Annotated in this window: 38 protein-coding genes; 36 read left to right on the forward strand and 2 right to left on the reverse strand. The window is 43.7% G+C overall.

Annotated features, from left to right (window positions below):
- The 31 genes from BA1DRAFT_RS12330 to BA1DRAFT_RS12480 form a co-directional block, all read left to right on the forward strand.
- On the forward strand, positions 1–789 hold a 789-nt coding region (locus BA1DRAFT_RS12330), incomplete at its 5' end, for a DUF2345 domain-containing protein (protein WP_152544323.1).
- Positions 790–799: 10 nt separating this feature from the next.
- Positions 800–1,648: a DUF4123 domain-containing protein gene (locus BA1DRAFT_RS12335; RefSeq protein WP_036779511.1), complete on the forward strand. Its 849-nt coding sequence runs from the start codon at positions 800–802 to the stop codon at positions 1,646–1,648.
- 129 nt (positions 1,649–1,777) lie between these two features.
- Positions 1,778–4,339, forward strand: coding sequence for a T6SS effector BTH_I2691 family protein (locus BA1DRAFT_RS12340; protein ID WP_036779514.1), 2,562 nt, complete (start codon positions 1,778–1,780; stop codon positions 4,337–4,339).
- A gap of 2 nt (positions 4,340–4,341) precedes the next feature.
- Complete coding sequence (locus BA1DRAFT_RS12345; protein ID WP_036779517.1) at positions 4,342–5,400, forward strand: DUF6708 domain-containing protein; 1,059 nt, start codon at positions 4,342–4,344, stop codon at positions 5,398–5,400.
- A gap of 75 nt (positions 5,401–5,475) precedes the next feature.
- On the forward strand, positions 5,476–7,113 hold the full coding sequence (locus tag BA1DRAFT_RS21310) for a DUF6708 domain-containing protein (RefSeq protein ID WP_051560773.1): 1,638 nt from the start codon (positions 5,476–5,478) through the stop codon (positions 7,111–7,113).
- A 298-nt stretch (positions 7,114–7,411) separates the two neighbouring features.
- Positions 7,412–8,176, forward strand: coding sequence for a hypothetical protein (locus BA1DRAFT_RS12355; RefSeq protein WP_036779519.1), 765 nt, complete (start codon positions 7,412–7,414; stop codon positions 8,174–8,176).
- The gene (locus BA1DRAFT_RS12360; RefSeq protein ID WP_036779522.1) at positions 8,173–8,430 is read left to right on the forward strand and encodes a PAAR domain-containing protein; all 258 of its coding nucleotides are present in this window, start codon (positions 8,173–8,175) and stop codon (positions 8,428–8,430) included. The genes BA1DRAFT_RS12355 and BA1DRAFT_RS12360 overlap by 4 nt, the downstream gene beginning before the upstream one ends.
- A 3-nt stretch (positions 8,431–8,433) precedes the next feature.
- Positions 8,434–9,687, forward strand: a complete 1,254-nt coding sequence (locus tag BA1DRAFT_RS12365; RefSeq protein ID WP_036779524.1) for a hypothetical protein — start codon at positions 8,434–8,436, stop codon at positions 9,685–9,687.
- Complete coding sequence (locus BA1DRAFT_RS12370; RefSeq protein WP_036779526.1) at positions 9,684–13,058, forward strand: ImcF-related family protein; 3,375 nt, start codon at positions 9,684–9,686, stop codon at positions 13,056–13,058. Before BA1DRAFT_RS12365 ends, BA1DRAFT_RS12370 begins: the two co-directional genes overlap by 4 nt.
- A gap of 816 nt (positions 13,059–13,874) precedes the next feature.
- The gene (locus BA1DRAFT_RS12375) at positions 13,875–14,366 is read left to right on the forward strand and encodes an Hcp family type VI secretion system effector (protein ID WP_036779528.1); all 492 of its coding nucleotides are present in this window, start codon (positions 13,875–13,877) and stop codon (positions 14,364–14,366) included.
- Positions 14,367–14,466: 100 nt separating this feature from the next.
- On the forward strand, positions 14,467–17,073 hold the full coding sequence (locus tag BA1DRAFT_RS12380) for a T6SS effector BTH_I2691 family protein (RefSeq protein ID WP_036779531.1): 2,607 nt from the start codon (positions 14,467–14,469) through the stop codon (positions 17,071–17,073).
- Positions 17,070–18,074: a putative type VI secretion system effector gene (locus BA1DRAFT_RS12385; RefSeq protein WP_036779534.1), complete on the forward strand. Its 1,005-nt coding sequence runs from the start codon at positions 17,070–17,072 to the stop codon at positions 18,072–18,074. The genes BA1DRAFT_RS12380 and BA1DRAFT_RS12385 overlap by 4 nt, the downstream gene beginning before the upstream one ends.
- A gap of 193 nt (positions 18,075–18,267) precedes the next feature.
- The gene (locus BA1DRAFT_RS12390) at positions 18,268–19,032 is read left to right on the forward strand and encodes a hypothetical protein (RefSeq protein ID WP_036779537.1); all 765 of its coding nucleotides are present in this window, start codon (positions 18,268–18,270) and stop codon (positions 19,030–19,032) included.
- 159 nt (positions 19,033–19,191) lie between these two features.
- Positions 19,192–20,790, forward strand: coding sequence for a type VI secretion system protein TssA (gene tssA / locus BA1DRAFT_RS12395; RefSeq protein WP_036779540.1), 1,599 nt, complete (start codon positions 19,192–19,194; stop codon positions 20,788–20,790).
- A 91-nt stretch (positions 20,791–20,881) separates the two neighbouring features.
- Complete coding sequence (gene tssF, locus BA1DRAFT_RS12400) at positions 20,882–22,648, forward strand: type VI secretion system baseplate subunit TssF (protein ID WP_036779542.1); 1,767 nt, start codon at positions 20,882–20,884, stop codon at positions 22,646–22,648.
- On the forward strand, positions 22,612–23,688 hold the full coding sequence (gene tssG, locus BA1DRAFT_RS12405; protein ID WP_036779545.1) for a type VI secretion system baseplate subunit TssG: 1,077 nt from the start codon (positions 22,612–22,614) through the stop codon (positions 23,686–23,688). Before tssF ends, tssG begins: the two co-directional genes overlap by 37 nt.
- Positions 23,669–24,205: a type VI secretion system lipoprotein TssJ gene (gene tssJ, locus BA1DRAFT_RS12410; protein ID WP_036779547.1), complete on the forward strand. Its 537-nt coding sequence runs from the start codon at positions 23,669–23,671 to the stop codon at positions 24,203–24,205. Before tssG ends, tssJ begins: the two co-directional genes overlap by 20 nt.
- A gap of 3 nt (positions 24,206–24,208) precedes the next feature.
- Positions 24,209–24,643, forward strand: coding sequence for a type VI secretion system baseplate subunit TssE (tssE, locus tag BA1DRAFT_RS12415; RefSeq protein ID WP_036779549.1), 435 nt, complete (start codon positions 24,209–24,211; stop codon positions 24,641–24,643).
- 53 nt (positions 24,644–24,696) lie between these two features.
- Positions 24,697–26,076 (forward strand): VasL domain-containing protein, encoded by a 1,380-nt coding sequence (locus tag BA1DRAFT_RS12420; protein WP_036779551.1) that lies wholly within the window; start codon positions 24,697–24,699, stop codon positions 26,074–26,076.
- 38 nt (positions 26,077–26,114) lie between these two features.
- The gene (locus tag BA1DRAFT_RS12425) at positions 26,115–26,339 is read left to right on the forward strand and encodes a BsuBI/PstI family type II restriction endonuclease (RefSeq protein WP_235201082.1); all 225 of its coding nucleotides are present in this window, start codon (positions 26,115–26,117) and stop codon (positions 26,337–26,339) included.
- A gap of 82 nt (positions 26,340–26,421) precedes the next feature.
- The gene (locus BA1DRAFT_RS12430) at positions 26,422–26,739 is read left to right on the forward strand and encodes a helix-turn-helix domain-containing protein (RefSeq protein ID WP_036779554.1); all 318 of its coding nucleotides are present in this window, start codon (positions 26,422–26,424) and stop codon (positions 26,737–26,739) included.
- Positions 26,740–27,553: 814 nt separating this feature from the next.
- Positions 27,554–28,330, forward strand: a complete 777-nt coding sequence (locus tag BA1DRAFT_RS12435; RefSeq protein WP_036779557.1) for an SDR family oxidoreductase — start codon at positions 27,554–27,556, stop codon at positions 28,328–28,330.
- Positions 28,331–28,332: 2 nt separating this feature from the next.
- On the forward strand, positions 28,333–29,046 hold the full coding sequence (locus BA1DRAFT_RS12440) for a 4'-phosphopantetheinyl transferase family protein (protein ID WP_036779559.1): 714 nt from the start codon (positions 28,333–28,335) through the stop codon (positions 29,044–29,046).
- Positions 29,039–29,854 carry a cyclase family protein gene (locus BA1DRAFT_RS12445; RefSeq protein ID WP_036779562.1) on the forward strand — a complete coding sequence of 272 codons (816 nt, stop codon included), beginning with the start codon at positions 29,039–29,041 and terminating at the stop codon, positions 29,852–29,854. The genes BA1DRAFT_RS12440 and BA1DRAFT_RS12445 overlap by 8 nt, the downstream gene beginning before the upstream one ends.
- 726 nt (positions 29,855–30,580) lie before the next feature.
- Positions 30,581–31,867: a beta-ketoacyl-[acyl-carrier-protein] synthase family protein gene (locus BA1DRAFT_RS12450; protein WP_052105790.1), complete on the forward strand. Its 1,287-nt coding sequence runs from the start codon at positions 30,581–30,583 to the stop codon at positions 31,865–31,867.
- Positions 31,860–32,975, forward strand: a complete 1,116-nt coding sequence (locus BA1DRAFT_RS12455; protein ID WP_036779564.1) for a beta-ketoacyl synthase N-terminal-like domain-containing protein — start codon at positions 31,860–31,862, stop codon at positions 32,973–32,975. The genes BA1DRAFT_RS12450 and BA1DRAFT_RS12455 overlap by 8 nt, the downstream gene beginning before the upstream one ends.
- A gap of 34 nt (positions 32,976–33,009) precedes the next feature.
- The gene (locus tag BA1DRAFT_RS12460) at positions 33,010–33,258 is read left to right on the forward strand and encodes an acyl carrier protein (protein WP_036779567.1); all 249 of its coding nucleotides are present in this window, start codon (positions 33,010–33,012) and stop codon (positions 33,256–33,258) included.
- Positions 33,259–33,281: 23 nt separating this feature from the next.
- Positions 33,282–34,829 carry a class I adenylate-forming enzyme family protein gene (locus BA1DRAFT_RS12465; RefSeq protein WP_036779569.1) on the forward strand — a complete coding sequence of 516 codons (1,548 nt, stop codon included), beginning with the start codon at positions 33,282–33,284 and terminating at the stop codon, positions 34,827–34,829.
- Positions 34,829–36,271 carry an SRPBCC family protein gene (locus BA1DRAFT_RS12470; protein ID WP_036779571.1) on the forward strand — a complete coding sequence of 481 codons (1,443 nt, stop codon included), beginning with the start codon at positions 34,829–34,831 and terminating at the stop codon, positions 36,269–36,271. The genes BA1DRAFT_RS12465 and BA1DRAFT_RS12470 overlap by 1 nt, the downstream gene beginning before the upstream one ends.
- A 19-nt stretch (positions 36,272–36,290) precedes the next feature.
- Positions 36,291–37,445 carry an alpha/beta hydrolase family protein gene (locus BA1DRAFT_RS12475; protein ID WP_036779573.1) on the forward strand — a complete coding sequence of 385 codons (1,155 nt, stop codon included), beginning with the start codon at positions 36,291–36,293 and terminating at the stop codon, positions 37,443–37,445.
- A gap of 1,142 nt (positions 37,446–38,587) precedes the next feature.
- Positions 38,588–39,289, forward strand: a complete 702-nt coding sequence (locus tag BA1DRAFT_RS12480) for a helix-turn-helix transcriptional regulator (RefSeq protein ID WP_036779575.1) — start codon at positions 38,588–38,590, stop codon at positions 39,287–39,289.
- A gap of 565 nt (positions 39,290–39,854) precedes the next feature.
- On the opposite strand, the gene BA1DRAFT_RS12485 is transcribed toward BA1DRAFT_RS12480, so the two are convergent.
- Together BA1DRAFT_RS12485 and BA1DRAFT_RS12490 are read right to left on the reverse strand one after the other, a co-directional pair.
- A complete protein-coding gene (locus tag BA1DRAFT_RS12485; protein WP_036779577.1) occupies positions 39,855–40,199 on the reverse strand; it encodes a hypothetical protein in 345 nt (114 codons plus the stop codon).
- 653 nt (positions 40,200–40,852) lie between these two features.
- Positions 40,853–43,729: an RHS repeat-associated core domain-containing protein gene (locus BA1DRAFT_RS12490; RefSeq protein ID WP_051560775.1), complete on the reverse strand. Its 2,877-nt coding sequence runs from the start codon at positions 43,727–43,729 to the stop codon at positions 40,853–40,855.
- A 2,134-nt stretch (positions 43,730–45,863) separates the two neighbouring features.
- On the opposite strand from BA1DRAFT_RS12490, the gene BA1DRAFT_RS12495 reads away from it, so the two are divergent.
- The 5 genes from BA1DRAFT_RS12495 to BA1DRAFT_RS12515 all read left to right on the forward strand — a co-directional run.
- Positions 45,864–46,994 (forward strand): LuxE/PaaK family acyltransferase, encoded by a 1,131-nt coding sequence (locus BA1DRAFT_RS12495; RefSeq protein WP_036779580.1) that lies wholly within the window; start codon positions 45,864–45,866, stop codon positions 46,992–46,994.
- Between the two features lies 1 nt (position 46,995).
- The gene (locus BA1DRAFT_RS12500; RefSeq protein WP_036779583.1) at positions 46,996–49,401 is read left to right on the forward strand and encodes an acyl-CoA reductase; all 2,406 of its coding nucleotides are present in this window, start codon (positions 46,996–46,998) and stop codon (positions 49,399–49,401) included.
- Between the two features lie 29 nt (positions 49,402–49,430).
- Positions 49,431–50,702, forward strand: coding sequence for a phenylacetate--CoA ligase family protein (locus BA1DRAFT_RS12505; RefSeq protein WP_036779585.1), 1,272 nt, complete (start codon positions 49,431–49,433; stop codon positions 50,700–50,702).
- Complete coding sequence (locus tag BA1DRAFT_RS12510; RefSeq protein ID WP_036779587.1) at positions 50,699–51,622, forward strand: GNAT family N-acetyltransferase; 924 nt, start codon at positions 50,699–50,701, stop codon at positions 51,620–51,622. The genes BA1DRAFT_RS12505 and BA1DRAFT_RS12510 overlap by 4 nt, the downstream gene beginning before the upstream one ends.
- A 410-nt stretch (positions 51,623–52,032) precedes the next feature.
- A partial coding sequence (locus tag BA1DRAFT_RS12515; protein ID WP_036779590.1) for a PAAR domain-containing protein occupies positions 52,033–52,919 on the forward strand: 887 nt, incomplete at its 3' end.

Consider the following 52,919-nt stretch of genomic DNA (forward strand, 5'->3'; position numbering starts at 1 on the left):
CAGCGACCGCATCCCAACAAACGCGGCGAAGGCTTTGAGTTGCGCACCGACGACTGGGGAGCGATCCGGGCCGGGAAGGGGCTGTTGCTGAGTACGCATGCCCAGCCTAAAGCCTGTGGCAGACAACTGGACATGGATGAGATCAAACGCCAGCTTGCTGATGCTTTGTCATTGGCAGAATCGCTCTCTGATCTGTTGCAAACGGCACAGATTGATCCGCTGGATAGTAATACCCAACAGCATTTTCTACAACGGAATGTCGAGCAATTACGGGAACCGGTGATTGTCGCGGGGGCGTTAGGCGGCATCGCGCTGTCAACACCGCAGCATATTCAGCACAGCGCCAGTAAAAACCTGATGATGACTGCCGGTGGCAACACTGAAATCTCGTCGTTGAAACGTATGGTACTGGCGGCAAAAAAATCAATGGTGGTGTTTGTGCATGAGCTAGGAATGAAACTGGTTGCGGCGGCCGGGAAGATTCAGGTGCAAGCTCAAACTGATGGGATTGAAATCGTTGCCAAGAAAGGCGTAACGATCACTAGCAGTGATGACGAAATCCTGATCTCAGCTAAAAAGAAAATCACTTTGCAGTGCGGCGGCTCCTATCTGACGCTGGAACCCGGCAAGATTGAACACGGTTCCCCGGGAGATTTTAACGTCAAAAGCGCGAATTTCGATTATACCGAACCGGCAAAGCTGGACGTGCCTTATCCCCATTTTACTGCCTGTGACGTGATGGTTGCCGAAGCGACCGATCGGGGCGACGCGACGGTGCCATTAGGCTAAGGAATTGATGATGACTCATTATCTGACTGAACCGCTGGCATTTGCCGAGCATCAATATGCGCTGATTGATCGCGTGGTTGTACAACAGTTGCCGGAAGCATTGCCGGTGATTGAAGTTGTTTCACCGCTGCTTGCTCCTCAGGCGCATTTGTATCCCTGGCTGTTGCCGTTGCATGAGTTGCCGTCTGATGTTTGGTTCCGTCTTCTCAATGAAGCGCGTCTGAAAACAGATCCTGACTCGCCGCCGTTTCTCACCTTATTGCTTAAAAGTGATTTATCTCTGGCGGCAATAAAAAACGTGCTGGTTAATGCCTTGTATCTCAAGGAGAAACAGCAGGGGCATATCCTGCGTTATTACGATCCTCGTGTCCTGTTTCATTTGCACTGGATGATGGGGCCTTGGGCATTTTCACGCCGGATTGCCTCGGATGACATTACTCACTGGACATTCTGGCTGGAGGGTAACTGGCATACGCTGGCCTTCCCGGAGAAAGTCCGTTACCAGCAGGGGGAAACGTCGGCGTCATTTGCTCAAATTCAGCGTATTGGCCTGATTAATCAGGTATTGGCTCAGTTGCCGGTGACGTCTGATCTTGCGCAGCGGCAGACGCTTAGCCGTCGTATTGATGCGCTATTTGATATCGCCATGACGCAGTGGTCATTGACCGATAAACAGGATCTGACGGCTTTTGCGTTACATGGCGTCACCCTAAATGACGAGTTTCATCAAGCGCCGAGAATGAAAGAGCTGTTGGGCCGGTGCCAACATGTTACGGGGTATTACCAGCGTATCACCCGTAGCTGGACGGATGAACAGTGGCAAGAAATGACCAGTAAAGTCCGCTACCTGCAACTTTAGCCGATGGAATTATGAATGATGAACCTTAAAGAAACATCGATTATCGCTAGCGACGCGAACGGAGCGTTGCTGGGCCGTCTTAACCCGGAAAACCTGAAATAAATAGTGTGCAATACAGGAGATTTTATTGTGAATAACCCTGGCTGTAATTTTTGTACCCGCAAGGGACTGCCTGTTTTACTTGTTCGTCCTGCCATCAAGGCGCAGGGTGATGGTGTGCCGGATTTGCCTGCGAGCATATCGATGCCGGTAGAGAGAAAAGGCGAAACCGGCTATACCACCCGTGTGTTGCGTGCAGGCTTTTTGTATATCTGGGATGAGCTGGTCAATGGCTGGATTAATTATTACGTGACTGATGAGGGCTACTACTATCTTCTGCCCGCCGATGGCAAAGTTCCGCCGCGTCTAACCAATGGTGAAATGAAACCTTGCATTGATGAGCCAGATGAGTTGGCGCGTGCTTCGCTGGTGACATTACCGGTGTTGCCGAAGGGGTTGACAAACAAAGCCTTTTGGCTGGCATGGTCGGCGGTGCAGTGGACGGATGCGGTACGTAAAAAGCATGAAGATCCGGTATATCGTGCGCGATATATGCAGCGTTTTGATATGGAAAAATGGCTAAACAGTGGAGAGGGGGAGAATGCACTGCCGTTCTCGTCACTGACGGATACCGTAGCGGAATATCATACGCAGATAGATACCAACCGGCGTATTGCCGATTACACCAGCTCTCATTGGAATGGGAAATGGTTATTTGAGCCGGACAATCTATGGTGGGCTGTCAGAGAATTGCTGCCAGACAAAGGCGTCATACTGTTTCTGTCTGATCCGGTTGCTGTGGTGCAGGATATTACTGCGCTGGCGAATTATCGGTTAAAGACGCAGTTTCATGAAAATCCACACTACATCAGAGGAGTTGCGCTTTCGGCTTCTTTAAGCACGCTGAAAGAGGCGTTATGCCGACAGTTTGAGCGGGATCAGATAAATGAAGATGAAACTCTGCAAATGCAAGTGCAATACGGTTACTACATTTCTGGCGGAGCATATCTATCGGGTAATCCTGGGGTTGTGGATACCAGCAAGAGCGGGTTAGACAGCTCGACATTAAAACGGATGGTACGGGAATATTGGTCAGATTACGAAAAGTACATTGATCGTGATAAAGAAAAAGCGTTTATGGATCGGTTCACTACCGATCTGACGCGGTATGACAACACCATTATCTCGCCGATGACCGAAATGTATCTGGACTGGCTGAAAAGTCAGGCCCTGCTGGACTATTTTGACCATAACTTTGATAGCACAGACGATTATAGCGGTGCGCTGTTTGTGCAGTCAGTCCATGACTGTGTTGCAGGCATGCAGGATAAACTGGGGGCCTCCCGTTATTTTCAAGAGCAGATGATGAGCACCACCATCACGCCGGATAATCTGCTATTACGTGCGCTGGTGATGAACAGCGATAAAAAAATAGAGCAAATTCACGGAGTCTTAAAGACCGGTGGAAACTACGGCTCTCTCGCCTGGGATAAAATACCGGATGGGCTTAAAGACATCGCTGAGCACTTCGATGGACCGGTTTCGCTCACAATAGAAAAATACCTGAATGAACTGAGTAGCACTTTGTTTGCAGTGATGAATAAAGCAGTGGAAAAAGTGCCGCTTCCTGCACTGGTCGTATTAGCTAAGCTGCATGGCAAGGAATTAAAAGTCATTAAGTTCGTCGGAAAACGTAAACATTTTATCAGTGCGGTGGTCGCTGTGACCAGTGAGCTGGGGGATCTGAAACGGCGTCCTTCCTCAGATCAGCTTCGTCACTACGTTGACGCTGAAATGAGTCGTTTAAAGATTGATGGCTTGCCGATGGAGGGGGATCAGGAATTCAACTTTATTGTGCTGGCAGACGCAGGTGAAGCGGAAAAGACCTTGGCTTTACCGGAGGCGGAACGGGCTAAGTCTTTGGTGAAAACCTTGCATTCTGTCGATGAGATCCGTGCGGAGCTGTTTCCGGGGACGTTACGCACAAAACTAGCGCAGTTAGAGGCCAGTTCTGTCAAGAGTGCTGCCGAGCAGTTGGCAAAAGTCCCGCCCTTTATCGGCTGTACCTTCTCTCTGGTGTTGCAGATTTCCGCATTGCGTGCGGCTGGGTGGACCAAGGGTAAGACTGAGGCGTGCACCCGGTTTATGGCGGATCTGGTCTCCGCAATGGGGGCTATCGCTGAAACTTGTGAGCGGTTGTTGAATGATTTTCAGGTACTTAGATTACAGCCTATGCTGAGTTCTGTTTTTTGGGAAAAAAACCTACTTAAGTTACTGAAAGGTCTTGAGATAATGAAATCCGTTGGCTCTTGGGCCGGGATCGTTGGGGTATTATGGGATGGGTATCATGCAATAGATGACATTAGGAAAGGCAATGTAGGATCAGGAATCGCTTATCTGATTTCGGCGGTGAGTGGATTGGTGTTAATTGTCTGTTCATTGGGGCCGGTAAGTATTTTTATTACCTTGCTGTTTTACTTTGGTGCCAATATTTATTTGGCGATGAAGAAGAAAGATGAGATCCAAGAATGGTTGGCAGCCTGCTTGTGGCGCAAAATTCCGGCAGGTGAAGAGGATATTCCTGCTATCTGGCCAGATAGCAGAATGGAAATGGACGCTTTTAACAAATTAATGACTTCGGCGGAGGCGTAATTATGAAATGGAATATCTTGTATAATCCTTATAAATTGAACCGCCCTTTGACTTGGGTAGAAAAGCACGATCAACTTTGTCAGGGAAAACCGACTAAGATAACCGCTAAATATGGTATGTATATTGTTGATCACGATACGGTGATCCGTATGAATTCTACTTATATGGAAACGGTGGATAAGTATTATAGAGAGAAGGGATTTGTTAGTTCTCTTCATGCAACGGTATTTTTTGGCTACTTAGGATTATCGTTATATTTTACTGCTATTATGATTTTTCAGGGCTTCAACGGAAATTATGAGATCTTAACGGGTTTTTTTATTTTTCAATTGGTTGCCATGTTTTTTTTATATTTCAGTAGCAAATTTATCTTAAAAGAGTGGTTTGCTAAGACACACTATCCAATTCGATTTAACCGCAAAACCCAAATGATCCATGTTTACCGTTTTAATGGCACAGTATTATCGGTTCCTTGGAAAGAGGTATTTTTTACCCCAACAATAGGAGGTGGTAAGTGGCCGGAATGGAGTATCAGCGGCCATATTCTGGCAGACGATCAAGAAACGGTATTAGATACATTTAGTCTGGGACTTTCTGGTGATTTGAAATTGATGCCGGGTTATTGGGAGTTTATCCGTTGTTATATGGAGGAAGAGTGTTTACAGGAGCAGGCGGATATTATCGCTTTATGTCCTACCATTGAGAAACAGAAAGAAAGTTATATTTTTGGATTACAGTATCTGATGCGGATGGGTTCTCGTTTGGCCTGGCTTTTTGGATTGGTAATGATGCCAATTTTTCTAATTACCAGTGTTGCCCGTTATATTGCGATGCAGACCAGCAAAATGCCGCAATGGCCCCAAGAAGTGGAAGAGGCTTGTCAGGTTGATCCTGATGACCCAATTAATGTCAGTGCAGCGAATAATCCCGTGCATTTATGGCGTTATGTTTTGGCGAATCAGACGCGGGAAGAACGTCAGGCATTATATGATCGCCAGTTATCGGCATATACCCGTTTGCAAGAGAAAATTGCAATGGCTCATTCATCTACGGATAAATAAAGGCAAGCACATGAACGAAATTATTGCTTACAACGCGGCTATTTGTCCGAATAAAATCCCTGCGGAGGTGTAATTATGCAATTAAATGGCTTGCATACCCCTTATAAACTGAATCGTCCTTTGACTCGACAAGAGAAAAGTGATCGACTTTATCAGGGAAAACCGACTCAGATAGACGGTAAATATGGTCGGTATTTTTCTGATTACGATACGGTGATCCGTATGAATTCCACTTACATGGAAACTGTGGATAAGTATTATGAAGATAAGGGATTAGTTAATTCAGCTATTGCAACGTTATTCTTTTCCGTTATAGGCATCGGGGTTTACGGATATGGGAAGCTGATTTATCAATATATTGTTTATAATGTGCCAGCACCTTCTTTATTAGGATTATTTTTGGGAACAGGCGCTCTTGCATTTATGATCTATTTCAGTGGCAAGCTTACTCTAAAAGAGTGGTTTACTACAACGCATTATCCTATTCGTTTTAACCGCAAAACTCAGATGATTCATGTTTATCGTTTTAGTGGCACGGTATTATCGGTGCCCTGGAAGGAGGTGTTTTTCACTTTGACTGAAGGAAGAGGCAAGATGCGGGAATGGTGTATTGACGGTCATATTCTGGCAGACGATCAAGAAACGGTATTAGAGACATTTAGTCTTGGGCTTTCCGGCTGGCGGGATATTATGCCGGGTTATTGGGAGTTTATCCGTTGCTATATGGAGGAAGAGTGTTTACAGGAACAAAAGGATATTATCTTATTGTGTCCTCCCATTGAGAAACAAAAGGAAAGTTATGCTTTTGGATTACAGTATCTAATTAGGATGAGTTTTCGTTGGGAATGGATTTTTGGGATCATAAGGCTGCCATTTGCTCTAATTGCCAGTGTTGCCCGTTATATTGCGGGGCAGACCAGCAAAATGCCGCAATGGCCTCAAGAAGTGGAAGAGGATTGTCAGGTTGATCCTGATGACCCGATTAATGTCAGCGCTGCGAATAATCCTGTGCATTTATGGCGTTATGTGTTGGCGAGTCAGACGCGGGAAGAACGTCAGGCGTTGCATAATCGTAAGTCATCAGCACGTACATGTTTGCAAGAGAAAATTGTAAAAAAATATGGGATAACATCAGAAGGAGAAGGTAAGCAGAATGTCAGTAATTTATTGAAAATATTGCAGAAGCTTGTAAAGGCAACTTCCGCAAAAAAACAGGAGAGACTACTTTTTGATTTTAGATCAGAGTTAGAAAATTATTATATTTGGCTGGAGGAGGCTGTAAAGGAAGGTAAAATTGGCTATATGATGCTTAACCCAAAACAGCCTGACGATCTACCTTCTCTCTTTGTCTATTTGAGTCAGCGACAAAATGAGCGTCCGGATTTAATTTCCGGAGTTGATAAGCCGGGGAGTGTCTTCAAGGAATACGACAGTGATTATCTGTATACTCTTGCTTATACACAGGATTGTGATTTTAAATTTGTTCTCGTTGATGAGAATAATAATATTGAATTGCTTTCTAAAAATATATTGATATTGTTAGATTTATTCCGTAATTCAGATTCAGAAGGTATACAAGACCAGCCAACACGCATTCCAGAATCACGCATAGTGACCTCTGGGTCATTATCTGGATTTAAACGTGGATGTATTGTGTTTTTGGGTGCCTTATTGCTACTGGTTTTTATCTTTGTTATGTTGAAATTGAGGTAATATAATGGCGAATATGGTGTTGCCTCGGAGTATTCCTGTATTTTACTTGTGTCTGAATTTAAAAGCAGAACTCATTCATCAATCACTGAATAGAACTCAGGTAAAAGTAGTTCGATAGCGTGAGGTTAAAAGTTAAGAAAGCAAGACAGTAAAAAGCGAAAGGAATAATCATTAAGTTATCCCAAGAAAGGGAAAATTGAAATTAACAATGCGTTAATGGTTTCCGCTCGCCTGAAAGAAAGCTTGTGTAATACAAGAGAGACCGTAAGTTTAGTTAAAATGATTGATTGGAGTTCTTATGAAAAAGTTGAGTATAATCCTGTGGTTAGGTTTGATTATTGATTTGATAGCTATCGGAGGGTTTTTTTATTATTTGCAGTTACAACAGGCAACTCAAAATGGTTTAAATTATCAGGATCAAGAGACTCTTAAGGAGCTTTATCCTATTGCTCAACTGATAGCAATTGCTATCGCGATACAGATGGTCAGTGTATTATTCCTTTTTGTTCATAAAAAGCTGGCGCTCTTTTTGGCTATGTTGTCTGGATTAATAACGCTTCCCTTGGGATGTGTGTATATCATCGGTTTTCTTATGAGTTATAATAACTTACGATTCGCTGAGTTACCGTTATTTAATTCAGTCAATAAAAAGCAACTTTCCCCTTGCCTTCATTTTCGTCAGGAACGTTTTTATATCGTTGCGGTCATATTAGGTGTGGCGGCTGTTGTGCAATTCAGTATTACCGCTTCGATGGCGATATTATTAGTGGTTGCTGCAATCGTATCTGCCTTTAACGGTATTCGCCTGACTAATCGGCCTGTATTGGGTATTTATGGCGATCAACTGGTAATTACACCTTCCTTATTCAGTAAAACCTATCAGGTAGGTTGTGAACAGGTGGCGATGAAGAAAAAAGGTGAAAAGACAATTAGCTTTATTATCCAGACTGATTCATTGAAAGAAACGGTGAATATTAAGCGTGACCTGATTAGAACCACTGATGATCATGCCGATATTGAAGAAATTGAAAAAAAATTAACACAACAAGGGGCTATAGAATGAAAGGCATTATCCGTATTCATGATAAAACCACTCACGGTGGTCAGGTGCTGAGTGGTTCGCAGAAAATGAAATTCGGCGGTCTTGGTGTTGCACGTAAAACCGATCCGGTTTCCTGTCCGAAACACGGTAATACCACGATTATCGAAGGTCATCCCACGCTAAAAGATAACGGCCTGCCGGTGGCCTTTCATGGTCATCGCTGTGGTTGCGGTTGCACGCTGATTACCTCTTTAAACACTGCGACAGTGAGTTAATGTATGCCCGTAGATATGAGTGCTATTCCTATACCGGCAGAGCGTAAACCGGGGCCGATAATAAAACGCTGGCTGATTGCACTGATGATATTTATATCATTGGGTGGTTGCGCCACGGTTGTGTACTGGCCCGCCGGTATGCCAATTCATACCCCTTGGTTCTGGTGCTGTTTTCTGGTTTTCCCATTTCTCGCCTGGGCCGGTGCTTTTGGCATCAGGTGCTTGTGTTACCAAATCTGCCAGATATGGTCTGATAGTTGGGATTATGAGCGTGAGGTCTGTTTATATCAGGAGACACAGCGAGGTCAGCGGCATTTAAATGTGCTGGCTCATGTGGTGGAGCTTCCGCAAACAGTAATGACCGGCTCACTGGCGACACAGTTAATGACACAAAAGGCTGTATTACCTTCATGGGTGGATATGGCTCATGGTCAGGTTGTGCGTCAGATACGTTTCGATATGCCAGAACGCCCGAACCGTGAGCGGCTTTACGAAAAAATGGCGGCGCTGTTAGCTGATGAGACACTGACCACCGCATTGCGTCAGTTACCGGTTAATTATACGGTTTTCTCGTCGTTACAGATTGATGCGGGTTTAGATGCGGCGGATTATGAAGCGGTCTGGCAGTCAGCCTGGGAAGCTTCGGGCATCAGTACTCCGTTATCAATATTGCCGGGAGCGGGGCTGGATATTATTGATAGCTGGCTGGATACCTCCCGCCATAATGCCGTTTTGCTGATAGTCGCTATTCGGCTTGCGACAGAAGTGATGGACGGTCAAGGTGATGCTGACGTTGCGTTATTGCTGAATTCAACACCCGTTCGCCAATCTACTCTGTTCGTACCACAACTTGAACCGCTCTCTGCGGTACAAGCCATAATACATCGTCCTGAACTAACCCGGGATGATGACATGAAATATGCATTGTCGCAGGCGTTGCTATGGGCTGATATTCCGGCCGACTCAATTCATCAATTGTGGTTCTCGGGCATGGGCTGCGATAACCAATCTCAGGCGATATTTACTCCATTAATTGATCAACTGCCCAATGTGGGGAAACAGACGGAAAGGCAGTGTGATATTGACGTGCAAACCGGTTTTACCGGCATAGCTTCCCCTTGGTTAGCGGCGGCCGTTGCTGTTGATGCCGTAACCACCCAAAAGCAGGCGCAATTAGTCATGAGCACGCCTGCGCCCGATAGGCTTATTCCCTGGTTTATGGTGATTAAACCGGTAGAAACACTGGAGACAGTATGAAGAAATATATGACGTTATTCTGGGGTATTTTTGGATTACCGCTGGTGCTGATAACCGTCTGTAGTCTGATGATATGGTTTAAGCCGGCGTGGTTGAACATACAGGGGCAGCCGTTATTAGAAAAACAACTGGCATTTCAGTGCTATGTATTGATTGCCAGTGTGCTGTTTTTGCTGATTTCTGTTCTGATAACACGCTTGTTTGTCCATGATGCTCGTACCGCGTTTCGTTACTGGCGGCGACAAAGTGAGGTACCTGAAACGGTATCTGCATCGCCTGAACCTGACCCGGCATTCGGAGAACTGACCCGCCATTTGCGCCGTCGTTATGGTTCTTTCTGGCGGTTTAAGGTACGGATTTTAATGGTCACAGGTGAACCGGAACAAGTGGAAGCGATTGTCCCCGGGCTGACAGCTCAGCACTGGCAAGAGGGTGAGCACAATCTATTGCTGTGGGGCGGCAGTTTGCAGGTTCAACCGGATAAAGCGCAGTTACAGGCGTTGCGTAGGTTGCGTCGCCGTCTCCCGCTGGATGGGGTGGTGTGGGCGATAACCGAAGACCAGCTCGGCCAGCGGACGCAGATAGAGACCGCGCTGCGTATGCTGGAGAAACAGGGGCAACAGCTAGGCTGGCAGGCGCCGGTGTATGTGTGGAATGTGCGTCACAGCGACTGGGACCAGCGCGACCGGTCGACTCAGACGGTGGGCTGTTTTCTGTCGGAAGGGGGGACGCCCGAGATGCTGGCGCAGAGTCTGGATAGCCTGATACCCACGCTGGCGAACCGGGGCATGGAACAGGCGATAGCGGAGAACCGTCACGATTTTCTGTTGCGACTGGCGCAGTCTTTGCGGGATGACGGGGTGACACGTCTGGTCCGGCAGTTGACGCCATTGTTAGACCGGCCGCCGATAAGGCTGTCGGGCGTGACGTTCAGTTTACCGCTGCCGGTGCCGGCAGGGATGGTGGAACATGGCTGGCTGGGGGATGCCAGTTGGGGCGGGGTGCTGGAGCATGTGCGCGATAGCCGGGGGCAGGCGGTGGGTTTTCCGTGGGAGAAAAGCGCGCAGTGGAGTGTGATAGCGCTGGCGGCGTTGTGGGGCGTCGGCAGTGTGACCTCGTTTTGGGTTAACCGGCATCAGATAGCGGTGAGCCGTGAACGCATCAGCGCGGCCAGCGACCGTCAGGGAGATTTATCGGCCCGTTTGCTCAGTCAGCATGGGCTGCAACGGGAGATTGACCGGTTGCAGTCTCAGTCAGAGCGGGGGGCGCCCTGGTACAGCCGTTTCGGGTTCAATCAGAATGATGCCCTGCTGAAAGCGATGTGGCCGGTGTATCAGCGCAATAATGCCGAACTGATACGTGATGCCGCTGCCCGGTTGCTTCATCAGCGCCTGACGGAACTGGTGAATCTGCCGGCGGGTAGCGCACAGCGTCATCAGCGTATCAAATTGGCCTACGACCAGTTGAAAGTGTACCTGATGATGGCGCGGCCGGAGAAAGCGGAGGCGGCGGTGATGAGCCGGGTACTGATGGCGGACTGGCCGCACCGGGCCGGGGTGACGGATGGCTTATGGCAGAACAGCGGCGAGGCGTTACTGACGTTTTATGCCGAGAACTTACCGCGCCACCCGGAGTGGAAAATCAGCGTGGATAACGAACTGGTCAGTGAAGTGCGTCAGATACTGCTCAATCAGTTGGGGCAGCGTCATGCGGAAACGATGCTGTACCAGAAAATGCTGCGACAGGTGGCTCACAGCTACGGGGATTTAACTCTGGCGCAGATGACCGGCGCCACCGATGCCGGTCGCCTGTTTAGCAGCCGTCAGGTAGTACCGGGGATGTTTACCCGTCAGGCATGGGAAGGGCAGGTGCAAAAAGCGATAGCGCAGGTGGCAGCTTCCCGGCAGGAGGAGATTGACTGGGTGCTCAGTGACGGCCGTCAACCCGTATTGAAGGCGGTATCCCCGGCGGAGCTGAAAGCCCGATTGACAGCGCGTTATTTTACCGACTTCGCCGGGGCGTGGCTGAACTTCCTCAACAGCCTGCGCTGGCATAAAACCCATAACCTGTCCGACACCATCGACCAGTTAACCCTGATGGCGGATGTGCGCCAGTCCCCGTTGATTGCCCTGATGGATACGCTGGCTTATCAGGGGGAAGCTGGACAACCGGGTGCGGCATTGGCGGATTCGCTGGTGAAATCGGCGCAAAACCTGTTCCAGAAAAATAAGCAGCCGATGATTGACCAGACCCGGCTTCCAGCGGGGCCGCTGGATAACGCGTTTGGTCCGTTATTGGCGCTGATGGGTAAAAACACGGAGGAAACCGGGCTGACGGCGGACCCGTCACTGAGTCTGCAAACCTTCCTGACGCGGGTGACGCGGGTGCGTCTGGCGCTGCAACAACTGGCGAATACCGATGACCCCCCGGCGGTGATGGAAGCGCTGGCGCAGAGCGTGTTTCAGGGGAAAAGCGTGGCGCTGACGGACACCCGGACCTACGGCAGCCTGATAGCCGCCAGTCTGGGGGCGGAATGGAATGGGTTTGGTCAGGCGGTGTTCGTGCAACCGTTGACCGAAGCGTGGCAGACAGTGCTACAGCCGGCGGCGGCCAGTCTGAACGAACAATGGCAGTCGGCGGTGGCGGCGGACTGGCAGACCGATTTTGACGGCCGTTACCCGTTCGTGGCGGGGCAAAATGAGGCTTCGCTGCCGATGCTCGGGCAGTTTATCCGGGCCGACAGCGGGCGGATAGAGCAGTTCCTGCACAGTCAGTTAGGCGGCGTACTGCATAAAGAGGGGAAATATTGGGTGGTGGATAAGGTGAACAGTCAGGGACTGCATGTCAACCCGGCCTTTTTAACGGCGATAAATCAACTGAGTCAGGTCGCGGATGTGCTGTTTGCTAACGGCAGCGAGGGAATACGCTTTGAATTGCGGGCGAAACCGGTGGGTGATGTGGCGGAAACGGACCTGACGATAGATGGCCAGCGGCTGCGTTACTTTAATCAGATGGAGAGCTGGCAGCGTTTACGCTGGCCGGGGGACGAGGATAATCCCGGCGTGGCGCTGACCTGGACCGGAGTGAATACCGGGGCGCGGCTGTATGGCGACTATCCGGGGACGTGGGGATTAATTCGCTGGCTGGAGGCGGCACAAGTGCAGATGCTGGATGAAAGTCGTTACCGGCTGAGATTTACCACGCCGGAGGGGTTGCCGCTGACCTGGGTATTGCGGACCGAAGTCGGGAAAGGGCCGCTGGCATTATTGAAACTGCGGGGGTTTAGATTGCCGAAAACGATTTTTGTGGAGAAGACGGGAAATAGCCTTGCTGAATCGGGGATAAATAACGACGACTGGGGAACAGAATAATCGCTTATTTGACGGTATAAACCGGGGAGGGTAAATGGCGTGATATTGCCGGTTATCTCCAGAATATTTAACTGAGTTTGGTTATTCATCTGATGGTCAATATGTTATAAGCATATCATCATGATATTCCTATTTATGTTTAATGCTTTGTGATGAGGCAGGGTAATCGCTGTCCTGAATCAACGGGAGGCTATTTTCGATGAGATTATTTTAAATAATGAAATCTATTCTCATTCGCATAATATAACTGAGAATTATTCTTTTTTGCGTGTCGGTAACGTATTGATGATAATGAGTCTGAGTCATGGCAAGGATGGGATAATGCCGGTGTTGTATTTTTAGTGTTAATTAACGCATTGAAAATAAAGTAAAAATATATTCTATTGTTAGGGCTGTGAGAAATGTAAATATCTGTATGGTGAGTCGCTATCATATTGTTTTAATCAATGCGATCTTTTTATCTAAACAAATGACATTCTGTTTAATTTTGGTTTAGATATAATGAACTTTGCCGTTTTCATTAAACATTTTGTGCTGTTTGATAAAAAAATACTTGATTTTAATATGCACCCACAGGGAGGATATGAATTATTCAATAACTGTCTATGCAGTTAATGGATCTATTAATTTGAACGCATGTGTCAGGCTATATGATTATTCTTCTCCCGGTTAACTGCCGAGTCAGGAAATACCGGCATCTATTGACTGTTCCCCGAATTTACCGGGGATGAAAACCGAAAATGTATTCGGTTAGGGTTTTAATCACGTCACCGATATTGGTGGCATTACCCATTCAATAATAGAGGAGTCATGGGTATGGCAATCCCTGCGTATTTATGGTTGAAAGATGACGGCGGCGCCGACATTAAAGGCTCGGTGGATGTACACAACCGGGAGGGTAGTATCGAGGTGGTGGCGCTGGAACATGCGCTACATATCCCGACGGATAACAATACCGGCAAGCTGACCGGTACCCGTGTGCATGCGCCGCTGGTGTTTACTAAAGAGGTCGATGCGTCTAGTCCGTATCTGTATAAAGCGGTGACGTCTGGTCAGACCCTGAAATCGGCGGAATTCAAGTGGTACCAAATTGATGATGCCGGTCAGGAGAAGGTCTATTTCATCACTCATCTGAACAACGTGAAGGTGGTGAAAGTGGCGCCGTTGATGCATGACATCAAAGATCCGACCAAAGAGAAGCACAACCATCTGGAACGTGTCGAGCTTCGTTACGAAAAAATCACCTGGACGTACAAAGACGGCAACATCATTCACTCTGATTCGTGGAATGAGCGCAATCAGGCGTAATGGGTTGACGGGCTGGCGGTTGTGCCAGCCACTTTGAATCTAACAGGCGCCGGTATGATTGCGGTGCCTGTCTTCCCTCGGAAGAACAGGAGATTTTGTGATGAATCAATCATTATGTTGGATGTGTGAGTCCACCGGACCGGCGCTGCTGCCGGTGCGCTATACCGTGGTGCCTAATGATGTTTCGGAAACCTTGCCGGTGTGGGCGGAAACGCCAGAACCTTCTGCGCCGGGTTACCATTATGCGCTGCGTGCCTTACGGCAGGGTTTTTTGTATGTCTATTACGCTAATTCCGGGCTATTTGAACCGGAGAGTTGGGATGCCTGGAGCGTTAGCGAGGATGGTGCGTTATGGCAAAATCTGAGTGCGCCTTTTGGTGTCTTTCCCCAGAAAACCTCAGATTGTCACGCCCCGACCCATCAGAGCGCTAATGTGGAATTTATTGCGCTAAGGGATATTGCTTTGCGTCAGGAAACTTGGCTGGCTTTCTCTCCCTCCGCGTGGAGCCAGGAGACCATCGAGTATTATCACAACAACCGCGAAGCACGGGAAAGGAGGATGCAGTGCGTGAAACCGTGGCAGTGGCGCGGAGTGCCGGAAGGGGTGGGGATTGCTCAGGCGACGATAGAGAACCTGAATGGGGTCATCGATTACTGTCTGGGAGACAATGATTCCGGCAAATATGTTCTGCCTTGTAACCGAAAAGTGTCTCGTATCAGCCGGACATTGGAAGAGGCACCCTACTACGAAGTTTATCACGGTGCGTTGAGGCCAAAGAGCACCTTGTATCCGTGGAGTAGCAAGCGAGCGGGATGTGCGGACATTACGGTCAGGGCGATGCAAAAACGCGGGCGGGCTGCGGATGGCACGCCGGTATCGCCAGTGCTAATAGCGTTGCATGATCCGATAGGGATAGCGCATGAATTAGCGGGCTGGAGTGATGATGTCACCGGGGCGCATAAAACCTTTCTGGATGAATTGTCGATTGAGTTTATGACCGACAGTTCATTGAATGGTGTGGAAAATCAACTGTATAAATTGAAAGCCGCAGATGTGCAAGGGCAGGTTGATAAAGCGCTTGAAGTCACTAAGCAGGAGGAGTTCAAGGCTTTTTCCGATCAGCAGAAGGCTAAGCTCAAAGAGTATGTTACTCGTGACATGGCGGAAGCGGGTAAGAAAGGTGTTGCCCGTGATTGGAAGAAATATACTGCGGAGCTGAATCTGGCTAAACGACAGGCATTTAACCAATGTTATGCCGATTTTTGTGCCGATGTGGCGAAGGAGCTGGAGCAACTGGCCCAGTTGAGGGTGAGTTGGCTGAAACAGAGCGGGTTTATCACCTGTTGTCAGGATTTTCATACCACCCGACTGGAGGACAATCTCAATTATCGTGAGGCGGTGGATTATGCCATCGCTTCGCTTAACGTGACCGAAACCGGTTGTGCATATTTAGATGCTTTAATTGACGAATATTCTGCGCTGTCACCAGAAAATATTATCTGGCGCTCGTTATTGCTGAATAACCCGGAAGTGATGAAAGAGATGGACGGGTTTTTACAGAAGATGAAACTGAATAAGGATAACCATCAACCGGCGGCTCCTTCGGATTTTATGAAAGCGGTGTCAGATCTGAGTGGGAAACTGATTGAAGCCTACGATAAAGCGAATGAAGCGCTGGAAAAGCCGCCAAGATCCGACAGCACCTTTGCCCGTGCCATGCTGCATTGTGACCGGCGACTGGTCACGCTGGGGGATCGGTTCTTGAATTTTACTCGCTTGGGAAAAGTGCTGGACAGCATGAATGAAATGCTGAGTAAAGCGTTGTTATCGGTGATTTCAGGTGTGCCGCTTGATCAGATGGTTGAACTGTCGGTATCACAACTTAAGGACGGTAATGCGTTTCGGCAGCAGGTGTTGGAGCAGCTTAAGAAGCCGGGAGTGAAAGCTCGTCTCGAAACTAAAAATAATTATGAGCGTGATTTTAAGGAATTTGCTCGAAGCGCTGAAGGAGAGCCAGTATTAAAAAAATCCCGGATTAAATGGTTAGTTTTGGCTTCCAATATTCTGGAGTTTTCCAATCAGCTACAAGAGAGTAACGGGGATGCTAAGAGTCAAGAGCAGGTGACCTCAGCGTTTTTAAGTACACTGAGTACAGCGATGGAGATTGTGGAGCCAATAGTTAAACACGGAATGGAAAATATGGCTGCTGCCAACACCATTAAGTTTATTGGAGCGAGTGCGGGAACGCTCTCTTCTGCATTAAATCTGGGGGTAGATGCCAGTGACCTTTATTCTGAATTGCATGGCAGAGGTCGCTGGCAATTTATTGGCCTTTACGGTCTTAAAAGTGCTTATGAGTTTATGCAGTTAGTAAAAGCATTAAATGGTTTATTAGAAGTTTTAATTGATAGAGCATTACTTTCTTCTAAAAATTTATTTGTTGAGGGGGTAGCAAAGCTTTTAGCGTGGGAAACTCTTGCTTGGTTGTGTACTTGGGAGGCGATGCTGTTAATTTTTGCGGTTGAAGCGTTGGTGACGTATTTTTCTGATAATGATTTACAAAAATGGTGCCGGAGTTGTGTTTTTGGTTTGGAACCAGCGAAGAATTTGCAATCCACGCAATGGATTTACCCTGAATCACAGAAAGATAAGTTGTGTGAAGAACAACGTAACAGTCTTGCTAATGCAATTAAGGACGGCATATGAGTACCTATCGTTCTTTTAAAGAGGCCATTGATTTTGAGGAAATAAAAAGTCAGAGAAGACGTCTTGATACACGAATAGCAGTTAAAAGAGAAGTAATGATTCCGCGTTATCCTGAAGATAGAGAAGAAATAGAAAAAGCCATTGCGGAGATTCAAGCCAAAATCCCCGAACTGGATGCAATATTAGCAAAAAAGCCGCCGCCACCGGAATTACCGCCGGGTAAGCCATTAATTAAAGTGAGTGGCGTATTGGAAGAGTTCGAAACCCTGTGTGTGATTGGTTATTTTACTGATCGTGAATATGATCCGGTTGCCTTTGCCCGTCAGGAAGAATTGGAGTTGTATGGCGGGCTATTAATGTCGTTGGCGGGAAATACTTCGGGGTCTAATGCGTCAACTAACGTTCGGAAGCGTGATGTCTGTGATTTTGTGCGGGGGAAAATCAATGGTATCCCATTCCACGGCTGGTTAGGGTTTACGGTAGCCAAAGTGGGTGATTATGTTGAATTAGCGGTAACAGAGAAAGAAGGGCATTATGTGGTTTATGCCATTACCCATCCCGGATTAAGGATTGTTTCTATGACGCCGCGTTGTAAGCAGGGGATTCATTCAAATGCCAAATATCAGATACGCGCTACTTGGTATTTTGCTTTACTGCTATTTTTTATATTTATGATACCGAGCCTTTTTGATGAACAAAACGGAGAAGATATTATTGATTATATGAAATGTATCTCTTCATTTTTGGGTTTGATGGCGATTGTCTTTTCACCGTTAATCTATTTTTCTTGTATGAGAAAACCTAAACCGACATTTAGGCTGGCTGAGGAGATTTTCACGGTATTGGGTTTCCCTAATCCTACGGAAATTAATCTTGAGAAATTCACAAAAAAGAGGTTGAAGGAGATCAAGGCTAATTCTCCCGACGAGCAATCCGATAAGGAGAGTGAAAGAGTTTTACCCGATAAAGATTGTTTTATAAGTTATTATTACTATTACTAATTCAAGTAATAGGATGGAGTAAAACAACTCAATTAAAGATTTACCGAGTAGTACTCGGAATTATCTATAACCAGTCGTATAGATATTAATAGATTGCTTACCTTTGGAAAATTCAGTCACGAATTATCCAATGTGAAGTTTTATATAAATTTATCTGTTTGATATGTAATGTTGTGTAAATTAGGGAGTTTTTGTGAATCAGATCTATAAAATAGCTTGGATAGGTTTGGCTATTAATGTATTAACCTGTTTCGTCTTTCTGGCGGCTATAACAGTACTTAGTGCTGATTATTCTGTTCTCTCTTCTAGAGAGCAATATCTTGTTGATAAGTCATTAATAGTGAATGCTTTGATGGTGGTTTTTATTTTGCTGGAGGTGGTTAATCTATTTGTTATTCTCAAAATGCCAAAGTATGCAAAAATCAGCTCTTTTATTGTGTCGAGTTTTTTTCCATTTGGCGCGGTTTATTTTATTGGCTGTTTGTTATCGATTCAAAGAGTTACGCTATCCCCATTCTCTGAATATCAAGGCAATAATAATGCTTCCGATTCCACTGTTTATTTTGTACGGGGAAGGTATCGAGAAAAAGCGTGTATTTTTGGTGGTTTGACGCTGGTGATGTTAATTCATGGCGCGATTAATATTTGTATGATGATAGCGGCGATGCATTTCGTTTCATATCGTAAAACAGAAGATCGCTGTTTCTTTGCCGAGAAAGAGGATGGTTTTTTGTTAACACCGACCGCCTTGAGTAAAACTATTTTCTTGCCATATGGATGTATTAATAAGGTTGAGGAACGTGAAAATAGTGTGCTGGTCGCTGTTTATTTAAATCAGAAAATCGATCTCGTATTTTCGAAGAAATTTATTGCCAGAGAAGATCTGGTAAAAATCATCGAGTCTCTTTCACGGGCGGCATCTAATAATCAAGGCAATATTATCACCTTGGAAATGTGAAAAATTTGCTCTTAATAATATAGGGACTGTGATGTTTAAAGGTGTTATTCGCTTGAGTAATAAGCTCAATAGCGACGGTGAAGTTATTTCTGTCTCTTTATTAATGAGCAGGATTCCAGTGGCTGACAGAGATATTCAGCATTAAAGGAGAATATAAAGATGCTGCAACAGCTAATTGCAAGTTGTTTTGTTGAACGCGATGCACTTGCAGAAGCACGGCAGAACGCTGCGCTGTGGGAAAACTGGTTGTTACCCATTAGTGCCGATTTGCCCACAGGTAATGATCCGGTCTATGAAGACGATTTTCAGCATATGCGGGAGGAGGTCAACAAAATCAGTGGCATTGATACCGCTCTGATTTGTCAACTGGCGGAAAGGTTGTTGACCACCAAATGTAAAGATGTCCGCGTGGCGACCTACTATGTGTGGGCCAGGCTGCATTGTGAGGGGGAGCGTGGTCTGGCAGAAGGGTTGGCGCTATTGGCCGGGCTGGTGGATCGTTTTGGCGAAGCCCTGCTGCCCAGTCGGACTAGCAGCCGTAAAGCCGCGCTGGAGTGGCTGACCGGTGCAAAAATGCGGGACAGTTTATCTTGCTATCCAGAGGTCAATCGGACTGATTTTGACCACATTCTGGCGGCGTTGGTGTTACTGGAACACTCATTTTCCTCTTGGGATGAAGAATCTCGTCCAAGCCTCGTTGGGCTGGCAAGAACACTGGAGAGCCGGTTAGCTCAGTCCGGCGGCGTGAGTGCAGTGGTGCCGCAAACTGCCGCTCCGGCAGCGCCATCGGGCGGGCAGAGCAATGCGTCAGCGCCGGGTGAACCACCGGTATGGCGTCAGGTGCAATCTGGGCGTGATCTGTTGAATCAGGCGCGGGAACTGGTGCGTTATCTGAGTGATCAGCCTCAGGGCTGGCTCTCTTCCGCCCGGCTGATACGCAGTGTTCGTTGGGATACCGTACATCAGCTGCCGCCACAGGATGCCGATGAGCGCACTCGTCTGGTGCCTCCCCGCACCGAATATCGCGCTCAGTTAAAGCGGCTCTACCGGCAACAGAACTGGCATGAGTTATTGGAACAGGCCGAGCGCATGTTTGCGGAAGGGGTGAATCATTTTTGGCTGGATTTGCAGTGGTATCTCTGTCAGGCATTAAACCGATTGGGCTGCCCTTATGAAGGTTGGGCGGACATCATGAAACACGATCTGAGAATCCTGCTTGAACGGCTGCCGGGGCTGGAGAGTATGGCCTATAACGATGGGACGCCCTTTGCTGATGAGGTGACAACCAGTTGGATAGCCCAACAGGTTTATGACAATCAGGCTGATTGGCAGTTTGAGCATTTGCCGGTGCAACCTCGACACGATGATGACGTTTTGGCGCTGGAAGCGGAAGCGCTGCAACTGGCGGACAGCGAGGGCATTGATGCAGCGTTGCGCTGGTTGGGGCAATTGCCCGGCATTAATGGAGCACGTCACCGCTGGTTGCAGCGTTTGCTGATGGCGCGGGTGGCTGAGCAATACGGCAAAAATGAAATGGCGCTGCATTTGTTGACTGAACTTGACGCCGATGAGCAATTCAATCTTGGCGAATGGGAGCCGGAACTGATGTTTGAGGTGAAAGCGTGTCTGCTTAAGTTGCTGCGTATGAAAGCCCAACGCAGTGAACATGATAAAGCGAGGATGGCGCAACGGATGGAGGCTCTGCTGGCTGGGTTGGTGGCGATTGATCCGGTCAGAGCTTCGGTGCTTTGTGGTTGATGCTGTCTGTCCGGTGTAGGTGCGGTCATACACCTTTTCGACGAGTTTTACCCCTTTTTTCGTTTTTATAACAACCATTAAGAGTGATGATATGGATGATTTAATTCTCCGCTATTACGAGGCGGAAATGCACTATCTGCGTGAAGCTGGCAAAGAGTTTGCGCAGGCGCACCCGGATCGGGCCGCCATGCTGAATCTGAGCGACGATCGGGATCTTGATCCTTATGTAGAGCGATTGCTTGAAGGCTTCGCTTTCTTGATGGGTCGGATGCGTCAGAAACTTGATGATGATTTACCGGAACTGACGGAAGGGCTGGTGAGTCTGCTGTGGCCGCACTATCTGCGGACTATTCCTTCACTCTCCATTGTTGAATTGGCGCCTGATTATCAGACTTTGCCAAAAAGTGAAGTGATCGCCAAAGGGTTTGAAGTGATATCTCAGCCCGTAGGGCCAAGCCAGACCCGCTGCTATTACCGGACTACCCGTGATATACCGATTACACCGCTGCATATCGCCTCTGCGACGTTGCAAAATGAAGCCGACGGCCGTTCAGTAATCCGTTTGCGTTTTGACTGCGGTCAGTTGACGGAGTGGGATAAGGTGGATTTGTCACGGCTGCCTCTGTATCTCAAAGCGGGCCGTCCGGTGAGTTCTGCCTTACATCTGGCGTTGACCCGACAGACTCAACACATTTACGCACGCTTGCCCAGTCGGGAAGGGCGTTCTCGTCTTGAGAATGGTTCTTTTTCCCCAATGGGATTCGACAACGATGATGTTTTGTGGCCGAAACAGGAGAGCGCGTTCAGTGGCTATCAGTTGTTGCTCGAATATTTTACTTTCCGTGAAAAATTTATGTTTGTGGCGCTCAATGGTTTGGATTCGTTAGACATTCCAGCCAATACGCCTTGGTTTGAGTTGGATATCGTACTCAGTGAACTGTGGCCCTATGAATTGAAGTTTTCAGCGGAAAATATTCGATTGCATTGTGTGCCGGTAATCAATTTGTTCCGTGTTGAAGCTGATCCGATGCACATTTCGCGTATGCAAAATGAGTATCTACTGCGCCCAATGCGTATTCAGGATGGTCATACTGAAATTTACTCGGTGGATGAAGTCTCCTCTTCCCGACGAGGTGATGCGCAGTGTTTTGTACCGTTCAGTAGCTTTCGCCATCGGGGCGGCATTATGCGCAGTTCCGCGCCGGAGCGTTATTTCCATACTCGTGTATGTCGAGGCCCTTCGGGTTTGCACGATACCTGGCTGATCCTCGGTGGGGAATCGTTTGAAACTGACCCTGAGCTTGATGATGAAACCCTTTCACTGCGTATTACCGGTACCAACGGGCAGTTACCTCGTCAGGCATTACGTAACACCCAACTTGAGCAGACATTACACTCCGCCGCAGGCCAGCTGCGCGTAAGAAACCTTTGCTCGCCGACATTGCCCTGTTATCCCCCGGCGAACGATCGTTTCCACTGGCGGATATTGAGCCATCTCGGTTCTAACTTTCTTAGCATGATGGATAACCCAGAGGTGCTGCGCGGCACGTTAGGGCTTTATAACTGGACCGATGATGAGATGAACTGCCGCTGTCTGGACGCCATTGTTGGGGTGAAACACGCCTTAATCCAACGTTTTGAACAGGGCTTTCTGCTACGGGGCGTTGATATTGAGATAACCCTTAATAGCAACGGCTTCTCCGGCGAGGGCGATATTTTCCTGTTCGGTGAACTGCTTAACCGTTTCTTCTCGCTGTATACCGATATTCACCTGTTTAACCAATTGACACTGGTCCTTCAACCTTCTGGGAGATGTTTGCGATGGCAAGAAAATCACAATCAGCGTATTCCCGGCTAATGCAGCAACTGGCGCCGAATATTTACGATTTTAACTTTTATCGCTTCTGCCAGTTGCTGGAGAGTATGCGAGATGGATGCCCGCCGTTGGGCAGTACGATGTCGCCCGGTGATGATCCGATCCGTTTCCGGCCTGATCCCGGTATGGGTTTTCCCGCCGGTGAACTGAAAAATGTGGAGTGGGATGAGCAACAGCCTGAACAGCCACCGACAGTACGCACGACGTTTCTCGGCCTGTATGGCGTCGATTCACCGCTGCCCTCCGCTTATCTGAACGATATCGTCCAGCAGAGTGAAGGCTATGAAGGCGTGGCGGACTTTCTGGATATTTTTAACCATCGAATGATGACCCAGTATTACCGTATCTGGCGTAAATACTCCTATCCCGCGACTTATGAACCGAGTGGTCAGGATGAAACATCGCAGTGCTTGCTTGGGCTGATTGGTTTGGGGATCACCGGCAGCCAGCAACATATTGCAACGCCGGTTTCTCGCTTTTTGGCCCTACTCAGCATCATGCGATTGCCGACCCGGATAGCAGAAGGGGTGATGGCGCTGGTTAAGCTGTTGGCTCCTCTCACGCAGGTACAGGTGGTTCCCCATGATCGCAGGCGAGTGCGGTTGACCCAACCGGTTCGCTTAAGTCGTCGCCATCCGGTTCAATTTTCTCAACGTCCAGTACTGGGCAACGTAGGGACGGATGTTAACAGCCAAATGGTGCTGGAGCTCTATACCGAAGATACCGATGAAGCGCAGGGGTGGTTACCGCAGGGGGAACTGCATACCGACCTGTTGGTGTTGTTGCGTGTTTATCTGGGCTGGCGTTGCAGTGTGCGATTACAGCTCACCTTACCCAAATGGGTATTGCCGTCAGCGCAGTTGGGGAAACAGCGTGTTCGGTTAGGCCGAACAGGTGTATTGGGATTGAAACCGGGATCACAAACGGTTTCTGGCATGGTGAAAATTAATCTGGGGCACTATCAAGGGCTCTTACCGAGTTATCAATATAGGGAGGCCGAGAATGGCAGCTATCAATTTTAAATCCGTCATAATGGGCGGCATAGTGTGTTTGGTGACAGTTGGGTTAACCGGATGTGGTCTGACACAGACCGTAACTGATGGCACGGCAGCTGTTACGCATTCCATTTTCCATAAGCAGGTGAAAATGCTGCGTCTGGATTTCACTGCGCGCAGTGCGCTTAACATTACCGGCGCGCAAACTCCGTTGAGCACGGTGGTACGTGTTTATCAGCTTAAAGACAATAAAGCATTTGAGCGTGCCAGTTATACGGAACTGTTGAAAGGCGACAGCGAGGCGCTTAAGGCGGATTGGCTGGCGCAGCGGGATATCAGAGTGGCGCCGAAGGGGAGTGTGTCACTGGATATGCCGATGGAGAAAGCGGCACGGTTTGTGGGGATTGTGGGGCTGTTTCACACACCGGATGCCGCCAATAGTGGTTGGCGGTTGGTGATCAGGCGTGACGAATTGGATGCTGAGAAACCGCGCACGATCGAGTTGGGTAGCGGCACCCTGACATTGAATGGGATGAAGGGGTGATCAATGAAACATCTAAGACCTTCGCTTTACGAAATGTTGATGTTTAACTTTAACGGTGGGCTGGATCTCAATCAGATCGATGAACGAAATCAAGTGATTTTATCCGTGATGGATAATATGCAACGTATCCTGAGCAGTCGAGCAGGTTCGATTGCTCACTTACCGGATTATGGCCTGCCTGATTTCAACGTCATTTTGCAAGGGCTGCCCGCGTCGTCACAGAGTCTGATCGCCACAATCGAACACACGTTGTTGACCTATGAGCCGCGTTTGAAACGAATCTATATCACGTTACTGCCGCAAATTGAGCCGGGACATCTGCGTTATGACATCAACGCTGAGCTGAAAGAGATAGGATTAGTGCGTTTTAGTACGGAATTTGTACCGGAAGGGAAGGTATTAATCCGCCATTTACGTCAACAAGGCCATATCGATTAACCCTCCGTTTCATTAGGTTGGCTTGCTGAAATAGCCTGCTAAGGATAACTGTTATGACTACAATATCATCCGGTAACACGATACATACCGGGGATGACCCACGCGCACTGCCGGAATTCAGCGCGCTGAAAGAAGAAATCGGTAAATTGAACCATCCGGCTCGACCTGATGTTGATTGGGCCAGAGTTGAACAACTTTGTCTGGCGTTGTTTCGATTAAATGGCGTAGAGCTACAAAGTGCCGCTTGGTACACATTGGCCCGCGCTCAACGCGCCGGATTAGCCGGTATTGATGAAGGATTAGCATTGATTGATGGATTAGTGAGCCATCAATGGGCGCAGTTCTGGCCTCAACCAACGCATGCACGGATTGAAATTTTCGCCTGGCTGGTTGCACGCTTACAGCAGGTATTGCGTACTTGCGTCTTCTCTTATATTGACTTGTCGCTCATTTACCGGGTGGAAAAGGTGCTTGAGCAACTGTGTGAAGTGCTTCAACGTCTGGAGCTGAAACATGTCAGTAAACTTGACAGTTTGCGTGTACAGCTTCACAACAGCGCCCGGCGATTAGAGTGTTTGGAGCAGGAAAAGGGTTCGGTACCGGTATCTCTTGCCTCGGTGCAGCCTGTTGAGGGCAAGGCTATTTTGCTGCCCGAAGAACCCTCTTCGCCGCAACTGATCTACGTGGTACAGGAGACGATCTCATCGGTGCAACCGCAGGTCAAAGTCGCTCAGGTTGTGCCTGCTTCGCGCTGGAAAGCTTGGCACGGTTTTGTGGCGGGAGTTGCATTTTGTGCGTTGGTTGTGACAGGCGGTTGGCTGGTGGACAGGATACGGCAACCGTCCCCGTTGGTTGAGGCTTTGCTGGCGACGACCTATCCGTTACCGCAGACACTGCTGCCTGCACAACTTGCCGAATTACACCAATCGGATAATGCGGCGCTACTGAGCCGGTTACAGGATAAAACGTTGGATGCGAGTCGTGCGCAACTGACAAATTTAACCACTTTGCCAGCTTTGTGGCCTTTGAGTTATGGTTCTCAGCTATTACAACAGCTACGTACATTGTGGCCGGCCAGTCAGGCAGTACAGGATATGCAAAATCAGTGGTTACACCAGCGTGAGGCGGCGGCATTGCCGATGCAGGCATTGGAAAATTACCATCTAGCCCAATTACGCCTTCAACATCTGACAGACCGACTTGACGCATTGGATGAAAAACGCGGTCGTTATCTCACCGGTTCTGAATTGAAGTCTATGGTGTTTAGCATTCGGCAGCCGTTGGCGAATACTCCGCCATTAGAGGAGTTGCTGCGTCAACTGGCGGAACAAAAAAAGAGCGGCACTGTATCGCTGGCATTACTGATGCAAATTAACACCCGTTTTAATCAATTGCTGAATCGCTATTATTTGTTGCTGAAAGTAGGAGGGTAACTTTGTGGAAAGTAAGAAATTAACAAAATCGGGTTAACATGCTGCTCATGAAGGAGAGGGGATGTTTTATCTATTTTTATCCGATGCGCCGTAAAACCCCGTTCTTCACAGCCGGTCTGGTCTACGTTACCGCTTTTCCTAACCGAAGTATTATGAGCCGCTACCTTGGTGAAATTGCATGGGAGAGTGAGGTGTGGGTTGCAGATGCGCCGTCCCATCTTATTCACTTTAACGGGGTGCGTTTCCTTGGCCCTTACGAATGAGTGTGCCGTGTTTGGATAGATATTGCAGTTATATCAAATTTGATATAACTTGTCGGCTCAGGCACTGATTAAGGTAGAGATGATGGAATTTATAGTAACGAAAAACCCTTATGTTTCATCCAGCAATAATCCTAACGAAGCAAATGATAAACATATTCGCGCTCAATTAATGGTGATCATCCGTAAGATGATTAAGGAGCGCGGTTTAAGTCAGGTAAAAGCGGCGGAGCTTTTGGGAACGACTCAAGCGAGAATTAGCGAGATCATTAATGGAAAGCTGGAAAACCACACTATTGATAAATTATTCAATATGCTAAATCGGCTCGGTTGGAATTTCGAATTTAGTTATCACGACGGTATGGTGACTGTTGCGGTAGATAAAATAATAAAAGTCGCGTAAATATAATAAATATCCGGTAAGATCTAAACTATTCCGATAGAGAATATTGAGAAATTATGATCTTTATATTTAATTCCTTTTAATAACGTTGCTGAAATATATTTATTGATATATTTAATATAACAAAAAGTTATATTTTATAGAGATCAGTCGTGCATTAAATTGTCACATAAGCCAGCCGGTGATTAATTTTGGTATATCGCCGGTTTTGACATGCTGATGGTAAGAGTACGTGCTTGGAATATATCTTTCATCAATCTGTGCCAACAATGGGATTAATTGGTAACATAAGCCTGTTTAAGGGATAGGTAATAAAAGCTTTCAGGGTTTCCTATATTGCACTTTGTCCCATCTATCAATTATTATTTCATGATAAAATAACCCAGCGGTTAATTCATAACATCTTATTTTCCAACCAATTGTAAATAAAGTGGTTATTACTGATTATTTATTTGATTCTCTGATTAGTCAGAAAAAGATGAATTTGTATAGCGGTATGATAAAGTATTTTGGTATTAATACGTTGTAGTAAATGTAACATTGTTATATTATTGATTTTTACGAGAATTGGTTAATATTTTTTGTAAATGCTGACAAAAACTGTCACTAGTTTGTGAATAATGCTTGTTAGGGGTAATCGTGTTTTTCCGTGAATAGCAATAATATATACCCTATAGATTTCAATATGCATCGCGACGGCAAGGGAGCGAATCCCCGGGAGCATAGATAACTATGTGACTGGGGTGAGTGAGTGCAGCCAACAAAGAAGCAATTTGAAAGATGACGGGTATAAATAACGATAGGAATAGTTCAGATGAAATATGCCGTTATTACTGGTGCGACAGGAGATATTGGTTTCGCAATTACAGAAAGATTAGCTGAAGATGGCTTTGAACCAATATTATTATCGCGTACTCCTGAGCGTCTTGATAGTGCAATTGGTAAGTTACGCAATAAATATGGTAGTCAATTTGCAAAGAAAATAGTTTGTGATGTCTCTAATCATGAAGATGTTAAAAAAGCGTTTGATCAACTGGATCTTGAAGATAATAAGCTGACAGTACTTGTGAATTGTGCTGGCATTGCTGGTGGCGGTATTACTGCTGAAATAAGCCCACGAACTTGGCAAAATGTCATAAACGTTAATTTAAATGGCACTTATTTTGTTATACATGAAGTTTTGAAAAGAAAATTAATGTTATCCGGCGGCAGAATTATCAATATTGCCTCCACCGGCGGGAAACAAGGTGTTATTCATGGTGCGCCTTATTCGGCTTCTAAGCATGGTGTGGTTGGCCTGACTAAATCCTTGGGGCTTGAATTAGCGCGTAATGGTTCAGGTGTGACGGTTAACGCAGTGTGTCCTGGGTTTGTTGAGAGTGAGATGGCGGAGCGTGTTAGAGAACATTACGCCAAAATTTGGGGCACTGATGTCGCTGAGGCGAAAAGAAGAGTCGAAGAGCGTGTTCCTATCGGAAGATATGTTGAACCCAATGAAGTGGCTGAAATGGTTGCTTATCTTGCATCTCCTCTCGCCGGGGCTGTAACCGCTCAAGCACTTAATGTGTGTGGTGGATTAGGTAATTACTAATTATGGACGGCATTTCTTTATCATCCGATTTTTTTGATCTTTGGATTATTAAAATCGACGATATTGATTTAGCTTCTATTGAACAGTTAATTCACCATTCTGATATAGTTCGCTATAACCAAATTTGTTTAGCGGATAGAAGAAAAAGATTTATATTTCGACGGGCTGCATTACGTTATGTTTTAAGTCAATATTTATCTGATTATGAAATCATAACGAATGATAACGGAAAACCTTATATATCCACGGAGCAAGACTTCAAATATTATTTTTCACTGAGCGCGTCAGGAAACTATTGTGCCATCGGTTTTAGCTCAAGGGAAATAGGTGTTGATATTGAAGTCACTCCTTCTAAGATAAAACTCTCAGAAATTATTGAATGTTTTATTAAGGATAAGGAGCTGGAATATATGCAAGATGTAATGTTAAAACAACGATTAGGAGATAACCACGGATTTCAGAATTATTATCATTTAATGTTATTATGCTATTGGGTTAGATTTGAAGCATATATTAAATTATTTGCTTCGACTTTACATGAGAAATTATTAGCTAATAATCCTGATTCTGTTAAAGATATGAAAGAGTTAGAGTCGAGCACATTATTGATTCATCATCAGAAATTTGTTTGTGCCTTATCTCAAAAGAAAGTAATTGCTACACCGAATATCAATGAAATAAACTATTCCGAAATTATAAGGAACAAAGATGAGTAATATTATTGACTTAAGTGTTCCTATAGATTGTGATTTTTGGGAGCCTGAGAAAGTAACTAGGGGAATCGTTGATCATAAAGAGGGCGCCAATAAATTAGGTGAAAGTTATTTGTATTTTCATACCAGTTCATGGTGGAAAAGAGCCTTTGTAAAACGGTTCAAACGCAAAAAGTGGATCATTGATCACAATGATTTTCCTGATGGTATGGGATTATCACTGATGTATTATCACTTGACCACACATACCGGAACACATATTGACGCTCCCTATCACTATGGGTGGCATGAAGGGCAAGAGCAGCCAGCAACAATTACTGATATCCCTTTGGATTGGTTTTATAATCATGGTGTATTACTTGATTTTAGTCATGATAATCAATCAATTGATAAACAGGCGGTAGAAAACCAATTAAAGAAAATTAATTATAAAATAAAAGAAAATGATATAGTCCTTATCAATACCGGAGCTGATAAACTGCTAGGAGAAAAATCCTATTTTACTCACTATAGAGCGATTGAAAGTAGTGCTGTTCAATGGCTAGTAGAGCAAGGGGTAAAGATTATTGGGACAGATGCGTTTAGCTTTGATCGGCCATTCATAGAGATGATTAACGATTATAAAAAAACTGGGAATAAAGATTGCTTATGGCCATCTCATTTTATCGGACGGGATCACCCTTATTTACAGATAGAACGGCTTTGTAATTTAACCAGTATTCCTAAACCTTATGGATTTAAAGTGTGCTGTTTTCCAATAAAATTAGAGAAAGCAGATGCTTCATGGAGTCGAGTGGTCGCAATATTATAATAATAATATATAATTATAGGGTAAGACGGGGGAAATATGAGCAGAAAAGAGACTTCAAGATCATACAACTAAATCTAATAACTTGGGCATACCTTAGATGTTTAGAAAAGGTGCTTGAGGTATGAATTGTGCATGGCATGATTTACTTGTATCGAATCCGCAAAGATACAGCTCAGTGTAAATTAATAACTAGAGGTAGAGTAGATACGCCGATTTAATCGGAAATTCCAGTGGGCAAGGTGATATATAGGCTAGCAAAAGATATCTTATCTTTGCTATGTTGTTTGGTTATATTGCACTGTGAGCGGGTATATCAGCTCTATGATAATAAATTTGTCATCTCCTTTCTGGATGATTTTTAAGAATAAATTGGTTCATTAAGAAAAAGATTAATTATTCTATCCATAGGCAGGTCGAAGGGAGTTAACTTAGTTTGGTTTAACCTGAAATATTCATATTATTCTTGCAGTTTAAATAGATGAAAGATCAGTGAAATAACCAAATGGGTATTCAAATGGAGTTGTGGTTTGGTGCTTATTTTCAAGAATTTTGGCTAGGAGATAAAAATCAAATATTATATATGACAAATATAAATTTAAAGATAAATAAAGTAGTTTAATATTACTACTTTCAGATAATGATTTTCTTAAATGAAAATGGGTAGCTTTTATATTAATAAAACTTACCTGAGTAAATGTTTATTCTATTTCTATCGAGATAACTATTGTGATAATAAATAACAGAAATGAATCTCAACCGCGTAGAGTTGTGGTGACAGGGCTAGGTGTTGTTGCGCCGACAGGTGTTGGCGTTAATGAATTCTGGAACAATATTCATAACGGTAAATCAGGAGTGAGTAAATATGAGTGGGGAAGAGAAAGATTTGGCTTTAAAAGCGGAGCAATAGGAAAGGTTCACGGTGACGATAGCAATAACAAAGAGTTTGTTCTGAAAAGTGAGCGTAAATATCTTCAATTTGCGTTAGACGCCTCAGAGATGGCGATGCAAGATGCGAATTTAAAACCTTCAGACATTGATGGTCGGCGTTTTGGTGTTGCGATAGCAACGGCGATTGCTGATGCTGCGGGAATGGAAGAGTGTTTACTCAGAATCACCAACGGGGGCAAAGAGAATATTCACCCTGATTTAATTAAATCAGAAGATTATGACAGCTTTGATTTTAGTTCAGCCGCAACCTCTGTTGCGAAAAAATATGGCGCATCTATGTCCGTCAGCAACATATCAACCGGATGTGCGGCAGGACTTGATGCATTAGGCATTGCGATGGAGCATATCCGTTATGGCAGAGCGGATATTATGCTGGCTGGTGCAAGTGAAGCGCCACTTTGTCCGCTTTCTATCGGCTCTTTTGAAGCTTTAGGGGCGCTATCATCAAGAGAGTTGGAAAATCAGCAAGCGGCGACCTGTCCTTTTTCCCTTGAGCGGGATGGATTTGTGATTGCTGAAGGGTGTGGAATATTAATTTTAGAGTCTTATGAACACGCTAAGCAGCGTGGAGCACATATTTATGCTGAATTAGCAGGGTATGCATCCGTCAATAACGCTTATCATATGACTGACTTGCCTGCGGATGGAATGGCAATGGCACGGTGCATTGATATGGCATTGAAGGATGCCCAGGTATCGCCATCAACGGTAAATTATATTAGTGCTCATGGCAGTTCTACGGCTCAAAATGATATTAACGAATCAAATGCGATTAAATTTGTTTTGGGTGAAAATGCATTTGGTATTCCAGTTAACTCATTAAAATCAATGACAGGTCATGCTTTAGCTGCCGCTAATGCGATCGAGTCTGTCGCATTATGTCTGGAAATAGAAAAGCAGTATGTTCACCCAACAATTAATTATCAAACCCCAGATCCTGATTGCGATTTAGATTATATTCCTAATCAAGGTTGCGCATATCCAATTAAGACCGCGTTAAAATTATCAAGTGGTTTTTCTGGTATTCACAGTGTTATTGTTATGAGGGCAGTAGACAATGCGTAGAAGAGTTGTCGTTACCGGTGTTGGCGCAATACATCCTGATGGCAATGATGTCACCGCCATAAAATCAAATGTTATTCAGAAGTTATTGGGCCAAGAATCGAAAAATAATACGACTGTAAGTTCTGTAATAAGAACATTGAGTGATTTCGATGGCGCGAAATATATCAATAACCGCTTAAGGCGCAAAATTGATGAATTTTCGGCTTATGGTATCGTCGCCGTTGAAATGGCATTAAAAGCGAGTAGATTGGATGTAGATAAGCTTGATCCTAATCGCGTTGGAATATATGTCGGAAACTGTTTTGGTGGATGGCAACATATTGAGGATGAAGTTAAAGCGCTCCATGTTGAAGGCATAAAGGGAATGGGGCCTTATGTCGCCACGGCATGGTTCCCTGCGGCGCTTCAAGGGCAATTGTCGCTGCTTTATGGTTTTAGTGCGCAATCTAAAACGTTTTCCACCTCCGATGTGGCAGGGATGCAAGCAATAGGTTATGCAGCGGAAGCGATTTCTAATGGTGTTGCGGAAGTGATGTTATGTGGTGCGTCAGAACATCTTTCCAGCCCGTTGGTTAAAAATTTACTGGAGAAAACATCAAGCCAGAAACATTCTGAGGTTTTTGGCGAAAAACGGGCAGGAGATTTTTCCGAAGGCGCTGCATTTCTGGTGCTGGAAGAGCGGCAACATGCTTTAGAGCGCGGTGCCTCGATATTATGTGAATTAACCGGTTTTGTTGATTATTTTGCACCGGATAAAAATACCAGAAATCACACTTTAGAATATACTGCTGAGCTATTCAACCATAATGATAATGCTGTATTTATTATGGATGGAATATATGATGATGAAAAAGAGATAACGAGTAAGGCTTTCTCAAATAAAGAGATAAAAACATCATTTATAAATCTGAGACCCTATTTGAATAATCAATTTTCAGTCAGTGGCGTGATTGATTCAGTCCTGGCATCATCATTCTTGTCAGAAAATAACGGGGATGGAGAACAACAATCTAATAAAATAAATGAGTTTTCAAATACTAACCAAATAATCATTCAGCGCCTCAGTAACCAAGGTCATGTATGTGCGTTGAGTTTTTCAGCTATTTAATCTCTAAAATATTTAAGTACGCGAGGAAAAATATATGAATAATAATCCAGAAGTAAAAATAAAAACAATTTTGTCTCTCTTTCTTAACGTTAATATTGATGATTTCGATATGGATGCGAATCTTTCTGACGCTTATGATATGGATTCTACTGAATTAGCTGATTTAGCAAAAGAGATTGAGAAAGAGTTCGGTATTTCTGTGGTGAAAAGTCAATTCAGTCATTGGGATACAGGAAGAGCCGTTCTTGATTTCGTCTCATCAAGTTTAAACGATAAAAATTAATTGCTAATTAAAGGGAAACAGAAATGAAACTAATCTCTATGTTGTTACATTCGGAGCGTGATAATTTACATCATGATTGTATTGTCACTAAAGATTATCATTATACAAGAAAAGAGGTAATATCTTCTGTTTCCCATTTAATTGATGATTTACTTAGTCGAGGAGTACAAAAAGGTAATAAAGTCATCGTTATATTTGAACATGATGAGTTAGGTGTTTTCTTTTTGGCCGCCGCCAGCGCGATGGGGTTGCATTTATTAATGCCCTATAATTTATCATCAGCGACAATAGATGAATGGATTAATTTTACCAATGAAGTGCAATACGATTTTGTTGTTTATCTTAAAAAAGATAAACATTTTGTTGGGAAATTAAAAGAAAGCAATATTAATGTGATTGATATTTCAGATCATAAGATCAGAGTTGGTGATGATAACGCGGAAATTCCAATGATAACTTATTCGCCGCAATCTATTGCTAACTTTATTGTTTTGTTTACCAGTGGAAGTACAGGTAAACCGAAAGCCATTAGTATTTCAGAATCGTTAGTGTGTCGTCGAATTTATTCGGTGACAGAGAAATTAAAGTTTACTCAAGATGCTAAAATATTCATGTCAGGTTTGTTGAATAATACAACGGGAGTGATTTTTTCTTTCGGCTCATTATTACATCAATCAACACTTTTTATACCCGAAGATAGAAATGTAGAGAGATGGCCTGATTATCTTTCTCGCAATAAAATCACTCATATTATGTTACGCCCAGAGTCAATGAAATTATTTGTTAAATCGACAGCGGAACGTAATATTGATCTCTCTTGTTTACGAGTCGTTGCTTATGGCGCCGCGGCTATGCCCCCTAGTGTACTTGAAAGAGGGCGCCAATTAATTGGCTGTGAATGGGTGCAGGGATATGGGTTAAGTGAAACTTATGGTCCTTTCTGTTGGGTAGATGAGCAAGATCATCGTGATAAAAGATATCTCAATTCAATTTATTGTGTTGGTAAAATTGATAATACATTGGAAGTGGCGGTTAAACCCATTATTGGCTCATCTGATAATATCGGAGAGATTATATTAAGAGGCGAAAGTATTATGGAAGGATATTACGATGTCCTTTCTGGGGAAATAACGCCTCCTGATGAGTGGTTTGTCACCGGTGATCTCGGTTATATAGATGAAGAGGGTTATTTAATTTTAAAAGGACGTAAGCAGAATACTTTTATGAGTGCTAACGGACATAGAATTTATCCTGAAGAAGTTGAATCTATTTTATCCCGAATACCCAATGTGAATGTGGCTACAGTTGTTGGTTTTTCTTTCCATGAAAATGGGGTTGCTATTGATCAGCCAGTTGCCTGTATGAGTGGAGAGATATCGAAGAAATCATTAGCTGAAATTGAAGATATTATTTCATCGTTTTTAAGTAGTAAATTAAGTCGGGAAAAATGGCCGGATTGGTTCTATGTTACTGATGAAAACTTTCCAAAGAGCCATAATGATAAAATATTGAAATCAGAGTTAATTAAATCAATCGATCCTAAAAAACTATTTACATTGAGGAATCAATAATGAATTATGTAGAATCACATTCAATTATTTGTAATGCTCAGGTAGAAGATGTATATCAAATTATTTTAAATTCTGAAAAATGGCCGGAAATATTTGAACCTTGTCAGGAAGTAAAAACTCTCTTTAGGGATAAGGAGGGAGAAAAAATAGAAGTTAAAGCTTTACTTAACGGTGTTTTAATGCAATGGGAATCAAATCGTAAATTTTATCCAGAAACATTCAGTATAAAATCAAAACTGAACCCGCCAATGACGTTAGTTAAAGAGATGGAAACGTCATGGCGTGTGATTAAAATTAATTCCCAGCAATGTGTACTGTTGTTAGAGCATTTATATGATCTTGAGTCTGAAATAACTGGGTTAATTGATGGTGTTGAAACAATAGAGCAGGCACACGAATTTATCAGTAAAGCTATTGATACTAATTCAGTTAAAGAGCTAAATAATATAAAAAATATCGTTGAGTCAATAGAGGGAGTGGAAAAAGTATTAAAAGGAACGATTACTCACTCAGTCGTATGTGAGGCATCGGCACAGCAGGTCTATGCTTTAGTTAAAGATGTCTCTTGTTGGACCGATATTTTTTCATTCTGTGATGGTGCGGAAGTTTTAAATAGATCAGGTAATGAAGAATTGGTTGAAATCAAAGCAAAACAAAATAATAAAGCAGTAAGTTGGCAAACACGGCGATATTATTTTGATGCTATTTACCGGGTTGATTATGTTATGCCTACACCGATGCCATTATTCAAAACAATGAATGGCAGGTGGCAAATTATTCCTGTTAATGATCAACGCTGTATTATAACGGTACAAAGGAACTGGGCTTTGTTAGAAGATATCAGTGGTATTGTTGATGGTATTGATAATCATGACCAGGCTAATTCCTTTGTTATCTCATTTATCAATGATAATACTCGAATGGAAATGGATAGTTTCAAGAGTCAGGTAGAACGTCATAAAAAATCAAATTTATTAACTTTTACCGCAGGCTATTATATTCCTCACCAATTTGATGATGTTTATAATATATTTTTAAACATCGATGACTGGAGCAAAATATTGCCGCATTGTGATTCAATAAAAGTTATTTATAATGATAATAAACATCAAGAATTTAATATGGAAGTATCAACACCAAATGGAAATGAGACTTTCCGTAGTATACGATTCTGTGATGCGGATAATTTATTGATTGAATATTTCCAACCAGAGCCTCCTTTAGTATTAAAGTCTCATAGTGGCTCATGGAAGATATTTAGTAAAGGAAGTGGTTCGTACATTGTTTCTAGTCATGATGTTGAGTTAAATCATGATTTATGTGCAGTTAAATTTGGTACGGAAGATAAAGAAAAACAGCGTGAGATAGTAAAAAATGCTATTTCGGAAAATAGTAAGAAAATGGTCTTTGCCTGTAAAGAGTGGTTAGACACTCGTATTTAGTAACTTAAAGGAAAATAAGATGAATAATAAAAATAAACCCAATAGAATTTCGCCAGAACTTCTTGCTACTTGTGGTTATTTTATGCCAAGACTATTTTTCTTAAATTCTCAATATGCTCCCCAAGTACATTGGGGAGATGTTGTTGCAGCATTGAGTGATTTTCAGCAGGAAAACTTAGACTTATCCTCTGAAGAGTTTTGGTATGAATGGATGATTAATTGGTCAAAAGTGGGTGATAGCTATATTAGTATCGCTAACTCGGCTAAAAGTGAGGTCAGCCATGTTCGTGCTTTGAGGAGTGCCGCTGCCTGTTATCATTGGGCCGAATTTATGTACTTCAGTGATAGGAGTAGAAAGGTACAGCTCAGAGAGTATATTCGTTCATGTTTTTTATCTAGTATAAAATATAGTGACCTGCTAGTTGAGCATCAATATATTGTCGTTGATAAATTTCGTATGCCGTTTTTCCTTATATTCCCTAAAGGGTATAAAGAAGAAGAGAATCATCCTTTGCCTTGTGTTATTTTATCCAATGGATTGGATTCAATGACTGAAATTGAAATATTATCTTTAGCTGAGTTTTTCTTAATGAAAAATATGGCGGTAGCTATATTTGATGGACCAGGACAGGGAATAAATCTTGGGAACTCACCAATAGCTATCGATATGGAATTATATGTTTCATCTATAGTTAAATTGTTAGAGGATGATGTCAGAATTAACAGTGATCTCCTCTGTTTCTTAGGAATTAGTTTTGGTGGTTATTTTGCTCTACGCGTTGCGCAAAAAATTGGCGATAAATTTTGCTGTATCGTCAATTTATCCGGTGGACCTGAAATAGCAGAGTTTGATAAGTTGCCAAGAAGGCTTAAAGAAGATTTCCAGTTTGCATTTATGCAAGATAATAGCCGTATGCAGTCTCTTTTTGATGAAATTAAATTGGACGTCTTTTTACCTTGTAAAACCAAGGTTTTTACTGTTCATGGAGCATTGGATGATATATTTCCAATTGATAAGGTGAGAAAGTTAGACCAGATATGGGGTGATAGTCATACATTATTATGTTATGAATCAGAAGCTCATGTTTGCTTAAATAAAATAAACGAATATATGATACAAGTTTCAGACTGGGTTAGTGAACAATTTTGGCTTAATGGCTATAAGAAAGGATAACTTATTTTATACTAACTGCCTATTCCATTATATCTCATTATTGTGGACTATTATTTTGTAAGTTAATAGTGAATACGGATAGAGTGCAGGAGTCGCTGCGTATATATAGTATGTGAGAATGAGTTGTATTTCTCCTCTACTAACATGCGTTTAGAAGTTAGCGCTTTTGTTTAGGTATTATCTTGGTTCTCTCTTTTTATAAAGAATGGTAAATGAAATAGTTTAATGGGATGGGCGTTAAATAGGGTTAAATCATAAACATCAGGCTGATAGTAGCTGTTTTTATGGGATTATAAAATTTACACAGATTCATCAGATTACCGGGATTATTATCATTAGCGGAAAAGATAATTATCAAGAGCTAAATTTTAAGGTGATTAATCAATGGAGATATTGTTATGGATAAATATTGGTTTCACCTTTATTTTTAGTGAACATAATAGTGTATTTATGTAATATTATCCTTCGATATTAATAATCTGATACTAGAAATAAATTGAAGATAAATGAGTTATTATTATCTTCTCTAAAATATTTTATTTTTTCAACAGAAGTTAAGATTAAACCTATTTGGAGTATTACCTTTTAGTTCCACGGCTCTTTTACTATGAGTAATAAAATCAAAACATTTTTCCAGGCATTACGAAGAGATATGTTCGAATAAAATAAGACCATACTTTCCCTGCTGAAGCATTAATCGGCAGTATGAAAATTGACTTTAATATTTGTGTTTTCTTATATCATTAATACATAGTAAGTTTACTTATGATAAGTTATCTTATTGAATGTGAATTTTATTTTTTGTATTAATTAGCTGTATATTAAGCTTTTAAATATTTGCTCTATGTTTGATGCCCGATGCTTACTTCAACCTGGTTTCGGCGTAATGCATAGAACATTTACTCTTGACAGAGTTTGGTAATTATGTAAGACGGCAATAGTATTTTCGTCAATCCAGACAATTGAGGTCTATATTAAATATAGGATTTCGAGTTGATGGTTTTATAGAGAAATCTCGACATTGTTCCATGATAGATAATTAAGAATAAATAGTTATGTTGGGGTACTGACTAGTAACTCAATACTATTTATTCAGTAAAGCCTTATCCTATTTGATTTTTATTAAAATGAGGAGTTCGGAAATGTCAAGAACCGAAAGACTTATAGTATTATTGCAATACTTGAGACAAAGAAGGTACCCTGTCAGTGGTAAATTACTCGCTAGTGATTTAAATGTAAGCTTGCGCACGCTTTATCGCGATATTGCTTTACTAAACAGTCAGGGGGCAAATATAGAAGGCGAGCCAGGTTTGGGTTATATATTACGGCCAGGTTTCATGTTGCCTCCTTTAATGTTTACGATGGATGAGATTGATGCCTTAGTTTTGGGCAATAAATGGGTTATTGAACAGAGTGATGTTGTTTTGGCTAAGTCTGCCCATAGCTTTATATCTAAGATTGCCGCAGTATTGCCGGCAGAACAGCGTGATCAACTATATTCTTCGCCAATGTTTGTAAAAACAGATGGTTATAGTAAAGTTACAGATAATAACTTAATGTTATCTGATATTAGAAAAGCGATATACCATAAATCAAAAATAGTGATAACTTTTATTGATTTAAATAATACACATACTGTGAAGACGATCTGTCCACTGTCGATCTTTTTCAATAATGAGTTCTTTTTAGTTTCTTGGTGTGAATTCAGTCATAACTTTCTTAAGTTACAAGTGGGAAAAATAGAGAAACTGGAAGTATTGTCTGAAAAATATATACAAGATAGAATGTTATTATTAAAAAAATGGAGTGAGAAAGAAGGATTGTCTGATAATAATTTATCGTAAATAGATGATTACAGATGAATAATTTATATAGGTATTTATCCTATACATGTTTAATTGTTATTTCTACTAAATATATAGTTGAAAATATATAGTAGATTCTGATGATTATCTGAACTTTCTGCTGTCATTTATACTGAGGGCTTAAAAAGTTTAGTGATTTTATTAGGAAAGCGCCGCCCTAGAGTGCTAATTGTGAATGGTAGGATAAATCACTTAATTTGGTAATCTGGGGCAACGAACAACATAGAGTGGGCTTGAGATTGTGGATAATAAAGTTCAAGAATTCTTTAAAGGTACGATTTTAAATCGATTGAACAAAGATCGTGATAGAATCACGATCTTTGTTTTGTCGACTTGCGAGCTTGTCTTTATGTAAGAGTGCTAGCGATATTTTCCACAGGATGCATTTTTCTTACATATACCCGTCATCTTTCAAGTTGCCTCTTTGTTGGCTGCACTCACTCACCCCGGTCACATAGTTATCTATGCTCCCGGGGATTCGTTCCCTTGCCGTCGCGATGCATCTTGAAATCTATAAGGTATAAATAGTGAAGTAGAAGAAAAGCTACCATTTCCATGCATCCGGGCTGGTGCCGGTAGGTAACACACAAATGCCAAAATCGCTAATGACAACAGCGACATAGATATCATTACCATAACAATTTAATTGATATCTCCTTCCTTTTGCCGTCCATTGCCAATAATCATTTTTCCGACTTTCTGGATAGAATTCTTGGATAAATGAAGCGGTTGCTGGATGTAACCCATCAACATTGAGAGTACTTGTATTCCCTGAGCTGCTCCAAATCACATCACCGATTAAATTTTCATTGGTAAGATTAACAACGAAAAAATAATGGTTATTAATTTCAAGCATTTCACCCTTTTCTTTTTCCTCAGTTTCTTTCATCTCTGGCTCCTGATTAGTGGATAAAATGGGTGATTATTATAGAAATAACAATAGTTTCTCTGATATTTCTATTTTTATTGCTATAAATGCAATGGTCTAATTAATAATTACGGTAGCAATAGAACCATAATAAATATATTTTTATTCGATATTGTTTTGGTTTGCATGACTTTTTTTGATCTGATTGTCACAGCATTTGATTACTATTCTTGATAATTTATTGTCTGTAAATTAATTGTATTTGTCAGAATTAATCGGTAATTATATATCATATATTTTTATAGTAGTGTAAAAATACAGAATGTAAAGTATATCATCATGAATGTTTTGCATGAATATTAAATTAATGCAAATCGTTATTCTCGGTAAGTTTGATTAAAATGGAGATAAGTATCTGAAAAAAATCATCAGAATCTGATATATACCCTATGGATTTCAAGATGGATCGCGGCGGCAAGGGAGCGAATCCCCGGGAGCATAGAGAACTCTGTTACCGGGGGGAGTGAGTGCAGCCAACAAAGAAGCAACTTGAAAGATGACGGATATATAACGAATTAATAACTAAAGAACTAATATGTATGAGTCGAAACTTGATCTGACATCCATTCTCGATAGCTGTCAGATCAGGTTTGAGTTCTAGTACAAGTTATTACTTACGCTACGGAGTTTCTGCGTGTCATTCTTCTATAATTTTCTACCCTTCCTGTCATGACATTTTCTATGCCGGATAATATTCCAGAACAATTATGACAGGCCGGGAAGTCTTTATTTGTTTCACCAACAAGTCGTTGTGTAAATATATAGCTCTGACTCAAATGACTTGATATATTTTCTCCCCTTTTAGCAAGTTCAGTGACCATATAATTTAAGGCTTGTACCTCAGCATGCAGACCCGCAATACCTGCCATTTTAGGTAAAATGTTCTTGTTTTCCTTAATGTGTGCTTTGATCCTCTGTTCAATCAGTGGATGTAATGCAGTGCCTGATTCTTGATACGCTTTTTGTATACCTGCGATAAATTCTTTTTCATTAGTAACGCGATAGCTGCCAAGATCGATATTTGGCCTCCAACGTTTGGATGTTTGAAGTTTATCGGGGTGGTACTGTTCGAAACCGGGCTTCGCTTTTTCGCTGATAAGTTGCACTCCGGGGAAGGTATTTTTGGCACTTAAGCTACCACTCAGGTTTAAAAATTTATCTTTATAGGTATCGTGATCTATGTTGGTGCCATGACCCATAATACCGGCATGGGCGGCATATCCTTTTAATTTTGCATTTGTATATTTCATATTTCTGGATTTCTTTTCTCTATCTTTTGGTTTCATAGGCTTGAGCGTTGTTTCATTTCTCTCTGTTTCTTGTAATATTTCACCGGTGCTTCTGGTGAAATATTGGTATCTCTTTTCAACTCTTGGATTTTGTTTATACAAAAGTGGCGAAATATCAGGTCTATTTTGCGGCATGGCGAGATCAAGCCAGTCTAAACTTGAGAGTCCCATATTATCCGCCAGCGTAATTGGGTTATTCATCACCATACAATAAAGATTTAATCCATCGATAGTGCCTGCCGGGTCCGCACTTAGCCATCTTCCCGCCCACGGCTGATAATATCGATAGCCGTAATAATAGAGTCCGGTGGCATCCCGTTCTTTACCGGAATACCGGATCGTTTTGTAACTGGCTTCTATCTGGTTTCTTGCGGTCCATAGCGCTGTACCGCCAAATGGATAGTACTCCTCTTGACTGATGATTTGCCCGTCGCTATCTAATTCAAGTTGGCTGGAACCAATCAGATTATCGTAACTGTAACGTATCTGATTATTGTTGATGTTTTCTGGTTTGCCGCTCTCCCAGTGTAGAACCCGCACTTGTGCGCGACCGGCTTCACCCACTGTAATGATCTGTAATTTTTCTGTTGTAGTAGTGCCATTTTGGGTTGTACGCAGTTCCAGTCCCGACAGGTAGACAACTCGTTGCTGCCGGAGAATATCTTGCGTTTGCTGTTCACTGACTTTTAACAGCCGCATCCCGTCGTTACCATAGCGATACCATTCTACGTCGTTGCCACTGTTGGTGCGGTTATCCCGTTTTACCGGCGTCACTTGTTGTAGTTCACCTCGCGCATTCCAGTTTAGGTTTAGTCCTGGTAGTAATGTCTCCTGATGACCGCCCGCCTGAAACAATGTATCCACTTTGGTTGGGTCAGTGGTCAAGGTACTCAGTACCGCACGGTTGCTGCGGTTCGAGACGGTTATGTCTGTGGTGTAATTGTTTTGGTTCGCAGGCGAGCTGTGTCGGATTTGGGTCAGGTTGCCACCACGGTCATAGGTATAAGTACGGGTATAGTTAGTGTAAGTGTTGTCGTCGGAAGTTAGCGCTGGAGAGGGGAGCTGGTGATTCTGTTGGCCTATATTCGCCATTTCGCGTCCGGTTGCGCTGATAAGCTGATACAGGGAATCGTAAGTATAGATATTCTTCGGCACTATTTTCTGATTGCGCCAGAAGCGAGTCGCTTCTGCATCGTTACGGAGACTGATTACATTGCCAACCGGATCATACTCATAACGTAAGTCTTGCAAAGCCTTGGCATCGTTTGAACGACGGGTAGTGATGCCAATTAGTCGCTGGGTTTCCGGTTCGTAAGTGTATTCGGTGATGATACCGTTACCGTGCTCTTCGCGTAGTTTTTGTCCTGCCGCTGAATAGGTTAGGGATTTGATAATCACCTGCTCACTCTGGCCTTTTACCGTCAGCCAACTCCTTTTTAACTGACTGGCTACATCATAAGCCAGACGCTGGATATTTCCTTTGGCATCGGTTTGCGTCAACATAGCGCCGGTGGCATCCGTTTTGTTTTCGGTGGTGTATACATCACTACTTAATCGCTTATCCCAAATCTTTTTATCATCTCCGAACCAGTCTGCTTCTTGACTGTCAGCCAGTAACTGACGGGATTGTGATAAAACCGCGCCGGTCAAGGAAAGGCGATTCAGTTGGATCACTCCCGCTGTGTCGTAGTGATGCACACATTGACCAGCAAGATTTTGGTCTTTTTCTGCCGGTGTGTTTCCAGCCCAGATGAGACGTTCGGTGATATGGGCTGCCCTTTCCTTTGTTTCTTGTTCGGTTACGGATAACAGGCGACCGGGCAGAGAGTTGTCTTCATATTGCCGAATCTGCTTGACGCCTGTTGCAGTTACGGTCAGGACAAGACGGTTTTCAATATCATGAAGAGTGATAGTATTGCCTGCATCGACACTCTCTGTACGCAGGACGTTGCCCGTTAAATCATACTGCCAGAGAAAATTGGGTTTCACCGTATGATCTTTCTGCCAATCGTCATACAGGCGCGGATCAATACTTTGGTGTAGGCGCCCGAAAGCATCATACTGATGACGGGTAATACGGATATCACTGTTTTCTTTTGCGGTAGTACGGTGATAACGGATTTCGCGGACATCCAAGCCACGGTTATCGTGAACCGTGATCGTGGGGGTGTGTTGATAAGTTTTGGGATCAAAGTTGTTCATAATTTACCTCTTTGTGGTACTGAATAATCGTTGTATTGAATAATTTTTTGTCTACATAGCAGCGAATGAACGCTAAGTTCAGCTCCTCCACATAATAAGGGCGGATAATCTTTCCATTGAAATGCCAGTAGCATGCAAGATTTCAGGAGATAAGCAGGAATGACCTTATTCAAAAGCATATTGCTCAAAGGTGCTGCTGCAACCGAATAACAGTAGCAAGCATAGGGAGACGAGCACAAGTATCGTAGAAAACAGCGCCAGGATCTTTTGCTATCGCTAATGGTTGTTTTTTCTGTTTTGCTAAAAAGGAGAAATAACCTATCCTTATTTAACATATAGTTACGTATAGTGAATATTAACTAGATGTATAGTTATCGATTATAAATGTGAGTTATTTTATTGGTTAAATAGTTCTTGATGTTCGTCCATATACGAGATTTGGGGTGGTTAGTCTGGTGTCAATCATGACGCCAGACTAACCGGATGTATCAGATTATTGTGTCAGGCACATATTCTAACCACAATTTCTAACCACAATCACCGACTTAAATTTTATCTTGTGTATCATGGTGGAATAAAGCTATTGTGCCTGTTATGGTATTGTAAGATACATTCTTAATTAAATGCTCTAATGCAATAAAACATAATTGATTAAATTCACTGGTAACATTTTTCATGGAAAATGATTTTATTGTTTTGTTTAAATAAATATACGGTTTTAATTTTAATTAAATTATATGGATTAAATTTGATAAGAACTGGAGTATATTTTTATATTATTTTTGATGTTTTTTACAGTGTGATTTGTCATTGAGATATTATTGTATACAGTATAAATTACCATAATTATTATCTGGTTTTCTGTTTGGTTTATTAAATAGGGAGTTATTTAAAATGAAGCGACCAGATTTGAATTTATATGGGGTTTATATCGAGTTTATTATAATGGTATAAAACACTAAATTTGGTAAATAATGTAAATCATTACATGAGTTAATATAAAGTAATGAAATGTATTATTGGTTAGAACAAGAGATTAATTTACCATTGTTATTTTTACAATATAAATAATATTTTGTTGTAATTCTTGGTTAAATTGTGAGATGAAATGATTTGTATGGCAATTATAAATATAAATGTGATATTTTCGTTATTATAAATTGGAAAATCATATAAATTTTAGTTTTATATTTTATATATTTATGATTTTTTAAAAATAAAAACTTTTAGTTTTTTATTGAAATATCATTATATATAATATTGCTTATTGGCAATTCTTATTTTGGTTGTTATTAGAATATTTTATTCTTCCCGGTAGTGATAATGGTTGATAAAAAAATGTTGATATGAATGATTGTTAAGGTAAGTAGGGTAATCGTATAAAAGAAAATTTCTATCGTGTGCATAGAAATGTGTTTTTTTATTTTAAATTTTTTAATGGATTTTTCACGTTGATAAGAACTTGACTGGTGTTAGTAATATCATAAATTGCTTGTTTTTAGGTATTGTAAATATCGAAAATATAAATGCAGATTATTAATCTGTTTTTATTATTATGTTGTGAATAATTCTTAAAATTACTCATCATTGAATAGAAATAGCTTACTTGGTGAGAAATAACAAGTTTATTACCTTAGATTTGTTGGCCATATTCCGGGTTTATAGACGTTCCCGGTTAAAAAAATTGACGGAAATAAAGAAGTAACATTGTTGATTATCATGCTAACTATATAATTGTATAAATATCGTGGAGATCTCAATATTCTGGTTGTTTGTTAAATGTTACATATTGATTATAAATTCGTATTTGATGAATAATTCCAAATTATTATTGGCATTATTGATACATGAATAATGATGACTAAATTCGTTGATAAGGTTATTAAATATAAATTTGTTGTTATATTAGACTTCATTAAATCATAATTGTTATATTTTTATTGTTTTGTTTACAAGGAATTAACAAAATTAAGATTTTTTTTCTAAAAACGGTGACCTATTTTTAATTTGGTTAAGAAGTTGTATTCAACATATCGTTATTTTTTCTTCGGGCTTTACTTGCCGAAGGTTGAAACAACATACCTATTATTTTAAGGGAGTAAATGCCCTTTTCTTTAATTTCTGGAGATGACTTTTGACCTCTCTTGCTTATGTTGACGCCCTTTGTGCGCTTGATCATCCTTATCGGGTCGATAATGTTTGTGACCAACTATTTGATGCTGCCATGCGTGAATTGACGCTGTACCACTGTGAAAATACTCCCGGTTATTCTCAGTGGTTGAAGGCTAACGGCTTGGAAGTAGAAAGACTGGAAAAACTGGACGATTGGTCGCGTTTGCCGCCTATTTTCGCTAATTATTTCAAACGCCAATTGTTGATCAGCAGTACCGGCAGGAATGCATTGGAGTTAACCTCCTCTGGGACAACCGGCCAAAAGAGCCGTATGCGTTATGATGCACGCAGTATACGTGCGGCTCAAAATATGGTTGAACGAATTTTTGAATATTACGGTTGGAATACGCCGCAACAGCCTTGCAATTACTTGCTGTTAAGCTATGAACCTGCCGGTACGGTTACGTTGGGAACCGCGTATACCGATCAATATTTGTGTAAATATGCACCGGTAAACCAAGTCTGTTATGCGCTGCGCCACAATGGAAAAAGCAATGAGTTTGATCCTTTTGGCGTCATCCGATCCTTACAAGAGTTTGCAGCACAAGGGTTGCCGGTGCGTATCTTGGGCTTTCCGGCATTCTTGTGGTTCACGCTGGAACGGATGCAGGAAATGGGGTTGCCGCCGGTCCAGTTGCATCCTGAGTCACTGGTGTTTTTGGGGGGAGGCTGGAAAACGCACGCTGATAAAGCCATTCCAAGATCCTTGCTGTATCGGCGTTTGGGGGAACAACTGGGTATTCCTGACGAGCGGTGCCGGGATGGCTACGGTTCGGTGGAACATCCCGTGCCTTATGTTGAGTGCCGAAATCACCATTTTCATGTGCCGACCTATGCCCGCGCTTATATCCGCGATACGGCCAACATGGCGGTTCAACCCTACGGTAAGCCCGGTTTCCTGCATCTGGCGTCACCTTACATCACTTCCAGCCCGGCACACAGTATTGTGGTGAGCGATTTGGCGGTGTTACATCCGGCCGCTGAATGTGGTTGTGAGTTAGCGACCGATTGGTTTGAGTTATTGGGTCGTGCCGGTACCAGTAAAAGCCGCAGTTGTGCGATTGCCGCTTCTGAGTTGATCAAGGAGTCCTGAAATGTATTTAGTGAATGGTAAGGTTATCTCTGACTTGGAACCCGCGACTATATTGGCGGAACTGAAAAGTAATTTGGCTGAGACGTTGGCGTGTCCCCCAAGTGTACAACAGGTATTGGCGTGTGCTGAACGCTTTGTTGACGGCCTGGATACGGTTGCGGCTAAACTTGAGTTGGATACAGCCGCAATCACCACGTTACGTCACTTCTGTCATCGTGATGCTTTAGAGGCAAAGTTGCGACACGAATTGGGCGAACAACCTTTTTCTCTGCGTCGCTTTGACTATACACAGCCCCGTTTTGAAACCTGGCAGCCGTTGGGATTGGTGGTGCATATCACGCCGTCCAACGCGCCTTTGCTGCCATTTATGGCAGTGTTAGAGAGTTTGTTAGTGGGCAATGTCAACTGGTTACGCCCTAGTAGCAGTGATCACGGCCTTAATGCGCGGATATTGGCAGAGTTTCTACGTTATGACCTGAGCGGCACGTTGGCGTCTTATATAGCTGTATTACCTTTGCCATCGGATCAATTATCAGAATTACTGGCGTGTGCTGATGCCGTATCCGCTTGGGGCAGTAATAGCGCGTTGACCGCTATCCGTAGCCAACTACGGCCCGGTTGCCGTTGGATAGATTGGGGACATCGTATCAGTTTTGCTTATTTGGACCCGATGGTTGCTAGTGATGCTGACTATGACGCGCTGGCTGATGATGTTTGCCGTTTTGACCAACAAGCGTGCTCCAGTCCACAGTGTTTATTGGTAGATAGCACTGACGAGAACGTTTTACGGGAGGTGGTTAGTGCTGTGGCCGCCGCATTGGAACGACGTGCGCCAGTATGGCCCGCTTTACAGCCGGACATACAGGAAGCGGCGGAAGTTAGCAGTCAGATGGCATTCTTACAGTTAGATCACACTTTTGCTGATCTTCGCGGTTCAATAGAGGAGGGTAATGGTTGGCGGGTAGCCTGGATACAGCGTCAAGAACTTGCGCCATCACCACTGTACCGTACTTTGCAAGTCCGCCCGGCGCCACGTGCGCAATTGGTCGAGGTTTTGTTGCCGTGGCGTCCCTATTTGCAAAGTTGTGCTTTGATAGCTAAAGAAAAAGAGCTGCCGATGCTGAGCCGTCAGTTGTTGGCTGCCGGTGTTAGTCGGATATGTCAGGCCGGAACTATGCATGATGGCTATGAAGGTGAACCCCATGATGGTGTTTATGCATTGACTCGGTTGGCGCGACGTGTCTCAGTCAGCTTGAAAGCGGAACAACTGCCGGGCCATGTCTCATTGGATAAATTGTCGGCCAATCCGCCGGAACTGGCAGGGATTCCGGTGATGGATAAAGCAAAGTTTCAGAGTGGCGGCACGACGGCGAAAGCACAGGTGTTTTTCCGTAGCGGCGGCAGTAGCGGCGAGCCAAAACTGGCGGGTTTCAGCCATCGAGATTATCACAGCCAAATGCAGTCTTCGGCAGATGGCCTGTTTGCTGCTGGTCTGGACCCAGCACGAGACCGGGTAATGAATTTGCTGTATGGCGGTAATTTGTATGGCGGTCTGATGAGTTTCTTCACTATTCTGGATAAATTATCTGTGCCCCATTACCCGATGGGCGGCCCAATAGACGATGATTTTAGCCAAATCAGGCACTTTATTATCACTCAAGGGGTCAATACGCTGGTCGGGATGCCGAGCACTATACACCGATTGTTTGAATGTGAAGAGGCTGCGTTGCGTGCCTATGGCGGGGTACGTAAAATTTTTACTGGTGGTGAACATATTAACGAAGAGCGACGTCAGTTTCTGTCCAGTTTTGGTGTAGAGGTGATTCGTTCGGCAATTTACGGTTCCGTGGATGCAGGCCCGTTAGGTCATGCTTGCGCCTGTTGTCACGAGGGCGAATTCCATCTGTTATCTGATATTCAGTGGCTGGAGATCTTGGCTCTTGATAGTGATCAGCCTGTTCCGGCAGGGGAAAGCGGTCGGCTGGTGTTTACCCCTCTGGAAAGGGAAGGGCAGGTGGTCCAGCGTTACGATGTAGGTGACTTGGGTTATTGGCTTCCCGCTCTCTGTGACTGCGGATTACCAACGCCGCGGTTTAAATTGGAAGGTCGTCATGGTGCGTTGCTGCGGGTGGGATCTATTTTTGTGAACCCAACGGCATTGTCAGCCGAGCTGGCGTTTCCGGTGCAGTGGCTGGTGGGAAACAACGCCGATGGTGGTGATTATATCCATGTGTTAGCCGATGGGGATGTTGACCAGGTGCGTACACATTTGTTGCAACATAAGATGCTGAACCAGGTTGTCAGTGGTGGATTGCTTCAATTGGAAGTTATTCCGACGCCGATGGGGCAGTTCCGTCGTCACCCGCAAAGTGGCAAAACGCCGCTGGTGCTGGATAGCCGATTCTGAGACCAATAATACTACTTTTTGGGTAAATCATGACACTATCATTACACGATCTGGTTGAATACGTCCGCAATCATTCCCCCTTTTTTAGGGATCTTTACCGTGATCTGCCTCGATCTGGCTGGGAGCTAATTGATCTGCCGTTGATCAATCCTGCTGATTATTGGCAACAATCGCAATCGCTGGAGAACTGGCCGGTGTTAACCGGCCCTGTCAACGGCGGTCATGTTTTTAAGACCGGTGGTTCAACCAGTGACGGCAGGTTGTCGGTGTTCAGTTGTAGTGAATGGCGCGCTTTTATACGCGCATTTGGTCAAGGGATTGCACAACAATTACAACCTGGCGACCGCTTTGCTAATCTGTTTTTTTCTGGTGATTTGTACACCGGTTTGCTGTTTATTCACGGTGCCTTGTCCTATTCACCGGTGCCGGTGGTGGAGTATCCGTTTACCAGCTCCGTTGATGATCGGATACTGACCGACGCTATTATTAACTTGAATATTAATGTCTTGGCTGGGATGCCGGTGCAATTGCTGCGTTTTGCCAGTGCCTTGCAGCAGCGCGGCCAGTCTATGCCGGGCGTTGAGCGCCTGTTGTACGGTGGCGAAAGCCTGTTTCCAGAGCAATTGACACTGTTGAATCAGGTATTTCCTAATGCGCGTATTGGTTCAGTGGGTTGCGCTAGCGTTGACGCAGGTCTCATTGGGGCGGCGTCTCCTGATTGTTGTTATGGCGAACATCGGGTTTTTGATACGGAAACCATTATTGAAATTGTTGACGAAGCCAATGGTCAGCCGATTACGGAGCCTGGCCAAAATGGCCTATTAGTTGTCACCAACCTGCAACGACGCCTGATGCCGATTATCCGTTACCCTACCGGAGATATGGCTTGTTGGTGTGAAGCGCTGGGGCAGCCGCGACGCAAATTCGCTTTGCAGGGGCGGGCAGGAAGCGCTCACCGAATTCGAGTTGGTTCACTATCCATTTTTCCTGACCATATTGCGCGTTTACTGCGACAGCAAGCGGGTGTACTCGCTTGGCAGTTATTGCTGAGCCGTCAGAACGGCATGGATAACATACAACTCTTGTTAGCCGGAAATTCATCACTGATGCCATCGGCAACATCAATGCGTCAAGCATTGCTGGCGGACCAACCCGCTATGGCAAAGTTATGTGATCAGGGCTTCCTGCATGTGGAGGTCACTTACTGCGCCTTGGAAAATATGGTCACTCATCCTCGATCCGGTAAGTTGGTGCGGGTGGTTGATAATCGTGGTTATAGTGCTGAAGAGAAGGCGGCATGAGCATAAATCCAGTAATGCCATTCATTCGATTATTCCGGGAAGGGGATTCTACCGGTGTTAGTGCGTTATTTCGGGCTGTTTATGGTGAAGATTATGTCTACCCGGAAGTCTATTTACCCACGATGCTTGGCCGCTATAACGCGGCTAAACAGTGGTATTCTGCCGTTGCGGTACAGGGTGGGCGAGTATTAGGGCATGCGGCGCTGTGGCGGGATGAACAGTGTCCATTAAGCGCTGAACTGGCGTTGATCGCGGTACACCCGCAGGCGCGTGGGCAAGGGATTGCTACCGCACTGGGCCGATATTTGTGTAATCAGGCTAAGAAAATGGGGTTAAGCATACTCACGATTAAACAGGTGTCGTCACATAACCACAGCCAACGTTTGGCCCAAAATTTGGGCTTTCACACGACGGGTTTACTGCCGGATTATGTAACGTCACCATTTGATCAGGCACGGCCGGAAAGCATTGTGCTGGGGTGTTTGCCTTTACAAAGTTGGCCGTTTCCAGAATTACATTGGCCTTCCGGTTGGCAAAGGTGGCTGACATCGGTGACTCAAGTGTTTGGTCAAGAGCCTCTGCAACCGGAGGAGCTGGCTGATGCGGATATCCGCATAACCAATCATGGACGTCGGTTGGAAGTGTGGATAGAAAAGCAGACAACCGAGCGGGTAAAAGAGGTGGCGGAGTTACCGGCACACAAACTGGTATATGTGAAACTGCCGGTAGGGGAAGGCACTCTCCAGGCGATGGAAATTTTGCAACAGGCGGGATTTGCCTGTACAGGGTTTGTGCCCGGTCATCATCATCGTTGGGAGGCTTTACTGGTTCGCGGGCATAGTAGGAAAGAGTTAGCCTTAAATTGTCAGTTTGCTCGCAGTTTGCACCAACAAAGCATGTTTGCTTGTGCAAGCGCATAGTTTTCCTGCAATGCTCAGAGGCAATCTGGTAAAGCTCATCAAAGCCTGAATAGTTTTGTAGATTGTTGACAAAGTGTTGGTCTTTCGGTCAGCACTTTGAACGGTTAATGATTAACAATTGACCGTGGCTTGCAAAAATCTGTTGTGTATTTCTGCTAACTCGTCACTGTTTCTTAAATTTATTCATGAAACTCACTTTTGTTTAATTTTTGTAATAAAATTGTTAAAAAACATAGTGAATTACCAGTATCAATCGACATTATTTCTCTAATTTTCAGAATATTCCTATATACTTCTAAGTGAAATTCATTGCACTATTGATTACTTATTAATCCATAAGTGACAAAAGCATGATGATGATTTCAGTTAGATTCACTCTTCATGTTGTAAATCATTGGAGAAGTGAATAAATGGCAATAGGGTATTTCCTGCTCGTTGGTGATAAAACAACCTGTGGCGGACAGATTATCACCGGTGATCACACCATGACATTTAATGGGCGAGCAACCGCTCGTGAAGGGGATACAGTTACCTGTGGCAAACATCCCGGTACTTACACGATTGTCGGTGGTGTATCCGATGTGTTTGACATGGGGCGCAAGCTGGCTGGCACATTGGACAGTGTGAGTACTTGCCCCTGTCGGGCTAGGTTTATCAATTCCGAGATGGACAGCTATGAGAAGCAGGATAAGGCTGCTGACCGGGTTGCCGCTCCCACAAATATGGTGCAACAGCACTTCTCTTCTCCGGTAAAGGATGTGGGAAGCCCGCCCGCAACGCAGGCGCCTCCGCCGCCGATACCGGTGTTTACAAAGTCCTGCCAGCGGGGTAAAGGTTGTACCGATGCCGGAACCGAGCCTGAACCGGCGAATAACTTTGGCAGAATGGCGATATATCAGGTGCCGTCATCTCCCACTCCGGTGACGCCGCAAAAACCAGAACCGCCGCCACAAGAGAAGAAACACCCGCCAGAACCAGATAAGCCGCAGGATAAAAAATTACCGTGGTATAAGCGGTGGTTCCGTGGTGGTGAAGATAAAGCCGAAGCGGCTGCTACCGCCGTGGCCGCCACTGCCCGCAGCGCGGTAGCGGAAGGGGAAACGCTGGTAATGCGTTACATTGGCGGCGGCGCTATTAGTGCAGGACGTTGGCTGGCGGCACCGAATCCGGTGACAGTTGGATTAATGGGGCTGTTTTATTCACCGTCGTTGAATCAGGGGGAAGAGGATTACTTAGATCCGTATCGCCTGAGACAGATAGCGGAACAGTATGGAAAAGCACCAACTCGTGTACGTTT

The organism is Photorhabdus aegyptia (assembly GCF_000612035.1).
GTDB classification, from domain to species: Bacteria; Pseudomonadota; Gammaproteobacteria; order Enterobacterales; family Enterobacteriaceae; genus Photorhabdus; species Photorhabdus akhurstii.

Bases quoted from the DNA above. Each gene is read 5' to 3' on its own strand.
- BA1DRAFT_RS12510 (WP_036779587.1), top strand. From the start codon at position 50,699: ATGAGCATAAATCCAGTAATGCCATTCATTCGATTATTCCGGGAAGGG.
- BA1DRAFT_RS12485 (WP_036779577.1), bottom strand. From the start codon at position 40,199: ATGAAAGAAACTGAGGAAAAAGAAAAGGGTGAAATGCTTGAAATTAAT.
- BA1DRAFT_RS12425 (WP_235201082.1), top strand. From the start codon at position 26,115: ATGCTGCTCATGAAGGAGAGGGGATGTTTTATCTATTTTTATCCGATG.
- BA1DRAFT_RS12505 (WP_036779585.1), top strand. From the start codon at position 49,431: ATGACACTATCATTACACGATCTGGTTGAATACGTCCGCAATCATTCC.
- BA1DRAFT_RS12380 (WP_036779531.1), top strand. From the start codon at position 14,467: ATGAATCAATCATTATGTTGGATGTGTGAGTCCACCGGACCGGCGCTG.
- BA1DRAFT_RS12430 (WP_036779554.1), top strand. From the start codon at position 26,422: ATGGAATTTATAGTAACGAAAAACCCTTATGTTTCATCCAGCAATAAT.
- BA1DRAFT_RS12455 (WP_036779564.1), top strand. From the start codon at position 31,860: ATGCGTAGAAGAGTTGTCGTTACCGGTGTTGGCGCAATACATCCTGAT.
- BA1DRAFT_RS12355 (WP_036779519.1), top strand. From the start codon at position 7,412: ATGAAAAAGTTGAGTATAATCCTGTGGTTAGGTTTGATTATTGATTTG.
- BA1DRAFT_RS12475 (WP_036779573.1), top strand. From the start codon at position 36,291: ATGAATAATAAAAATAAACCCAATAGAATTTCGCCAGAACTTCTTGCT.
- BA1DRAFT_RS12445 (WP_036779562.1), top strand. From the start codon at position 29,039: ATGAGTAATATTATTGACTTAAGTGTTCCTATAGATTGTGATTTTTGG.
- tssE (WP_036779549.1), top strand. From the start codon at position 24,209: ATGAAACATCTAAGACCTTCGCTTTACGAAATGTTGATGTTTAACTTT.
- BA1DRAFT_RS12465 (WP_036779569.1), top strand. From the start codon at position 33,282: ATGAAACTAATCTCTATGTTGTTACATTCGGAGCGTGATAATTTACAT.
- BA1DRAFT_RS12470 (WP_036779571.1), top strand. From the start codon at position 34,829: ATGAATTATGTAGAATCACATTCAATTATTTGTAATGCTCAGGTAGAA.
- BA1DRAFT_RS12370 (WP_036779526.1), top strand. From the start codon at position 9,684: ATGAAGAAATATATGACGTTATTCTGGGGTATTTTTGGATTACCGCTG.
- BA1DRAFT_RS12435 (WP_036779557.1), top strand. From the start codon at position 27,554: ATGAAATATGCCGTTATTACTGGTGCGACAGGAGATATTGGTTTCGCA.
- BA1DRAFT_RS12490 (WP_051560775.1), bottom strand. From the start codon at position 43,729: ATGAACAACTTTGATCCCAAAACTTATCAACACACCCCCACGATCACG.
- BA1DRAFT_RS21310 (WP_051560773.1), top strand. From the start codon at position 5,476: ATGCAATTAAATGGCTTGCATACCCCTTATAAACTGAATCGTCCTTTG.
- BA1DRAFT_RS12345 (WP_036779517.1), top strand. From the start codon at position 4,342: ATGAAATGGAATATCTTGTATAATCCTTATAAATTGAACCGCCCTTTG.
- BA1DRAFT_RS12360 (WP_036779522.1), top strand. From the start codon at position 8,173: ATGAAAGGCATTATCCGTATTCATGATAAAACCACTCACGGTGGTCAG.
- BA1DRAFT_RS12480 (WP_036779575.1), top strand. From the start codon at position 38,588: ATGTCAAGAACCGAAAGACTTATAGTATTATTGCAATACTTGAGACAA.
- tssF (WP_036779542.1), top strand. From the start codon at position 20,882: ATGGATGATTTAATTCTCCGCTATTACGAGGCGGAAATGCACTATCTG.
- BA1DRAFT_RS12460 (WP_036779567.1), top strand. From the start codon at position 33,010: ATGAATAATAATCCAGAAGTAAAAATAAAAACAATTTTGTCTCTCTTT.
- BA1DRAFT_RS12500 (WP_036779583.1), top strand. From the start codon at position 46,996: ATGTATTTAGTGAATGGTAAGGTTATCTCTGACTTGGAACCCGCGACT.
- tssG (WP_036779545.1), top strand. From the start codon at position 22,612: ATGGCAAGAAAATCACAATCAGCGTATTCCCGGCTAATGCAGCAACTG.
- BA1DRAFT_RS12440 (WP_036779559.1), top strand. From the start codon at position 28,333: ATGGACGGCATTTCTTTATCATCCGATTTTTTTGATCTTTGGATTATT.
- tssJ (WP_036779547.1), top strand. From the start codon at position 23,669: ATGGCAGCTATCAATTTTAAATCCGTCATAATGGGCGGCATAGTGTGT.
- tssA (WP_036779540.1), top strand. From the start codon at position 19,192: ATGCTGCAACAGCTAATTGCAAGTTGTTTTGTTGAACGCGATGCACTT.
- BA1DRAFT_RS12385 (WP_036779534.1), top strand. From the start codon at position 17,070: ATGAGTACCTATCGTTCTTTTAAAGAGGCCATTGATTTTGAGGAAATA.
- BA1DRAFT_RS12365 (WP_036779524.1), top strand. From the start codon at position 8,434: ATGCCCGTAGATATGAGTGCTATTCCTATACCGGCAGAGCGTAAACCG.
- BA1DRAFT_RS12420 (WP_036779551.1), top strand. From the start codon at position 24,697: ATGACTACAATATCATCCGGTAACACGATACATACCGGGGATGACCCA.
- BA1DRAFT_RS12375 (WP_036779528.1), top strand. From the start codon at position 13,875: ATGGCAATCCCTGCGTATTTATGGTTGAAAGATGACGGCGGCGCCGAC.
- BA1DRAFT_RS12335 (WP_036779511.1), top strand. From the start codon at position 800: ATGACTCATTATCTGACTGAACCGCTGGCATTTGCCGAGCATCAATAT.